Here is a 50,840-nt window from a genome sequence, read left to right on the forward strand (position 1 = left end):
GCTGGACCATCTTCCGTGAACTGGAAACTTTCGTACGCTCCAAGCTGAAAGAGTACCAGTATCAGGAAGTGAAAGGCCCGTTCATGATGGACCGTGTGCTGTGGGAAAAAACCGGCCACTGGGACAACTACAAAGATGCGATGTTCACCACCTCGTCTGAGAACCGTGAATACTGCATCAAGCCAATGAACTGCCCGGGCCACGTTCAGATCTTCAACCAGGGTCTGAAATCCTACCGCGACCTGCCGCTGCGTATGGCGGAGTTCGGTAGCTGCCACCGTAACGAACCATCAGGTGCGCTGCACGGTCTGATGCGTGTTCGTGGCTTTACGCAGGATGATGCGCATATTTTCTGTACTGAAGATCAGGTCCGTGACGAAGTTAACGCCTGTATTCGTATGGTCTACGATATGTACAGCACCTTTGGCTTCGAGAAGATCGTGGTCAAACTCTCAACGCGTCCGGAAAAACGTATCGGTAGCGATGAGACATGGGATCGCGCAGAAGCGGATCTCGCCGTGGCGCTGGAAGAGAACGGCATTCCGTTCGAATACCAGCTGGGCGAGGGCGCATTCTACGGTCCGAAAATTGAATTTACCCTGTATGACTGCCTCGATCGCGCATGGCAGTGCGGTACTGTACAGCTGGACTTCTCCCTGCCGCAGCGTTTAAGCGCCTCTTATGTTGGCGAAGACAACGAGCGTCAGGTACCGGTAATGATTCACCGTGCAATTCTCGGTTCTCTGGAGCGCTTCATCGGCATCCTAACCGAAGAGTTCGCCGGCTTCTTCCCAACCTGGCTTGCGCCAGTGCAGGTCGTGGTGATGAACATTACCGATTCTCAGGCGGATTACGTTAAAGAATTGACGCAGAAACTACAAAATGCGGGCATTCGCGTAAAAGCAGACTTGAGAAATGAGAAGATTGGCTTTAAAATCCGCGAGCACACTTTACGTCGTGTCCCGTATATGTTGGTCTGTGGTGATAAAGAGGTGGAAGCAGGCAAAGTTGCCGTTCGCACCCGCCGTGGTAAAGACCTGGGCAGCCTGGACGTAAGTGAAGTGATTGAGAAGCTGCAACAAGAGATTCGCAGCCGCAGTCTTCAACAACTGGAGGAATAAGGTATTAAAGGCGGAAAACGAGTTCAAACGGCACGTCCGAATCGTATCAATGGCGAGATTCGCGCCCAGGAAGTTCGCTTAACAGATCTTGAAGGTGAACCACTGGGGATTGTGAGTCTGAGAGAAGCGATCGAAAAAGCTGAAGAAGCTGGAGTAGATTTAGTTGAAATCAGCCCTAACGCCGAACCGCCAGTTTGTCGTATCATGGACTACGGCAAGTTCCTTTATGAAAAGAGTAAGTCTTCTAAGGAACAGAAGAAGAAGCAAAAAGTTATCCAGGTTAAGGAAATCAAATTCCGTCCTGGTACCGACGATGGCGATTATCAGGTAAAACTCCGCAGCCTGATTCGCTTTCTGGAAGATGGCGATAAGGCCAAGATCACACTGCGTTTCCGCGGTCGTGAGATGGCCCACCAACAGATTGGTATGGAAGTGCTTAACCGCGTCCGTGACGATCTGAGTGAACTGGCAGTAGTCGAATCCTTCCCTACGAAGATCGAAGGCCGCCAGATGATCATGGTGCTCGCTCCTAAGAAGAAACAGTAAGGCCTTCAAGTAGCAAAATCTGTGGAGCCTTCGGGTTTCATAGGTTTTGTTCGCCTATGTTTCGTTTATTTAACAATGCGAAGTGGAAGTTATTAAGATGCCAAAAATTAAGACCGTACGCGGTGCTGCTAAGCGCTTCAAAAAAACCGGTGGTGGTGGATTTAAGCGTAAGCACGCAAACCTGCGTCATATTCTGACCAAAAAATCTACTAAGCGTAAACGTCACCTGCGTCCAAAAGGCCTCGTTTCTAAAGGCGATCTGGGTCTGGTTATCGCGTGCCTGCCGTACGCATAAGCCGTTAACGTTTAATTTTTTACTAAGAATATAGATACAGGAGAGCACATATGGCTCGCGTAAAACGTGGTGTAATTGCACGTGCACGTCACAAGAAAATTTTGAAACAAGCTAAAGGCTACTACGGTGCGCGTTCACGCGTATACCGCGTTGCTTTCCAGGCTGTTATCAAAGCAGGTCAGTACGCTTACCGTGACCGTCGTCAGCGTAAGCGTCAGTTCCGTCAACTGTGGATTGCGCGTATCAACGCAGCAGCACGTCAGAACGGTATTTCTTACAGCAAATTCATCAACGGCCTGAAAAAAGCCTCTGTTGAAATCGACCGTAAGATCCTGGCTGACATCGCAGTATTCGACAAAGTAGCGTTCACCGCTCTGGTCGAAAAAGCGAAAGCAGCACTGGCATAAGCCAGTTGAGAGAGGGGGCTTTGCTCCCTCTTTTCATTTAACACCATCAGAAGATTGACATTTATCCGTCCAGGCTTTTCAATAAGGTCTTAACGGTTTTTACCAAACAAGGTAACGCAAGCATGAATGCTGCTATTTTCCGCTTCTTCTTTTACTTTAGCACCTGATTTCAGGAGGCTAGCGCGTGAAAGATGAAACGAAAAACAGCGCCAGATAAGCCTCCCAATGGAGGCTTTTTTTGTGCCTGAATTTGAGAGAATAACTCCACCAAATCGGTGTCTGCACCGACATAATGAGGAAAATCATGTCACATCTCGCAGAGCTGGTTGCCAGTGCAACAGCCGCCATTAATCAGGCCTCAGATGTTGCCGCGTTAGACAATGTCCGCGTCGAATATCTTGGGAAGAAAGGGCACCTGACCCTTCAGATGACAACCCTGCGTGAGCTGCCGCCAGAAGAACGCCCGGCAGCGGGTGCGGTGATTAACGAAGCCAAAGAGCAGGTACAGCAGGCGCTGAACGCGCGCAAAGCCGAGCTGGAAAGCGCGGTGCTGAATGCGCGTCTGGCCGCAGAGACGATCGACGTTTCTCTGCCGGGTCGCCGTATCGAAAACGGTGGTCTGCACCCGGTTACCCGCACCATCGATCGCATTGAAAGTTTCTTCGGTGAGCTCGGCTTTACCGTGGCGACTGGCCCGGAAATCGAAGATGATTACCATAACTTCGACGCCCTGAACATTCCTGGCCATCATCCGGCACGCGCTGACCACGACACTTTCTGGTTCGACGCTACGCGTCTGCTGCGTACTCAGACCTCCGGCGTTCAGATCCGTACCATGAAGGAGCAGGAGCCGCCAATCCGTATTATCGCGCCGGGCCGCGTCTATCGTAACGACTACGATCAGACCCACACCCCAATGTTCCACCAGATGGAAGGTCTGATTGTTGATAAAAACATCAGCTTCACCAACCTGAAGGGCACGCTGCACGATTTCCTGAACAACTTCTTTGAGGAAGATCTGCAGGTTCGTTTCCGCCCGTCCTACTTCCCGTTCACCGAACCGTCTGCGGAAGTTGACGTGATGGGTAAAAACGGCAAATGGCTGGAAGTGCTGGGCTGCGGCATGGTGCATCCAAACGTGCTGCGCAACGTGGGTATCGATCCGGAAGTTTACTCCGGCTTTGCCTTCGGCATGGGCATGGAGCGTCTGACTATGCTGCGCTACGGCGTGACCGACTTACGTGCATTCTTCGAAAACGATCTGCGTTTCCTCAAACAGTTTAAATAAGGGCAGGACAGAACAATGAAATTCAGTGAACTGTGGTTACGCGAGTGGGTGAACACCACGCTGGACAGCGACGCGCTTTCTAACCAGATCACCATGGCGGGTCTGGAAGTGGACGGCGTTGAGCCGGTTTCCGGAGCCTTCAACGGCGTGGTCGTCGGTGAAGTGGTCGAGTGCGGCCAGCACCCTAACGCTGACAAACTGCGCGTGACAAAAGTAAACGTGGGCGGTGACCGTCTGCTGGATATCGTCTGCGGTGCGCCAAACTGCCGTCAGGGCCTGAAGGTGGCCGTGGCGACCGTCGGTGCAGTGCTGCCGGGCGATTTCAAAATTAAAGCGGCTAAGCTGCGCGGCGAGCCGTCTGAAGGCATGCTGTGCTCCTTCTCCGAGCTGGGTATTTCCGACGATCACAACGGCATCATTGAGCTGCCGCTGGATGCGCCAGTCGGCACCGATATCCGTGAATACCTGAAGCTTGATGACAACACCATTGAAATCAGCGTCACGCCAAACCGTGCCGACTGCTTAGGGATCATCGGCGTGGCGCGCGACGTTGCCGTGCTGAACCAGACCGAACTGAACGCGCCGGAAATCGCGCCGGTTGAAGCGACCATCGGTGACGTGCTGCCTATTCAGGTTGACGCTGCGGATGCTTGCCCGCGCTACCTCGGTCGCGTGGTGAAAGGCATCAACGTGAAAGCGCCAACCCCGCTGTGGATGAAAGAGAAGCTGCGCCGCTGCGGTATTCGCTCTATCGACGCCGTGGTTGACGTGACCAACTACGTTCTGCTGGAGCTGGGCCAGCCAATGCACGCGTTCGATAAAGACCGTATCGACGGCGGCATCGTTGTGCGCATGGCGAAAGAGGGCGAAACCCTGGTTCTGCTGGACGGCAGCGAAGCGAAACTGAACGCCGACACCCTGGTGATTGCTGACCACAGCAAAGCGCTGGCAATGGGCGGTATCTTCGGTGGCGAGCACTCAGGCGTCAACGACGAGACGCAAAACGTCCTGCTGGAATGCGCGTTCTTCAGCCCGCTCTCCATCACCGGTCGCGCACGCCGTCACGGCCTGCATACCGATGCCTCTCACCGCTACGAGCGCGGCGTTGACCCGGCGCTGCAGTACAAGGCGATGGAACGTGCGACCCGCCTGCTGATCGACATCTGCGGCGGTGAAGCGGGCCCGGTTATCGACGTCACCAACGAAGAAACGCTGCCGAAGCGTGCGACCATCACCCTGCGCCGCAGCAAGCTGGATCGCCTGATTGGTCACCACGTTGCCGATGCGCAGGTGACCGACATCCTGAAACGTCTGGGCTGTGAAGTTACCGAAGGCCAGGACGAGTGGAAAGCCGTTGCGCCATCATGGCGTTTCGACATGGAAATTGAAGAAGATCTGGTGGAAGAAGTGGCCCGCGTTTACGGCTACAACAACATCCCTGACGAGCCTGTCCAGGCAGGTCTGGTGATGGGCGCCCACCGTGAAGCCGACCTGTCCCTGAAGCGTGTGAAAACCATGCTGAACGACAAAGGCTACCAGGAAGTGATCACCTACAGCTTCGTTGATCCAAAGCTGCAGCAACTGATCCACCCGGGCCAGGAGGCGCTGATCCTGCCAAGCCCAATCTCCAGCGAAATGTCCGCGATGCGTCTGTCTCTGTGGACGGGCCTGCTGGGCACTGTCGTTTATAACCAGAATCGCCAGCAAAACCGCGTGCGAATTTTCGAAAGCGGTTTGCGCTTTGTACCGGATAATCAGGCAAATTTAGGCATCCGTCAGGATCTCATGCTGGCTGGCGCCATCAGCGGCAACCGCTATGAAGAGCACTGGGACCTGGCAAAAGGCACGGTTGATTTCTACGATATGAAGGGCGATCTGGAAGCGATTCTGGATCTGACCGGTAAATTATCTGAAATTGAATTCCGCGCAGAAGCTATCCCGGCTCTGCATCCGGGCCAGAGCGCAGCGATCTATTTAGACGGCAAACGCGTTGGTTTTATTGGGGTTGTTCACCCTGAGCTGGAGCGTAAGCTGGACCTGAACGGCCGTACCATCGTGTTCGAGCTGGAATGGAACCCGGTGGCTGACCGCGTTATTCCTCAGGCTCAGGACGTCTCCCGCTTCCCGGCAAACCGCCGTGATATCGCGGTTGTGGTCGCGGAAAATGTGCCTGCAGCAGATATTTTGGCCGAATGTAAGAAAGTTGGCGTAAATCAGGTAGTTGGCGTAAACTTATTTGACGTGTACCGCGGCAAGGGCGTAGCAGAAGGTTTCAAGAGCCTCGCTATTAGCCTTATCCTTCAGGATACCAGCCGTACACTCGAAGAAGAGGAGATTGCCGCTACCGTCGCCAAATGTGTAGAGGCATTAAAAGAGCGATTCCAGGCATCATTGAGGGATTGAACCTATGGCGCTTACAAAAGCTGAAATGTCAGAATATCTGTTTGATAAGCTTGGGCTTAGCAAACGGGATGCCAAAGAGCTGGTAGAGCTGTTTTTCGAAGAGATCCGTCGTGCTCTGGAAAATGGTGAGCAGGTAAAACTCTCCGGTTTTGGCAATTTTGATTTGCGAGACAAAAACCAACGTCCGGGCCGCAACCCGAAGACGGGGGAAGATATTCCCATTACAGCCCGCCGCGTGGTGACCTTCAGACCCGGCCAGAAGTTGAAAAGCCGTGTCGAAAACGCAACGCCCAAAGCAGAGTAATATGAACTAACTAAAAAGGCCGCCCACGCGGCCTTTTTTCTTTGCGCTCTCCGGCAAACCCGCCGTAAAATCAATTACATCTCACGCTACTAAAACCGTACCCATGCTTGATTATGCCCATCGCCAGCACCGTTCCGATAAGCGTCGCCTGTTTTTGCTGGTGCTGTTGCTCATTGTCGCCGCAGGCGTGAGCCTCTGCGCGGGCGACAGATGGATCGGGCCAGAAAGCTGGTGGGGGACTGACGGGCAGCTCTTCGTCTGGCAAATTCGCCTGCCGCGCACCGTCGCGGTGGTTCTGGTCGGCGCCGCGCTGGCGCTGTGCGGTACCATAATGCAGGCGTTGTTTGATAACCCTCTGGCGGAGCCCGGGCTGCTCGGCGTGTCAAACGGCGCAGGCGTAGGCCTGATTGCGGCGGTAATGCTCGGCGGAGGAGAACTCTCCGGATGGAGTATTAGCCTGAGCGCTATCCTCGGCGCGCTGCTGATCACCGCGATCCTTCTTCGATTTGCCAGACGGCACTTATCGACCAGCCGTCTGCTGCTTGCCGGCGTGGCGCTAGGGATCATCTGCAGCGCGCTGATGACCTGGGCGGTCTACTTCTCAACATCCTTTGACCTGCGTCAGCTGATGTACTGGATGATGGGCGGCTTCGGAGGCGTTGACTGGCACCAGGGCTGGCTGATGGCGCTGCTGGTACCGGTCATCGTGTGGGCTGCCCTGCAGGCGCAGCCGCTGAATATGCTCGCGCTGGGGGAAACTTCTGCCCGCCAGCTCGGCATGCCGATTGGGTTTTGGCGTAATGTGCTGGTCATAGCCATTGGCTGGCTGGTCGGCGTCAGCGTGGCTCTGGCGGGCGCGATCGGCTTTATCGGGCTGGTGATTCCGCACATGCTGCGCCTGTGTGGCCTCACGGACCATCGAACCCTGCTTCCGGCCTCGGCGGTTGCCGGGGCCGTCACGCTGCTGGTGGCCGACATCATCGCCCGGCTTGCCCTGACGGCCGCAGAGCTGCCCATCGGCGTGGTGACCGCCACGCTGGGCGCGCCGGTCTTTATCTGGCTACTATTAAAAGCTGGACGTTAAAACAACTAGCCGTAAGACAACCTGAGGGAATGCTATGCAGTCAGATATCCTGAATACTGAAGTGACCACCATTGATGGCGTTAACACCACGCTGGAAGGCTACAAAGGCAACGTGCTGCTTATCGTCAACGTGGCATCCAAGTGTGGCCTGACGCCGCAGTACGAGCAGCTGGAGAACATTCAGAAGGCCTGGGAGAAAGACGGTTTCACCGTGCTGGGCTTCCCGTGCAACCAGTTCCTGGGCCAGGAGCCGGGCAGCGAAGAGGAGATTAAAACCTTCTGCAGCACCACCTATGGCGTGACGTTCCCGATGTTCAGCAAAATCGATGTCAACGGCGAAGGCCGCCATCCGCTGTATGCGAAGCTGATCGCTGCCGCGCCGAAGGCCGTTGCGCCGGAAGGAAGCGGTTTTTATGAACGCATGGCCAGCAAAGGCCGCGCGCCGCTTTACCCGGACGATATCCTGTGGAATTTTGAAAAATTCCTGATTGGCCGCGACGGCCAGGTCGTTCAGCGTTTTTCTCCGGATATGACCCCTGAGGATCCGATCGTCATGGAATCGATCAAGCTGGCGCTGGCGAAATAATGTCGCTGCTGATGCAGCTCACGGACGTTGCCGAGAGGGGACGTCTGGAGCCGATAACCGGATCCATCAATGCGGGAGAAATCCTGCATCTTGTCGGGCCAAACGGTGCAGGGAAGAGCACGCTGTTGGCACGGATGGCAGGCATGACCGACGGAGAAGGGCAGATAACGCTGCTGGAGCATACGCTTGCCGAGTGGTCACCGGTCTCGCTGGCGCATCGGCGCAGTTACCTCGTGCAGCAGCAGGTGCCGCCTTTTGCGATGCCGGTCTGGCACTATCTGATGCTGCATTTGCACGACAAACAACAGACGGCACTGCTGACAGACGTGGCCGTGGCCCTGGGGCTGGAAGATAAACTGTCACGGCATGCCAGCCAGCTTTCCGGCGGAGAGTGGCAGCGGGTGCGCCTGGCGGCCGTCATTCTTCAGATCCACCCGGCAGGTAATCCTCACGGGCGAATGCTGCTTCTCGATGAACCCATGAGCGGTCTGGACGTGGCGCAGCAGGCGGCACTGGATACGCTGTTAAGCGCCCTGAGCCGAAAAGGTATCGCCGTGGTGATGAGCAGTCATGACCTCAACCACACCCTGCGTCATGCCCACCGGGTGTGGCTGCTGTCGCAGGGAAAGATGATCGCCAGCGGTGCCCGGGATCGGGTGCTTACGCCGCCCCATCTTGCCCGCGCGTACAACATGTCGTTCCGCAGGCTGGATATTGAGGGACATAAGATGCTGATTTCTACCGGGCAGACGTAACCGTTCCTTGCCTCTTAGCGCAATTGCACGCTAAATTACGAAAAGAACAAAAAAAGCAGAGGATTCGTCTGAAAATGCGATTCTGGTTTCTCCTGATGGCCGCACTTTTTCTTGCGGGATGCAGTAGCCATCGTGCGCCGCCGCCTAACCCACGGCTTTCAGATTCGATCACCGTCATTGCCAGCCTTAACGATCAGCTGAGCAACTGGCGCGGTACGCCTTATCGCTACGGCGGCATGAGCCGCGGCGGCGTGGATTGCTCCGGCTTCGTGCTGATGACGTTCCGCGACAAGTTTGATTTACAGCTTCCGCGCGAAACGCGCAAACAGGCAGAAATAGGCACTGAAATTGATAAAGACGATCTTCTGCCCGGGGACCTGGTTTTCTTCAAAACCGGCTCGGGTGAAAGCGGTCTTCATGTGGGCATATATGATACAGACAATCAGTTCATTCACGCTTCGACAAGCCGCGGCGTGATGCGCTCTTCTCTTGATAACGTTTACTGGCGTAAAAATTTCTGGCAGGCACGACGTATATAGTCTTTGTCAGACACTTCTCTTATGACGGCATGGTCTCTAATTAATCATGCCGTTTTTTCTCAAATAAGATGCTTAAAGTTAAATTTATCTAAAATTAGCGAATCCTGCATGTGTCTGTTTTATCTAAAACTGGCTATTATTCGGCAACCAGGATAAAATTATTTTAGATTCAGGGATAAATCTGAAAATAAATACGGAACTAATGAAATTAATCTTATTAAAATCAAGACAGTGGAATTGTGTCGGCAATTGCTCCAGGATGTCCTCTCTCATCTTTAATGCGGAGCGAGTGCAATGATTATTACGCTAGATAATGCTTACCAGTCTGAACTGCTGCTTCTGCCCGCCCGTAATAGCGCCGGGGAGCTTAAAGGTTTAGAGGTTCTGGTTAACTTTACTGGCGTCGGTAGCGATGTGCGGATCCCCACTGAGCTCGTTATCCCTCGGCTTTCAGCAGCTGAAGAGTTAGTGCTGTTTAACGAAAAACTGCAATTGCTTGATACCTGTAAACTGTTTTTTATTCAGCATCAGTTAATTGCATGGATCAATATTACACCTGCAATAGTTGAATTTTTATTAAGTGATGGAAACGCTGTTTCAATCCTTGAGCGTTATCCGTTTCTTGAGTTTACTGTTAATGAGAATTATCCAGGTTTAAATAACGGAAAAGACGATCTGCAGCTGGCGAGAATGGCAATCCATTTCCCGTTGGTCCTGGCAAACTTTGGCGCAGGCGCAGCATCGCTCAAAGCGGTCTATGATGGATTATTTAAACGGGTTATTCTGGACAAAGGCTTCATTCAGCAGCGTGCCCCGGAGCTCTCTTTTGAGCCCTTTATGCGCGCCATCCTCTGGCAAATCACACCGCACTGCCAGTCAGTGATCGTCTCAGGCATTGACGACCACGGCCTGTTACAACGCGTGTTGTCCTTCAATTTTGGCGCCATGCAGGGCGCACTCTGGCCAGCCGTCTCTGCGGAGCACGTTACATCGCTGGTTCAGCAGCGATAACCCTTGCTTTCGCCCGTGTTTAAGTCCGGGTAAACCCTCTACACTAAAAGCAGGAGGACTTATGACCCTGTCTTTTACTGCTCACTGGCATGACGAGTTGCCTGGCTTTTACACCGCACTCAAACCAACACCGTTACAAAATTCACGCCTTATCTGGCATAACGATTTGCTGGCAGAAGAGCTGGCCATTCCGCCTGAGCTGTTTCAGCATTCAGAAGGCGCTGGCGTCTGGGGCGGTGAAACGCTTCTCGCCGGGATGCAGCCTCTGGCTCAGGTCTATAGTGGACATCAGTTTGGCGTCTGGGCGGGGCAGCTGGGCGACGGCAGGGGGATCCTGCTCGGCGAACAACAGCTTCCCAACGGGGAGACGGTTGACTGGCACCTGAAAGGCGCGGGCCTTACTCCCTATTCGCGAATGGGCGACGGGCGTGCAGTTCTGCGTTCAACGATTCGCGAATGCCTGGGCTCCGAAGCGATGCATGCCCTGGGGATCCCCACTACCCGAGCGCTGTCGATCGTGACCAGCGATACGCCGGTTGTTCGCGAAACGGTGGAAAGGGGCGCAATGCTGATGCGTATCGCGCAAAGCCATCTGCGCTTCGGCCATTTTGAGCACTTTTACTACCGTCGCGAGCCGGAAAAGGTGCGCCAGCTGGCTGACTTTGCCATTCGTCACCACTGGGCGCATTTGCAGGACGAGGCGGATAAATACGTTATCTGGTTCAGGGATGTGGTTGCCCGAACCGCAGCCCTGATTGCCCGCTGGCAAACGGTGGGCTTTGCCCATGGCGTCATGAATACGGACAACATGTCGATCCTCGGGTTGACCTTTGATTACGGCCCGTTTGGTTTCCTGGACGATTATCAGCCTGGCTATATCTGCAACCACTCCGACTATCAGGGACGTTACAGCTTTGACAATCAGCCAGCGGTTGGCCTGTGGAACCTGCAGCGGCTTGCGCAAACCCTGTCGCCGTTCATCGACGTAGATGCCCTCAATGATGCACTCGACAGCTATCAGGACATATTGCTGCGAGAATACGGCACGCTGATGCGCAACAAGCTGGGACTGATGACGCAGGAGAGGGGCGATAACGACATTCTCAACGGCCTGTTTGCCCTGATGGCGCGCGAGGGCAGCGATTATACCCGTACCTTCCGGATGCTGAGCCAGACGGAGCAGCACAGTGCGGCCTCGCCGCTGCGCGACGAGTTTATTGACAGACAGGCGTTTGACGACTGGTTTGCAACTTACCGCGCGCGTCTGCAGCAGGAGCAGGTGGACGACGCCACTCGCCAGACGCAGATGAACGCGACGAATCCCGCGATGGTGTTGCGCAACTGGCTGGCGCAGCGGGCGATTGAGCAGGCAGAGCAGGGCGAGTACGACGAACTACACCGTCTGCATGTGGCGTTGCGCACGCCGTTTGCCGACCGGGATGATGACTACGTCAGCCGCCCGCCTGACTGGGGCAAGCGGCTTGAGGTCAGCTGCTCAAGCTAGAGATTTTGCCGGGTGGCGGCGTCGCCTTACCCGGCAAAAATTACTGCGCAACCCAGCCGCCATCCATATTCCACGCGGCGCCGCGAACGTTCACGGCGCCCTCGCTGCACAAAAACAGCGCCAGTTCACCCAGCTGCTCAGGTGTGACAAACTCGCCCGAAGGCTGTTTCTCCGCGAGAAGCTGTTCCCGAGCCTGCTCCGGGGGTACGCCGTCAGCGATACGTTTGTCGATTTGCTGCTGCACCAGCGGCGTCAGCACCCAGCCGGGGCAGATGGTATTGGCGGTAATGCCGGAGCGGGCGGTTTCCAGCGCCAGCGATTTCGTAAAGCCCACCACGCCGTGCTTGGCGGCCACGTAGGCTGACTTCTCTTTTGACGCGACCAGCCCGTGAACCGAGGCGATATTGATGATGCGCCCCCAGTTTTTCTCGCGCATGGCGGGCAGCGCCAGCCGGCTGGTGTGAAACACCGAGGAGAGATTAATGGCGATAATGTCGTTCCATTTCTCCACCGGAAACGCGTCAACCGGGGCGACATGCTGTATTCCGGCGTTGTTGACAAGAATGTCCACGCCGCCAAACTGCGATTCGGCGTAGCGCATCAGGGCTTCAATTTGCAGCACGTCACGCAGGTCCGCATCGTGATAGCCCGGCTTTTTGCCCAGTTGCGCAATCTCTTCTCTTGCTGATTCGCTGTCGCCGAAACCGTTGAGGATCAGCTGCGCCCCGGCCTTCGCCAGCACGCGGGCGATCCCAAGTCCAATGCCGCTGGTCGAGCCCGTCACCAGCGCGGTCTTACCGTTCAGATTCATCTTTCTCTCCTTACACAATGCCGGTCAGATAGAACACGGCAATGACAAAAAGCACTGCCAGACTTTTGATGATAGTGATAGCGAAAATGCCGCCGTAGGCCTGGCGATGGCTCAGGCCGGTAATCGCCAGCAGGGTAATCACCGCGCCGTTATGGGGAAGGGTATCCATCCCGCCGCTCGCCATCGACGCCACGCGGTGCAGCACCTCAAGAGGAATATTGGCGGCGTGGGCGGCGGCGACAAACGAGTCGGACATGGCGGCAAGCGCAATACTCATCCCGCCGGACGCCGAGCCGGTGATGCCCGCAAGCACCGTCACGCTGATGGCTTCATTCAGCAGCGGATTCGGGATGGCCGCCAGCGCTTTGGATAACACCAGGAACCCGGGCAGGGCGGCGATCACCGCGCCGAAACCGTATTCCGAGGCGGTATTCATCGCCGCCAGAATGGCACCGCTCACCGCGGTCCGGCTGCCTTCAGCCAGACGCCCCCGTATATTGCGAAAGCCAAAAATCAGCACCAGCACGATACCGGAGATCAGCGCCGCCTCGACGGCCCAGATGGCGGTGATCTTGCCCACCTCGGTCACAATGGGTTTCGCCAGGCCTGGCAGAGTCAGCTCGTGGGTCGTGCCGTACCAGCCGGGGATCCAGCGGGTAAACAGCAGGTTCAGTATGCCCACTACAAGCAGCGGGGAGATAGCAATCAGCGGGTGTGGAAGGTTAATGTTATCCGGCGTTTCGGGTTCATTTTTCAGATCCGTGCCGTAGCCTTCGTTGTTATTGAACGCCTTACGACGCTGGCGCTCCAGCCAGAGCAGGCCAAAGACGATAATAAACAGAGAGCCAATAAGCCCCAGCCACGGCGCGGCCCAGGCGTTCGTGCCAAAGAAGCTGGTGGGGATGATATTCTGGATCTGCGGCGTGCCGGGCAGGGCGTCCATGGTAAACGAAAATGCCCCCAGCGCCACGGTGGCCGGGATCAGCCGCTTAGGGATGCCGCTCTGGCGGAACAGTTCCGCGGCGAAAGGGTAAACCGCAAACGCCACCACGAACAGTGAAACGCCGCCGTAGGTTAGCAGCGCGCACACCAGGACGATCACCGGAATAGCGTGGCGACGGCCGAGGATCTGAATCGCGGCGGCGACGATGGAGCGCGAGAAGCCGGAAAGCTCAATTAGCTTGCCAAACACCGCGCCCAGCAGGAACACCGGGAAGTAGAGCTTGACGAAGCCGACCATCTTTTCCATAAACAGGCCGGTAAACGTCGGGCCGACGGCACCCGGATCGGTCAGCAGCACGGCGCCGAGCGCCGCAATCGGCGCAAATAAAATAACGCTGTATCCGCGATAGGCCGCCAGCATCAGCAGCGCCAGCGCCGCCAGGGCAATTAACACACTCATTACGACTCCTCACTTTAATTATTATTTGGGTACCAACGAGAGGCTTAACGCTCGACGGTCAGAGCAATGCCTTGCCCGCCGCCCACGCACAGGGTGACGAGCCCTTTTTTGACGTCACGGCGCTGCATTTCGTACAGCAGCGTCACGAGGATGCGGCAGCCGGAGGCGCCAATCGGATGACCCAGGGCGATAGCGCCGCCGTTAACATTCACCTTGCGTTCATCCCAGCCGAGCTGCTTGCCCACCGCCAGCACCTGGGCGGCAAAGGCCTCATTGGCTTCAATGAGGTCCACGTCATCCAGCGTCCAGCCCGCCCGCGACAGAGCCGTCCGGCAGGCGCTGACCGGACCGATGCCCATCACCGACGGGTCAACGCCCGTCACGGCGTAGCTCACGATGCGACCGAGAACTGGCAAACCGCTCTCCCGCGCCTTTTCGCCGCTCATCAGCAGCACCGCGGCGGCACCGTCGTTGAGCGTCGACGCATTTCCGGCCGTCACCGTGCCTTCCGCCTGCAAAAAGGCGGGGCGCAGCTGCGCCAGCTGCTCGGCGGTGGTGCCTGGCCGGGGCTGTTCGTCACGGCGGACGATAAGCGGCGGTTTTTTACCCTGTTTTACCGTTACCGGCGCTATCTCGGCGTCAAACCGACCCGCTTCGAGGGCAAAAGCCGCTTTGTGCTGCGACCGGGCGGCAAAGGCGTCCTGCTGCTCGCGGGAAATGGCATTCTCCCGGGCGACGTTTTCGGCGGTGATCCCCATGTGATAATCGTTGAACGCGTCCCACAGGCCGTCGGTAATCATGCTGTCCTGCAGGCCCGTATGGCCAAAACGCAGCCCTGAACGCGCGCCGTCCAGCAGATAGGGGGTGTTGCTCATGCTCTCCTGACCGCCAGCGATAATCGCGTCCGCGTCGCCGCAGCGGATTGCCTGCGCGGCGAGCTGCACCGCTTTTAATCCCGCGCCGCAGACCAGGTTGACCGTTGTCGCCGGCGTGCTGACGGGTAACCCGGCGGTGATGGCCGTCTGACGCGCCGGGTTTTGCCCGCATCCCGCGGTTAGCACCTGTCCGAAAATCAGTTCATCTACCTGTTCTTCGCGAAGATCGCTGTTCTCCAGCAGGTGCCGCACCGTGATGGCCCCCAGCTCAACCGCTGAAAGGGACGATAGCGATCCGCGAAAACTGCCTATGGGGGTTCGCGTTGCCCCGACAATCATGACTTCTTTCATCGTGAGTCCTCAGTTGAAGCGCATCTCGCGAACGTCGTCCGCCACAATCATTTTCCCGGCCGTCTTAGCCGCAATTTCGTCGATGCTGACGCCGGGTGCGTATTCCCGCAGGATGAACGCGCCGTCCTCGATCTCCAGCAATGCGAGATCGGTTAAGACCCGACGGATGCAGCCTGCGCCCGTGAGCGGCAGCGTGCAGCGCGGCAACAGCTTTGATTCACCGTTTTTCGACGCGTGGGTCATCACCACAATGATGTTCTGCGCCCCGGCGACGAGATCCATCGCGCCGCCCATGCCCTTCACCATCTTTCCGGGGATCATCCAAGAGGCGATATTGCCCTCGACGTCCACTTCAAACGCGCCCAGCACGGTCAGGTCGACATGACCGCCGCGGATCATGGCAAACGACTGGGCTGAGTCGAAAATGGCTGCGCCGGTTCGCGCGGTCACGGTCTGTTTACCAGCGTTGATCATGTCGGCGTCAAGGCTCTGCTCGTCAGGAAAAGCCCCCATCCCCAGCAGCCCGTTTTCCGACTGAAGCATCACGTCCATCCCGTCCGGAATGTAGTTCGCCACCAGGGTAGGGATACCGATCCCCAGGTTGACGTAATACCCGTCGCGCAGCTCGCGGGCGACGCGTATGGCCATCTGTTCACGGGTTAACATCGTCAGACTCCTTCCGCGCGCAGGGTGCGCTGTTCAATGCGTTTTTCAAACTGGCCGACAATCAGCCTGTCGACGTAAATGCCCGGGGTATGAATGGCCGACGGGGGCAGCTCACCCGGGGGAACAATCTCTTCCACCTCGACGACCGTTATCCGGCCCGCCGTTGCCATCAGCGGATTAAAATTTTGCGCGGTATGCCGGTAGACAACGTTGCCGTACCAGTCCGCTTTCCAGCCCTTAATCAGCGCGAAATCCCCGGTAATAGCCTCTTCAAGGATGTAGTGCTTCCCCGCAAACTGGCGCACGTCTTTGCCGTCAGCCACGGGCGTGCCGTAGCCGGTGGCCGTGTAAAATGCCGGAATGCCCGCGCCGCCCGCGCGCACCTTTTCCGCCAGCGTGCCCTGAGGCGTGAGTTCAATCTCCAGTTCGCCGCTCAGCACCTGCTGCTCAAACAGGGCGTTCTCGCCGACGTAAGAGGCCACCACTCTGCGAACCTGACGCGTTTCGAGCAGTATCCCGAGACCGAAACCGTCCACGCCGCAGTTGTTTGATACCACCGTCAGATCTTTCACCTGACGGCGTCTGACCTCCGCAATCAGGTTCTCCGGAATACCGCACAGGCCAAAGCCGCCCGCCAGCAAGGTCATCCCGTCCGTCAGCCCATCCAGCGCCTGCGCATAGCTGCCGACGCGCTTATCCAGTCCCGCCATAGTCATCCCTCCCGTTATCCGTGCCGGTATCATTAGGGGCGGCGACTCATTTGTTAATTTTGAATTTGTGACCCACTCATTTGGTTTTTTTATTAATTTCCTGTTAACTAAATTTTTTCAATTAGTTAACAGGATGAGAAATGAGAATGAGTGTCAAACAGTTACGCGCGTTTTTAGCGGTAGCTCACACTCTCAATTTCGCCCACGCCAGCGAACGGCTGAATCTTTCCCAGCCGGCCCTTAGCCTGACGATTAAAGCGCTGGAGGACGCCCTCGGCGGACCGCTGCTGCAGCGGAGCACGCGCAAGGTCGCGCTGACGCAGGAGGGCGAGACGTTTTTGCCGATGGCGCGCCAGCTGCTTGCCGACTGGGATAACGTCGAAGAGGCGATGCACCAGTGCTTTACCCTGCAGCGCGGTAAAATTTCGGTTGCGGCCATGCCGTCGTTTGCCGCGAATGTCCTGCCCGGGGTGCTAAAAGCGTTTCGCGATCGTCATGCCGGGATCAACGTCACCGTGCATGACGTTATCAACGAGCAGGTGATAGAGATGGTGCGGGAGGGGCGAGTCGAGATGGGGATCGCCTTTGAACCGGCACCGACGCACAACCTGCTGTTTACCCCGCTGGGCCTCGATAGGTTTGTTGCCATCGTGCCGAAAAATTCCCCGCTGGCAGGCAAGAAGCGCCTGTCATGGGAAGAGCTGCTGACGCTGGATTTCATCACCCTGCAGCGCCCGTCGGCGGTACGTCTGATGATGGAGGAGGAGCTGGCGCGAAGCGGCAGAAAGCTGGAGGTGGCGCTGGAGAGTCATCAGCTGGTGACGGTCGGGCGAATGGTCGCGAGCGGGCTGGGCGGCAGTGCCGTCCCGGCGCTCTGCGAGGCGCAGATGACGGCGCTGGGCGCGGTCTGTATCCCGCTGGATAACCCGCCGATAGAAAAGTGCATTGGAGCAATCCATCCCGGGCACACGCAGCTCTCTAAAGCGGCGCATGCCCTGCTGGAGACGCTGAAGGATTTTTATCAGCCCGATCAGGGGGCGAGAAACACCTGCGGCGCGGCGTGAGCCGGATGCCTGCCGACGTGGACCTGTGCGCCGTACCAGCGCGCCAGCGTATCGGCCTGCAAAACGGTTTCCGGTGCTCCCTGGGAGACGATTTTACCGCCGTGCAGCAGCAGGATGCGGTCCGCCCACAGCGCCGCCAGATTCAGGTCGTGCAGCACCACGCACACGTGCAGATGTCCCCGGCCGGTCAGGGATTTCAGCAGGCGCAGCAGATGCTGCTGGTGATAGAGATCCAGCGCGGACGTGGGTTCATCAAGAAACAGCCAGCCGCGCGGCGCACCGTCGCACCACAGCTGGGCCAGCGCGCGGGCGAGCTGAATGCGCTGCTGCTCGCCGCCGGATAGGGCGGCAAACCGCCTGCCCGCCAGCGGTAAACAGCCGGTGATAGCCATGACTTCTTCAATCACCGACGTTTCTGGCGCGCGGGTCCAGGGCGCACGCCCCATACCGACGACCGCCTCAACCGGCCAGTCAAATCCGAGCTGCGTGCTCTGGCGCATCACCGCCCGGTAGCGGGAGAGCGTTTCTGGCTGCCAGGCCGCAAGCGGTGTGCCCGCCAGGCTGCACAGTCCGCCCGCAGGTTTAAGATAGCCGGTAAGCAGCCGCAACAGCGTTGATTTCCCTGCGCCGTTGGGGCCAATCAGCGCCACCAGCTCGCCCTGAGATAAGGTCAGCGACACGTCGTTAATCAGCGTGCGTTGTCCGGCGCGAAAAACAAGGTTTTCTGCACAGTAGCGTTCAGCCATGCGCACCTCCGCGACGAAAGATAAGCCACAGAAACCACGGCGCGCCGAGAAGGCTGGTCAGTAAGCCGACCGGCATTTCCGCCGGAGCGACGAGGCTGCGCGCCAGCGTATCGGCCACCAGCAGGAGCATCGCGCCGGCCAGCACCGAGCCGGGGAGCACCGCCCGGTGGTCGGCTCCCAGCCACATGCGCACCAGGTGCGGCACCACCAGGCCGACGAAGCCGATCACGCCGCTGACCGCAACGGCAGCTGCCACCAGCAGGGCACTGCACAGCAGCAGGATCCGCTGCACGGCGGCAACCTCCACGCCGAGGTAGTGCGCCTCTTCGTCCCCCAGTTGGAGAAGGTTGAGGGCGCCTGCCAGACGCCAGATAATCAGCGCGGTGGGCACCATCAGCGACGCAACGGCCAGCAGTGTTGACCACTGCGCCTGGCCGAGGCTGCCCATTCCCCAGAGCGAAAGCTGGCGAAGCTGGGCATCATTGCTGAGCCATGACAGCACCCCGACTGCGGCGCCGCACAGGGCGTTGATGGCAATGCCCACCAGCAGCAGGCGCGACAGGGACGCGTCACGCTGTCGGCTGAGCAGGAAAATCACGAAGGTGGCGGCCAGCGCGCCGAGAAACGCCGCCAGCATCGGGGCATACAGCATCACCAGGGCAGGCAGCGAGAGCGGAATCACCACCCACAGCGCGACGGCGAGCGCCGCGCCGCTGCTGATGCCGAGCAGCCCCGGGTCCGCCAGCGGATTTCGAAACAGCCCCTGCATCACGCAGCCCGCCAGCGCCAGCGAACCGCCGATCGTCAGTGCCAGCAGCACGCGGGGCAGGCGGATCGTCAGCCAGATCTGACGCAGCGCCTCGTCGGTGCCGTTCCACAGCAGGCTGACCGGCAGGCGTAGTGCCCCAACCCCGGTCGCTGCGAGCGTCATGATTGTCAGGATCGCGGCCAGCATCCATAACGATAAGGCTATCCGCCGGGACATCAGGGCAGCTGCTCCGCTTTGGCACGCAGCTGCCGGATGGCTTCCGGCGTTCGCACGCTGAAGCCCAGCAGCGCCATATCATCAATCGCCAGCACCTGCTTATTACGTCCTGCCGGGGTTTGCGCCAGGCCGGGCAGCTTCCACAGATTCGCTTCCCCACCCAGGGCGTTGATCCCGTCCTGCGAAATCACCACCAGATCGGGCCGGCTGGCAATTGTCCCTTCCTGAGACAGCGGCTGATAGCGGGTGAACCCCTGCATCGCGTTCTGCAGCCCCGCTGCACGAATGGCCGCGTCCGCGCCGGTCTGTTGTCCGGCGGCCATGGCGGTCATCCCGCCGTGGTTGAGAATAAACAGCACCCGCTTATCGATCGGTGACGCGGGAAGCGCCGACAGCGCCTGACGCAGCGTGTTGCGCAGGACTTCCCCCTCGGCCTCGCGGTGCGTCGCTTCAGCGACGATCCGCACCTTTTCGTCAATGACGTTCAGGTCGTTACCGGCGGGAACAACGATTACCCTGACGTGGCTTTGCTCAACCTGCTTTAGCGCCAGAGAGGGCTGCGCCTGGGCGCTGGCCAGCACCAGCGTAGGGCGCATGGATAAGATCCCTTCCGCGTTGAGCTGACGCAGATAGCCCACGTCCGGCAGCGCGTTCGCCGCCTGCGGCCACTGGCTGGTGCTGTCGCGGGCCACCAGAGAAGACGACGCGCCGAGGGCGTAGACAATCTCGGTGACGTCACCACCGAGCGTGACGATTTTCTCCTGCGGCGCAGCAAACACCAGCAGGGGCAGGGCGCTGAGGAGGACTAGCCACCGTTTCATGCGGCCAGCCCTTTCGCCGTCAGGGCGTCTATCTGGCTGCGCCACTGGCTTTGCTCCGGCTCGCCTTCGGTGCGCTGGCCGTACAGCTGGGCGATTTGCGTCCCGTCGGCGGCAAACAGCTCCAGACTGGTGACATGCCCATCTGCGGTTGGTTTGCGCGTGACCCACGTCTCCGCAATGGCGTCTTCAAGCAGATGCAGGGTAAAGGTTGGGTTAAAGACGTTCAGCCAGCCTTTCATCGGCGCCAGCTTTTCCACCGCGCCGGTGAAAATCTGCACGCAGCCGCGGTTGCCGACGAAGACCATGATTTCATTGCCGTCCCGACGCGCCGTCTCCAGCAGCTGCGCCAGCGCGCTGTTCTCTACCCGACAGGCCAGATCGTCCCCCACCAGGCGAAACGCCTGTTGGCGGCTAAGATTGTGGCGCTTCAGCAGGCTGAAGAACTGGTGCACGTCGGTCATGGTGCGCCACTCTTTATCCACGAGACCCGCGTTTGCGTTTTCTGCGTGAGCCGGGGCATCGGCAACCTTCAGTTCAAGCGGCGGGTTGTCAGCAAAGATAAAGCGGGTCAGCACGTCACCCCAGGCGGAAACGTCGGTGTTATCCGTGGCGTAGACCTTCAGCAGGGCATCCCCCTGGTGGTCGAAGAACTGAATGCTCTGCCGCTCGCCGCGGGCGGTGGCTTCGCTGATGTGAAACGCGCTTGCCCACTGGTTGAGGAACAGGCGCAGATCCAGCGCGCGCGGGTTCAGCACCAGCCCGGCGTGGCCGTTCAGGTGCTGGTTGGTGAAATTCCCTACCTGTTCGTGAACGGCGTATTCGTTGCGGCAGATACATTTGGTTTCGCCCACCGTCTCCAGCGCGCCCAGGATCTCGCGGATTTCACCGTGCAGTCGCCAGGCATCGTGTCCCACACGGGCAAAGGTGAGCTCTGCTTCGCTGATGTTCATTAACCCTGCGACGTCGCGCGCGTACTTACCCGGATTTTCTTTTTTTAGCTCAAGCCAGCGTGTGTAGTGATTCATTGTCTCTTCCTTTCAAAGCAATGCCCCGGTCAGCCCGGGACGAAGGGATTACCATTGATAACTGACGAAAATCTTCCCGTTACGACCATCCTGAGGAATGCCCTGAGGTGACCAGTATTCTTTGTCAAAGGCGTTGCCGAGTACCAGCGTCGTGGTCACGCCTTTGAGTCGCTCCTGGCCCTTATAGCTGACATAGAAGTCGTTAACCGCATAGCCCGGCTGTTTGCTGTAGCTGCTGCTGATATGCGTTGAGCGATCGACAAAGGTGCCAATCCAGCCGACGGAAAATCCGCTTTGCGCCACCGGAATGTCCAGCTTGCTGGTGACGGTGTCCGGGTTGATGCTGGAGATGTACTCGCCCGTATCGCTGTCTTTCCCGCGCGTGCGGTTATAGGCCAGGTCCAGGTTGAAGAGGTCGGCAGAGTATTTTGCCATCATGTCCCAGCCCCAGATTTTGGCGTTCGGGACGTTATAGGACATGGTGGTTGCCGCCGCAAAATCGACGGTGGTAGAGATATAGTCTTTGGCTTTGGTATCGAAGTAGCTGGCTTTGAACTCCAGCGCATCGTTGGCAAGCATGAGATCGTCAAAGCGCAGGCCAAATCCAAACTCCTGTGTTTCGTTGGTTTCCGGGCGCAGGTTCGGGTTTGGCACCCAGTAGTTGGTATAGAAGCGGCCAATGGAGAAGTGTTTGGCGTCGTTATACATCTCGCCCATAGTCGGCGCGCGGAACGCCTGCGCGTACGAGCCAAACAGCATCAGCCAGTCGGTTGGGCTGACGGTCAATCCGGCGCGGGAGGACCATTTATCGGCATCGACATCGTCGTAGCCATTGCTGCTGCCGCGGTAGTTGTCATAGCGGGTGCCGCCCAGCAGGGTAACAGGTAGATCGCGCAGGGTGATCTCATCCTGCAGCCAGCCGGAGCTGAAATCAATTTTCGCCTCCGGGAACCCGGTGGTGGCCCCGCCCGGATGCTGCTCCTGACGGTAGTATTCTCCGCCGTAGGTCAGAAGGTGTGCTGCAAAGGTGTCGCTGAACAGACGGGTGCGGTTTTCCACCTTGCCGCCTTTGGTGGTTTGCTTGCGAAACTCGCCGCTGCCGTCGATGTTCTGGGCATTGATGCGCGCTTCGGACCAGTAAACCTTCGCATCGGCATTCAGCCAGTCGTTATCTTCCGGGGCGATGCTGTAGCCCAGCTGCGCGTCGCGCTGAATGGTGGAGCGATCGGTCATCGGGTTACTGCTGTCCGCCCCGGTGGTTTGCGGATTTTTTGGCTCCTGGGCATCGTTGTTGTAGTAGCGCAGCGAGCCGCTCAGGGTCTGGGCCGGGTCGATTTTCCAGCTGCCTTTCGCCAGCATGTTATTGATGGACTCGTCATTAGGCGCGCTTGCGCCGTCGCTCTGGCGGATGTCACCGCGATCCCGGCTGGACCATGAGACCAGACCGTCCAGCGTATCGGTGCGGCCATAGGCGCTGGCGCCCATCCCGAGGCTACGATCGCCCGTCGCGCCAGTACCAAACACGCGGTAACCACTGTTTTTACCCGGCTCCAGCAGATCTTTTGCATCAACGGTGTCATACGAAATCACGCCGCCCAGCGCGCCGCTGCCGTACAGCAGGGCCGACGGGCCGCGGACCACTTCGATACGTTTGATGAGCGCGGGATCGAGGAAGGTGCTGTTCAGGTGGCCGGTATCGGTGCCCTGGCGCACGCCGTCAACCAGCACCAGCACGCCGCGACGGTCATATCCGCGCAGGTTCACGTCCTGCCCGTTGGTGCGCCCGGTGCCGTCCAGCGTCAGGCCGGGTACGTTACGCAGCAGGTCGGCAGCAGAGCTGGCGGTTTGTTTCTCCGGCGCGCTGGCGTCAATCACGTTCACCATCATGGGGGCTTCAAAGGCGCTGCGGGCGTTGCCCGTGGCGGTGACGGTAATGTCATCTGTGGCGGCAAACGCGACTCCCGGCAGGGCGCTGACAATCGCCAGCGCCAGAAGTGACGGGCGTAAAGATGCGGAAGGCAGGTGTGGCATAGCAACTCTCCATAAGAAGTGAAAAGCGCTGGCTGCCTGGGTGTCACCTGGGTGGCTGGCGTATTGTTTATGTTGTTTATTTTGTGAGGATCAGTTTTCCGGCATGGGTCTGACGCAGCAGATAGCGCTGGCCGTCATGCTCGATAATGACCCGGCCCTCATCGCCGAGGAGGGTTTTGCTGTCAATCCGACGCTCGGAAAGGGCTGGTGCTGTGTCTGTTTTTGCTGGCGTTGCCGCGCTGTTATCCGTACGTGACATAATGTTTATAAATAACAATCAATGTAACAATGATAATCATTATCAATAAACTGCAAATTGACGGCAAGCGTTTTTATGAAAAAAGGGTGAGGGGATCAAATTTGGGGTGAGGTGCGGTCTGATGCCCTCACCCCGTCCCTCTCCCACAGGGAGAGGGAGAAGGGTGGGATTTCAGAAGCGCGTATCTACCGCCGACGCCAGCTTCTCAAGCAGCAGTTCGCTGTCTTCCCAGCTCAGGCACGGGTCGGTGATCGACTGACCGTAAACCATCTGCTGCCCGGCAACGATTTTCTGCGTGCCTTCTTTGATAAAGCTCTCAGCCATAATCCCTGCAACGGCGGTCGAGCCGCTGCGGATCTGCTGGCATATCTCATCGCAGACGTCCAGCTGGCGACGATGCTGCTTCTGGCAGTTGCCGTGGCTGAAGTCCACCACCAGGTGTTCCGGCAGGTCGAACTCGGCCAGCGTTTCGCAGGCTGCTGCGATATCTTGCGCATGATAGTTCGGTTTTTTGCCGCCACGCATAATGATATGCCCGTACGGGTTACCGCTGGTCTGGTAGATGGTCATGTGACCGCTCTTGTCCGGCGACAGGAACATGTGGCTGGCACGGGCTGCGCGGATGGCATCAACCGCGATACGGGTGTTGCCATCGGTCCCGTTTTTAAAGCCGACCGGGCACGAGAGGGCGGAGGCCATCTCGCGGTGGATCTGGCTTTCGGTGGTGCGCGCGCCAATCGCGCCCCAGCTGATCAGATCGGCGATAAACTGCCCGGTCACCATATCGAGAAACTCGGTCGCCGTCGGCACGCCCAGCTCGTTGACCTGTAAAAGCAGCTTCCGCGCCAGCTCGATACCGTGGTTAACGCGATAGCTGCCGTTGAGGTCAGGATCGGAAATCAGGCCTTTCCAGCCCACCACGGTGCGCGGTTTTTCAAAGTAGGTGCGCATCACGATCTCAAGGCGATGCTGGTACTTATCCCGCAGTCCCTGGAGTCGTTTTGCATAATCTATCGCGGCATCCAGATCGTGGATGGAGCAAGGCCCAATCACCACCAGAAGACGTTTGTCTTCACCATTCAGGATCTTTTCAATGCGGCGGCGGGAGGCCGTCACATGTTCCGCGACGGCGGCGGAAACGGGATGCCGCTGGGCCAGTTCAGCCGGCGTGACCAGGCTGTCAATGCGCGCAGTGCGAAGTTCATCGGTTTTATTCATGGAATGTCTCAGAAAATTTTTGCTTCATCGGCAGACTACCGGGAAGTGATGGGCATCACCTTAAACCAATCCCTGCTGATTTCAAGTTCGGGGCGACACCGCCCCGTGGTTGCAGATGATGATACCTGAATCTGAGCCAATGTACTAGCGCATTAGTACATGCGGCGATTAAGCCCCATGATGTCGAGAATTTTGGTGGCAATTTCTTCCACCGAATAGTTGGTGCTGTTCAGCCACGGGATCTGGTTTTTACGGTACAGGGCTTCCACTTCGGAGACCTCCATCCGGCACTGGCGCATGGAGGCGTAGCGGCTGTTCTCGCGGCGCTCTTCGCGGATGGCGGCAAGGCGTTCCGGATTAATGGTCAGGCCGAACAGCTTGTGCTGCAGCGGCTTAAGGGCGGCGGGCAGCACCAGGTTATCCATGTCATCGGCGATAAACGGGTAGTTTGCGGCGCGAATGCCGAACTGCATCGCCAGATAGAGGCTGGTCGGCGTTTTGCCGCAGCGCGACACGCCGAGCAGGATCACCTGCGCCTGGTCGAGATTTCGCAGCGAGATACCGTCGTCGTGGGCAAGGGTGTAGTCGATAGCGGCGATACGCGCGTCATACTTGGTCAGGTTGCCGGGGTTCAGCCCGTGGGTACGGTGGGCAATGGGGGTCGGGTCGAGCTTCAGCTCACTCTGCAGCGGCGCCACCAGCGCCTGCACGATATCCTGGCAGAAGCCTTCACTTTGCAAAATGATGGAGCGAATCTCCGGGATCACGATGGAGTAGAACACCAGCGGGCGGACGCCGGTCTGCTGGTAGATGGCGTCGATCTGGTCCTTAACCGCTTTGGCGCGGCTCTCGTTTTCGACAAACGGCAGCGTGATGCTGTTAATCGAGACGGGAAACTGCGACATCACCGCGTGGCCCAGCACCTCGGCGGTGATCGCCGTACCATCAGAAATATAAAAAACATGGCGATCGACAGCACTATCCATTTTACTCACCCTGAATATCAGACCTAATTGTCTGAAAGCATAAATTAAAAAAGTAATTTACACAGCAAAGAACTTATCCTAATTATGAATGAAACGCTGTTTTTGATTTTCCTGAAAAGTGGATTTCATTTTTCAAATAGCGACTTTATTTTTGGGGTTTCTGGCTGAATATAGAGGAATCATTGGGTTAATCGTTGATGGGAAAGTATCCGAAAAGTATAAATTTTAAATTGCTTACACGATTCACCGTTTTTTTAGCCGAAATAAATATGCCAGTATAAATACGTAGTCAGGTGTTACTTACTCCGATCAAATATCACAAAAGGATTGTTTCGATGTCCAACAATGGCTCGTCACCGCTGGTGCTTTGGTATAACCAACTCGGCATGAATGATGTAGACAGAGTTGGGGGCAAAAATGCCTCCCTGGGTGAAATGATTACAAATCTGTCGGGTATGGGTGTCTCCGTACCGAACGGGTTTGCCACCACCGCCGATGCCTTTAACCTGTTTTTAGACCAGAGCGGTGTAAACCAGCGCATTTACGACCTGCTGGATAAAACGGATATTGATGACGTCACCGAGCTTGCCAAGGCCGGGGCGCAGATCCGCCAGTGGATCATCGACACACCTTTCCAGCCGGAACTGGAAAAAGCCATTCACGACGCGTACAACCAGCTTTCCGCTGACGACGCGCAGGCCTCCTTTGCCGTACGTTCCTCTGCGACTGCGGAAGATATGCCGGACGCCTCGTTTGCCGGGCAGCAGGAAACCTTCCTGAACGTCCAGGGTTACGATGCGGTGCTGGTGGCGGTGAAGCACGTGTTTGCTTCCCTGTTCAACGACCGTGCGATCTCCTATCGCGTTCACCAGGGCTACGACCATCGCGGCGTGGCGCTCTCCGCTGGCGTGCAGCGCATGGTGCGCTCGGACGTGGGCTCATCCGGCGTGATGTTCTCCATTGATACCGAATCCGGCTTCGACCAGGTGGTGTTTATCACCTCCGCGTGGGGTCTGGGTGAGATGGTTGTGCAGGGCGCGGTTAACCCTGACGAATTCTACGTCCACAAGCCTACGCTGGCCGCTGGCCGTCCGGCGGTGGTGCGCCGCACCATGGGCTCGAAAAAAATCCGCATGATCTATGCCCCGACCCAGGAGCATGGCAAGCAGGTTAAAATTGAAGATGTACCGCAGGAGCAGCGCGACCGCTTCTCCCTGACCGACGCCGAAGTGCAGGAGCTGGCGAAGCAGGCGGTGCAGATTGAAAAACACTACGGCCGTCCGATGGACATCGAATGGGCGAAAGACGGTAACACCGGCAAGCTGTTTATCGTACAGGCGCGTCCGGAAACCGTCCGCTCGCGCGGTCAGGTGATGGAGCGTTATACGCTGCACGCGCAGGGTAAAATCGTGGCGGAAGGCCGCGCCATCGGTCACCGCATCGGTGCCGGTCCGGTTAAAGTGATCCACGACATCAGCGAGATGAACCGTATTGAGCCAGGCGATGTGCTGGTAACCGACATGACCGACCCGGACTGGGAACCGATCATGAAGAAAGCGGCGGCTATCGTCACCAACCGCGGCGGTCGTACCTGCCACGCGGCGATCATCGCCCGCGAGCTGGGCATTCCCGCGGTTGTCGGCTGCGGTGACGCCACCGAGCGCATGAAGGACGGGCAGAACGTGACCGTCTCCTGTGCCGAAGGCGATACCGGCTACGTCTACGCCGATATCCTCGACTTCAGCGTGAAGAGCTCAAGCGTGGATACCATGCCGGACCTGCCGCTGAAGATCATGATGAACGTCGGCAACCCGGACCGCGCGTTTGACTTCGCCTGCCTGCCGAACGAAGGCGTTGGCCTGGCACGTCTGGAATTTATCATCAACCGTATGATTGGCGTTCACCCGCGCGCGCTGCTGGAGTTTGACGACCAGGATCCGAAGCTGCAGAACGAAATCCGCGAGATGATGAAAGGCTACGACTCACCAAGAGAGTTCTACGTCGGCCGTCTGACCGAAGGGATCGCGACGCTGGGCGCTGCCTTCTATCCGAAACGCGTGATCGTGCGTCTGTCTGACTTTAAGTCTAACGAGTACGCCAACCTGGTCGGCGGCGAGCGCTACGAGCCGGAAGAAGAGAACCCGATGCTGGGCTTCCGCGGGGCCGGACGCTACGTGTCCGACAGCTTCCGCGACTGCTTCGCGCTGGAGTGTGAGGCGGTGAAACGCGTGCGCAACGACATGGGGCTGACCAACGTCGAAATCATGATCCCGTTCGTGCGTACCGTGGATCAGGCGAAAGCGGTGGTGGGCGAGCTGGCGCGTCAGGGTCTGAAGCGCGGCGAGAACGGGCTGAAGATCATCATGATGTGCGAAATCCCGTCCAACGCCCTGCTGGCCGAGCAGTTCCTTGAGCACTTCGACGGCTTCTCTATCGGCTCGAACGACATGACGCAGCTGACGCTGGGTCTGGACCGCGACTCCGGCGTGGTCTCCGAACTGTTCGACGAGCGCAACGAGGCGGTGAAAGCGCTGCTCTCTATGTCCATCCGCGCGGCGAAGAAGCAGGGTAAATACGTTGGGATCTGCGGTCAGGGTCCATCCGACCATGAAGACTTTGCCGCATGGCTGATGGAAGAGGGGATCGATAGCCTGTCCCTGAACCCGGACACCGTGGTGCAAACCTGGCTGAGCCTGGCGGAACTGAACAAGTAACGCCACGCTGACCCGAAAAGGCGAGGATATTATTCCTCGCCTTTTTTATTTCATTTCTTATTTGCTCCCCATCACAAATAAAGTAAAAAACCAAATATCATAATTTGTCTGTCAATTTAGACAATTGTTAGCGCGCAAAGCGTTGCTAATACTTGAGCCTTACTGCGCATTTCCCTACCGATGATGCGCAACTGGTTGAAATACGTTTTAACCTGATAAAAAGGCAAATAACAATGACACTCTCCTCTGTATTGCGTACCAAAGATAAAATAGGTTATGGCTTAGGCGATATGGCCAGCGCGCTGGTCTGGCAAACGGCAACGTTATTTCTCGCTTATTTCTATACCGACGTTTTTGGATTGCCCGCCGCGATTATGGGCACCATGTTTTTAGTGGTGCGCGTGGTCGATGCGTTTGTCGATCCGTGCATTGGCGCACTGGTTGACCGCACCCGGACGCGCCACGGTCGTTTCCGTCCCTGGCTGCTGTGGTTTGCCATTCCGTTCGGGGTGAGCTGCCTGATTACCTTCTATGTTCCGGACGTTGGGCCGACGGGAAAAATCGTTTATGCCTGCGTGACCTACGCGATTTTAAGCCTGATTTACTCCGCGATTAACGTGCCTTACTGCGCCATGCCCGGCGCGCTGACGCTGGATCCGCGCGAGCGTCATTCTCTGCAGTCGTGGCGCTTTGGCCTGTCGTTTATCGGCGGGCTGATCGTGACGGTTATTGCCCTGCCGCTGGTCTCACTGTTAGGCCAGGGCAACGTGCAGAAAGGCTATTTCTATGCCATGAGCCTGATGGGGCTGCTGGGCATTGTGCTGTTCTTCTGCTGTTTCCTGATGACCCGCGAGCGTTATTCTCCGCGCAATGATACCTCCGGCTCCATGCTCACCGATTTAAAACTGCTGGCCGGCAACAGCCAGTGGCGTATTGTGTTCCTGTTTAATATTTTGCTGTTAACGGCGGTGGTGACGCGCGGTTCCGCCACCATGTATTACGTGAACTATGTGCTGCTGCGCCCGGATCTGGTTTTTGCCTTTATTGTTTCCGGCATGGTGGCCTCCTTAAGCGGCGCATTATTATCTGAACGGCTGCTGGGGAAATTTGACCGCGTGCGCGCCTACCAGTGGACGATTATCTCCTTCGTTATCTTCGGCGCGCTGATTTTCTTCCTGCCGCCTTCACAGGTGTGGCTAATCTTTGGCCTTAACATCGTCTTTAGCTTTATTCAAAACCTCACCACGCCGCTGCAGTGGACCATGTTCTCGGATGTGGTCGACTACGAAGAGCACCGCAGCGGCCGTCGTCTGGACGGGCTGGTTTTCTCCACCGCGCTGTTTGCCATCAAGTTTGGCCTGGCGCTGGGCGGGGCGGTCGTCGGCTGGGTGCTTGGCATGGTGGATTACGCCCCCGGCCAGGCAACCCAGGCGCCAGGCGTTCTCTCGACCATCAACGCGCTGTTCACCCTTATCCCTTGCGCGCTGTTCCTCTGCATGGTCGCGCTGCTTGCCATCTACAAGCTAAACAGCCGGCTGGTGGATTCTATCGCCCGGGAGTTGGCCAGCAAGCGTGAAGTCAGACCCGAAGCGGGGCAGCTCAGCCCGGCAACCCCTTCCGCACTACAGGAGTAAAACATGACAGCTATCTATAAGGACGCGGGACGTCCCGTGCACGAGCGCGTCGCCGATTTACTGGCGCGTATGACCCCGGAAGAGAAGTTCGCCCAGATGCACGCGTACTGGCTGATCCTCGATGAAAACGGTAACCACCGCGAGCGCAGCGACCTCAGCGACGAATTCGCCGGCGTGAGCGAGCAGGCTGCGCTCAGCGAACGGCTCAAGCTGGGCGTCGGACAGATCACCCGTCCGCTGGGCACCCACATCGTTGATGCGAAAACCGGCGTGCGCGCGGCGAATCGCCTGCAGCGCATGATGATGGAAGAGACGCGTCTTGGCATTCCGGCGCTGTTTCATGAAGAGTGTCTGGTGGGGCTGCTGTGCAAAGACGCCACGCTGTTCCCGTCGTCATTGAACTACGGCTCGACCTGGGATCCGGAGCTGGTGCTGCGGGCGGCAGAGCAGATTGGCAAAGAGGCGCGCTCCGTCGGCTGCCAGCAGGGGCTGGCACCCGTGCTGGACGTGTCCCGCGACGTGCGCTGGGGTCGAACCGAAGAGACCTTCGGGGAAGATCCCTGGCTGGTGGGCGTAATGGCAACCGCCTACGTGAAGGGCTTACAGGGCGAAAAGCGCGACCTGCTGGCAACCCTGAAACATTACGTGGGTCATTCGTTCAGCGAGGGGGCGCGCAACCATGCGCCGGTGCACCTCGGGTTCAGCGAGCTGAACGACACCTTCCTGCTGCCGTTCGAAATGGCGGTCAAGCTGGCAAACGCCGGTTCGGTTATGCCTGCGTACCACGATATTGATAACCAGCCGGGGCACAGCGACAGCTTCCTGCTGACCACCGTCCTGCGCGAGCAGTGGGGGTTCGACGGGATTATTGTCGCGGACTACGGCGGCGTCAGCCTGCTGCACCAGCACCACGGGATTTCCCACGACGCGGCCGAATCTGCCTCGCTGGCGTTCAACGCCGGGCTGGACGTTGAGCTGCCGAAAGACGACTGCGCGCGGCATCTGGCGGAAGCGGTAGAGCGCGGGCTGATCTCTATGGCGAAGGTCGATGAGATCGTGGCGCGTACGCTGACGGAAAAATTCCGCCTTGGCCTGTTTGAAAAGCCGTACGCGGATGAAAACGGTATCGATCTGCAAAATGATATGACCCGCCAGGCCGCGCGGGAGGTGGCGACAAAATCGATCACGCTGCTGGAAAACAACGGGATTTTACCGCTCGGCGGCAAACCCCGGGTGGCGGTAGTGGGGCCGACGGTAGACGATCCGCTGGCGTTACTGAGCGGCTACAGCTTCCCGGTGCATTTGATCATCAGCGATATGGTGGAAGAGACCTCGCAGGTCACGACCCCGCGCGCGGCGCTGGAGCAGTATCTCGGTGCCTCGAACGTGCGCTATGCCAAAGGGTGCCACATCATCGAAAAACGGATGGCGGGCGCGCCGGTCTTCCCGGGCGACAGCGGCGGCAAACCGATGCAGCAGTCGCCCGTATCGCAAAGTACCGCCCCGATCCCCGAGGCCGTGAACGCTGCGCAGGAGAGTGACGTGGTGGTCGCCTGCGTGGGCGATCTCGCCGGGCTGTTCCAGAGCGGTACCGTGGGAGAAGGTTCCGATACCGACTCCCTGAACCTGCCGGGCGTGCAGCAACAGCTGCTGGAAGCGCTGGTCGCCACCGGTAAACCGGTGATTGTCGTGATGACCGGGGGGCGTCCATACAACCTGCAGGGGCTGGAGGATAAGGTCGCGGCGCTGATGATGGCCTGGGCACCGGGGCAGGAAGGGGGCTGGGCGATTGCGGACGTGTTAACCGGGCGGGCGGAGCCGCAGGGCCGTCTGGTGGTGAGCGTGCCGAAAAGCGCCGGTGCGATGCCGTATTACTACAATCACAAGCTCAAAAGCGGCGGTACGCCGTTTGCCTTCCATTTCGGTTCACGTTACCCGTTTGGCTTCGGCCTCGGCTGGACGACGTTTAGCTGGGGTGCTGTCCGCGTCGCCGAAAGCAGCGTGCCGGTCGACGGCGAGGTGGTACTCAGTGTGGATATCACCAATACCGGAGAGCGCAGCGGCAGCGAGGTGGTGCAGGTTTACGTCAGGGATAAGGTCGCCACCCAGGTGCGGCCGCTTCAGGAGCTGAAGGCCTTCCAGCGCGTCACGCTCTCGCCGGGAGAAACCGCCACGCTCACCTTTACGCTGCCGGTTGAGATGTTCAACTTCACCCGTCGCGACGGAAAACGCATCGTTGAGCCGGGCGAATTTGAGCTGCAGGTTGGCGCATCGTCGGCGGATATCCGCGAGGCGGTGACGGTCAATGCGACAGGGGAAACGCGGGTGCTGCCTGCTGAGTGGCGGATGCTCAGTACCTGTGAGGTTCAACGCGCGTAGTCAGGATAAAAAAAAGCCCATCGTGGGAGATGGGCAAAGACTACACACAGCAATTCGTTGTTTCACTCAGGGGATTTCCATGCTTATAAATCAAGGTGTTGATTTATAACCGTGTGCTAATAGTAGGCATGTCCGCTTTTAGCGTCGATCGGATTCGTCTCAATAGTTAAAGAGGCGTAAAGAATTCTTGAGGTTATGAGCAGACTTACTGCTGAAAAGGCGGGTCTGACCAGTGAGCAACGAATAAATACTTTAGCAGCGTTTAAGTATCATGCGGGAGAGTGTAGGCCGGGTGAGCGTTAACGCCACCCGGCAGCAAACCTTAATGCGTGTTCTTCTCTTCCAGCTCTTCCAGTTCGCTCAAAATCACGTCCGGGTCAGTTCCCGGCGGCGGAATTTCATGCACCCAGGCAGAGAACAGACGCCAGGTGACGGCGAGCAGCACCGGGCCAATAAACAGGCCAATCATGCCAAAGGCAATCAATCCGCCAATGACCCCGGAAAGGATCAGGATCAGCGGCAGGTCCGCACCCATGCGGATGAGGATCGGACGAATGACGTTATCCATGGTGCCGACCACGCAGCTCCAGACCAGCAGCACCGTTCCCCACGTGGTATCGCCCGTCCAGTAGAGCCAGATAATGCTGGGAACCAGAACCAGCAGCGGTCCCAGTTGCGCAAGACAGGTCATCAGCATAACAACGGTGAATACGGTGGCATACGGTACGCCGGAAATCGCCAGACCAATCCCCCCGAGCACCGCCTGCACCAGCGCGGTGACCACCACGCCCAGCGCAACCGCGCGCACGGCCTGTGCGGCCAGCAGTACCGCCGCGTCACCGCGTTTGCCCGCCAGGCGGGTGGCAAAGTGACGAACGCCTAACGCGACCTGCTCGCCGCGCCAGTAGAGCAGGGCGCTGAAGAGCAGCATCAGGGTACAGTGCATCATAAAGCGGCCGATATGCGCCGCCTGACCGACAAACCAGGTGGTGGTGGTGCCAATGTACGGGCGGACTTTTGCCATCAGCGCGCTGCCGCCCATCTCCAGCAGGCTATGCCAGCCGCTGTAGAGCTTGGCGCCCACCAGCGGAATGCTGTTCAGCCAGGCGAGATCCGGCAGCGTCAGGTCGCCGCTGCTAATGGCGCGAATAACCGGGCCACTGGAATCCACCAGGCTATTCACCAGCAGGGCAATCGGAATAATAAACAGCAGGAACAGCAGGAGCGTCATGACCAGCACGGCGAGCCCGCGACGGCCGAACAGCAGCTTCTGCAGGCGCAGCAGCAAAGGCCACGTGGCAACGACAACGGTCGCAGCCCACGCAAAGCCGAGAATAAAGGGCTGAACAATCCACAGACACGCAATAATCATGAGGGCCAGGAACAGCACCGACAGCAAAATTTGCGCAACATCCCTGGGCTGGCGAAGATTGACCATAAATGAAACTTTCCTTAAAAGAACGCCAGTACGACTGGCGGGAACGGAAAACCGCGTCTCTTTAATCATTAATGATCTCAGCGGTTTTTAACAGGCGAATTCTGCCTGTAATTCAGCAGAGATTATAAGAAAAAAATGTGATAAAACTTTTAAGATACACGCAAACGATTCCCACAACTCTAATTAGGGTCGACAGTAATGATCCCACAGATTTCTCAGGCACCTGGCGTCGTTCAGCTGGTGCTTAATTTTTTGCAGGCACTGGAGCAACAGGGTTTTACAGGTGATACCGCCACGAATTATGCCGACAGGCTGACGATGGCGACCGATAACAGTATCTACCAGCTTCTTCCCGATGCCGTGGTTTTCCCCCGTTCAACGGCCGACGTCGCGCTTATCGCCCGGCTGACCACGCAGGAGCGGTTTGCCTCGCTGGTCTTTACGCCGCGCGGCGGCGGCACCGGGACCAACGGTCAGGCGCTGAACCAGGGCATCATTGTTGATATGTCGCGCTATATGAACCGCATCATTGAGATCAACCCGGAAGAGGGGTGGGTGCGGGTCGAAGCGGGCGTCATCAAAGATCAGCTTAATCAGTATCTCAAGCCGTACGGCTACTTTTTTGCCCCTGAGCTTTCCACCAGCAACCGCGCGACCCTTGGCGGGATGATTAACACGGATGCCTCCGGCCAGGGTTCGCTGGTCTACGGTAAAACCTCCGATCACGTGCTGGGCGTGCGTGCGGTGCTGCTGGGCGGCGATATCCTCGATACCCAGCCGATGCCGGTTGAACTGGCGGAAACGCTGGGCAAAGACAACACCGCCAGCGGGCGCATCTATCGTACCGTGCTGGAACGCTGCCGCGACAACCGCCAGCTTATTCTCGATAAATTCCCTAAACTGAACCGCTTCCTGACCGGGTACGACCTGCGACACGTCTTCAACGATGACCTGACCCAGTTTGATTTAACCCGCGTGCTCACCGGCTCCGAAGGGACGCTGGCGTTTATTACCGAAGCGCGGCTGGATATCACCCGCTTGCCGAAAGTGCGCCGTCTGGTGAACGTCAAATATGACTCCTTCGACTCCGCGCTGCGCAATGCGCCGTTTATGGTGCAAGCGCAGGCGCTGTCGGTGGAGACCGTCGACTCTAAGGTGCTCAATCTTGCCCGGGAAGATATTGTCTGGCACTCCGTAAGCGACCTCATTACCGACGTGCCGGATAAAGAGATGCTCGGTCTCAATATCGTGGAATTTGCCGGCGACGACGCGGAGCTGATCGAACGGCAGGTCACCACGCTCTGCCAGCGTCTGGATGAGCTGATTGCGCAGGGTGAAGGCGGCGTCATCGGCTGGCAGCTCTGTAACGATCTGGCCGGGATCGAGCGTATCTATGCGATGCGTAAAAAAGCCGTGGGTCTGCTCGGCAATGCGAAAGGGGCGGCGAAGCCCATTCCCTTTGCCGAAGATACCTGCGTGCCGCCCGAGCATCTGGCGGATTATATCGTTGAGTTTCGCGCCCTGCTGGACAGCCACGGCCTGAGCTATGGCATGTTCGGCCACGTCGACGCCGGGGTGCTGCACGTGCGTCCGGCGCTGGACATGTGCGACCCGCAGCAGGAGATCCTGATGAAGCAGATCTCCGACGATGTGGTGGCCTTAACCGCCAAATACGGCGGTCTGCTGTGGGGGGAGCATGGGAAAGGGTTCCGCGCGGAGTACAGCCCGGCATTCTTCGGCGAACAGCTCTACGCGGAGCTGCGCAAGGTGAAGGCGGCGTTTGACCCGCATAACCGCCTCAACCCGGGAAAAATCTGCCCGCCTGAGGGTGTTGATGCCCCGATGCTGCAGGTGGATGCCGTCAAGCGCGGCACGTACGACAGACAGATCCCGATTGCGGTGCGCTCGTCCTGGCGCGGCGCGATGGAGTGTAACGGTAACGGCCTGTGCTTTAACTTTGACGTGAAAAGCCCGATGTGCCCGTCGATGAAAATCACCAGCAACCGCATCCATTCGCCGAAAGGGCGGGCGACGCTGGTGCGCGAGTGGCTGCGCCTGCTGGCCGACCGCGGGGTGGATCCGCTCAAGCTGGAGCAGGAGCTGCCGGAAAAACGGGCCAGCCTGCGCTCGCTGATTGAGCGCACCCGCAACAGCTGGCATGCCAACAAGGGCGAGTATGATTTTTCCCATGAGGTTAAAGAGGCGATGTCCGGCTGCCTGGCCTGTAAAGCCTGCTCCACCCAGTGCCCGATTAAAATCGACGTGCCGGAATTCCGCTCGCGTTTCCTGCAGCTTTACCACACCCGATACCTCCGCCCGGTGCGCGACCATCTGGTCGCGACGGTGGAAAGCTACGCGCCGCTGATGGCGCGGGCGCCAAAGACCTTCAACTTCTTTATCAACCAGCCGCTGGTGCGTAAGCTCTCCGAAAAACACATCGGCATGGTCGATCTCCCGCTGCTGTCGGTCCCGTCTCTGCAGCGCCAGCTCGTCGGCCACCGTTCGGCGAACATGACCCTGGAACAGCTGGAGGCGCTCGCTCCGGAGCAAAAAGCCAGTGTGGTGCTGGTGGTGCAGGATCCGTTCACCAGCTACTACGATGCGCAGGTTGTGGCCGATTTCGTCCGTCTGGCGGAGAAGGTGGGTTACCAGCCGGTGGTTCTGCCGTTCTCTCCCAACGGCAAGGCGCAGCACATTAAAGGTTTCCTGAAGCGATTTGCGAAGACCGCGCAGAAAACGTCTGACTTCTTAAACCGCGTGGCGCAGCTCGGGATACCGATGGTCGGCGTCGATCCGGCGCTGGTGCTTTGCTATCGCGATGAATACAGGCAGACGCTGGGCGATAAGCGCGGCGATTTCAACGTCATGCTGGTGCACGAGTGGCTTCCGTTGGCGCTGGCCGATAAGGCCGTTCAGGATGTCAGCGGTGAACCGTGGTATCTGTTCGGCCACTGCACGGAAGTGACCGCGCTGCCGGGTGCCCCCGCGCAGTGGGCTTCTGTCTTTGCCCGCTTCGGTGCGAAGCTGGAGAGCGTCAACGTAGGCTGCTGCGGGATGGCCGGAACCTACGGACACGAAGTGAAAAACCACGCCAGCTCGCTCGGCATCTATGAGCTGTCCTGGCATCAGGCGATGCAGCGTTTGCCGCGAAACCGCTGTCTGGCGACGGGCTACTCCTGCCGCAGCCAGGTAAAACGGGTAGAAGGTAACGGTGTGCGTCACCCATTGCAGGCTTTACTGGAGATAATTGGATGATCTGGAAACGTGCCGTGACGCTGCAGGCGCTGAACGCCATGGGCGAGGGGAATATGGTGGGGCTGCTGGATATCCAGTTCATCCGCATTGGCGACGATGAAATTGAGGCCACCATGCCCGTCGATAGTCGCACCCACCAGCCGTTTGGCCTGTTGCACGGCGGGGCCTCCGTCGTGCTGGCTGAAACGCTGGGCTCGGTGGCTGGCTATCTCTGCACTGAAGGGGAGCAGAAGGTTGTCGGACTTGAGGTGAATGCTAACCACATTCGCTCGGTGCGCAGCGGGCGCGTGCGCGGCGTTTGCCGCGCGCTGCACGCCGGAAGCCGCCATCAGGTGTGGCAGATAGAGATTCTCGATGAGCAGGATCGCCTGTGCTGCTCGTCGCGGCTGACCACGGCGGTTGTGTAAAGTTTTCAGATGTTTTGCCTTTGGTCAAAAACTAGCCAGTCCGTTGTGATATACTGGTCAGGTTTTGTACATAAGCGAGGACATCATGGATACTGAAATAACCCCAACACAGCTGGCAATTGAATATTTACGTCGCGATAAGAGCAACCTGTCTCCGGCGCAGTACCTGAAAAAGCTGAAACAGCTTGAGCTGGAATTTACAGATTTGCTGGCGCTCTCTTCGAATGAACTGAAAGAAGAGATCTACTTTGCCTGGCGGTTGGGCGTTCACGTCCATTGAGTACATGAGAATAAAAGGGCCGCGAGTGCGGCCTTTTTTGTGTCTGAAATTCAGTATCGGGCGGCGGTGACGCCACCCGATATTTTCCTCAGACATTGACGGCGCTAATCAGCCGCGACTTCATGGACTGATATGCAGACGCCGCAAAATCCTCCGCCCAGCGCTGGTCCTCAATCGCCTCCAGCTGAACCGCGCAGTATTTCGTTTCCGGCGTTTTGGAGATGGGATCGAGATTATCCTGGGTCAGCTCGTTGCAGGCGCCAATCCACCATTGATAGGTCATATAGACTGCCCCGGTGTTGATACGCTCGCTAATGCTGGCACGGGTAATCACTTTGCCGCGACGCGAACGCACCCAGACCAGTTGGCCGTCGGTAATGCCCAGTTTGTCCGCATCGGCAGGGTTCAATTGCACCCGGCCCGGCTCATCGGCCAGGCTTTGCAGCGCGGCGCAGTTCCCGGTCATCGAGCGGCAGGAGTAGTGTCCCACTTCACGCACCGTGCACAGCACCAGCGGGAAATCCGCGTCCGGCGTTTCCGCCGGCGCGCGCCACGGTGCGGCAAAGAGCTGCCCTTTACCGGTTGGGGTGTCGAACTGATTGTCTTTGTACAGGTACGGCGTTCCCGGATGATCCAGCGTCGGACACGGCCACTGCACGTGGCCCATCTCGCCCATTTTTTCATACGTCACGCCGTAGAAGAGAGGGCACAGCTCGCGCATCTCATCCCAGATCTGCTGGTTGGAGTCATAGTGCATCGGGTAGCCCATCTCGGTGGCGAGCAGGCTGATGATCGCCCAGTCGCGCTTCACGTTGCCGCTGGCCTCAATGGCTTTACCAAAACGCTGGAACCCGCGATCGGCACAGGTAAAGACGCCGCCGTGTTCACCCCAGGAGGTGGCCGGGAGAAGTACGTCCGCCACTTCTGCCGTTTTGGTCATAAAGATGTCCTGAACCACCACAAAATCGAGCGCCTCAAAACCGCTGCGAACGAGACCGAGATCGGCTTCGGTCTGAAGCGGATCTTCCCCCATGATGTAGTAGGCCTTGACCTTGCCTTCCAGCGCCAGATGGGGCACCTCGGTAATGCGCGTTCCGACCCGATCGTCCATTTTATTGACGTCAATTCCCCAGGCGTCGGCAAACTTCTGCCTGACCGCCGGATCGGTCACATCCTGATAGCCGGGGAACATATTCGGCAGAACGCCCATATCGCAGGCGCCCTGAACGTTGTTTTGTCCGCGCACCGGCCCGACGCCGACGGCAGGGCGACCGAGGTTGCCGGTCAGCAGCGCCAGGCTGGAAAGCCCTTTGACCACATCCACGGCCTGACCAAACTGGGTTACGCCCATCCCCCACATCACGGTGGCGGAAGGGGCCGCCGCGAAGGTGCGCATCGCCTGGCGAACGTCGCGGGCGGGAATGCCGGTAAGATGCTCAACCTTCTCCGGCGCATAGTCTTTCACCGTCTGGCGATAGGCCTCAAGCCCCTCGGTAAAGCGCGCCACGTAGCTTTTGTCGTAGAGCTCCTCTTCCAGCAGCACGTAGCCAAAGGCGTTTACCAGCGCCATGTTGCTGCCGTTTTTCAGCTGCAGATGCTGGTCGGCGATGCGCGCCGTTTCAATGCGCCGCGGATCGCAGACGATAATTTTTGCGCCGTTTTCCCGCGCTTTCAGCACGCGCCGGGCGACGATAGGGTGGGAGTCCGCGCAGTTATAGCCGAACACCAGCAGGCATTTTGAGTTTTCAATATCGTTGATTGAGTTGCTCATCGCGCCGTTGCCGAGCGTTTCCTGTAAACCAGCCACGGAAGGGCCGTGACAGACTCGCGCGCAGCAGTCAACGTTGTTGGTGTTCAGCACCGCGCGGGCAAATTTTTGCATCACATAGTTTGTTTCATTCCCGGTTCCGCGAGAGGATCCGGTGGTCATGATCGACCGCGGCCCGTGCTGCGCTTTAATGCTGCTGAGCTTATGCGCGGTGTAGCGGATAGCCTCTTCCCAGGTAACGGGAGTGAATGCCTCGCCTTTGTGGTAGCGGATCATCGGCTGGGTCAGGCGCGGGGTGAGCAGACGGGTATCGTTGAGGAAGTCCCAGCCGTAAAAGCCTTTCAGACACAGGGTGCCCTGGTTTGTGACGCCCTCTGCCGCTTCGGCACGGATGATACGGTTATTTTCTACGACAAGGTTTAATTTACAGCCTGCACCGCAGTACGGGCAGACGCTGGCGATCTTTTTCATCAATAACAGACCTGTTAAGAAATGAAGCAAAGTTGACTGGAAAACCCAGTCCCGTAAAGGGAGGTAAGCAGGAACCGTGCCAGATTGGCTTTGCTGGTTTTACAGGGTGTTAAGCGGGGAGGGCGCGTGTCATCGTCAGAACATTCGTCAGTTTTGACGATGACACGAGAGCTGGATGAGGGGCCGTGAAATTACAGGTCGTCCATGGTGTAGCCCACGACAATTTCCAGCGTCTTGCGAATCACGTCCGCCTGGACAACGTCGTTAGTCGCTTCCAGCGTCTGAATGAGCCAGAGGATGATCGCTTTGTTGGACAGATGGCCTTCAGAGGCCAGAACACAGCGTACTGCAGTAGAAAAAACAGCGGACTCTTCAGCAAAACGATCGCCTGCATGACGGAAATATTCCGACAGCGCACTGTCTAAAAAAGCAGAGTGGTACTCGGGTTGAAGCTGAATATTTTGTCTCATTTGTTCTCACCGTAGCTGTTAAATTGCAGTCAATGTATTTTTTTGGGGTCGGACGGTTTTCCACTTCCAAATAACGGCACTACATTGTCTTTCTTATCGTTGAGAGGTCCCTCTCTTTTCGTTCGTCCTTGCGCGGTTCTGCGACGTGTAAAAGCGGTGCTGTTTGAACCGATCTCGGCAATCACCACCGCAAGTGTCTCCCGCCGCCGGGGATCCTTTTCATGTTCTTCCATGACCCGCAGACGCTGCAGCAATCCTTCGGTTGTCACTGGCCCCCGCTCTTTCAAAAGAGAGAGAACGGCTTCACCGATAAGCGTGTCGATCAGTTTGTCTGCGTTACTGCTCTTCATATCCTTACCGTTCGAAGAGCAGACCAAGCAGCTTGTGGTAATGCTCTTCCTCTTCCGGGCCATCGGCCTTTTCGAGGCGGCTGAGCAGTTTGGTACAGAGCGATTTGCGATTCAGATTTCGCCCGTCGCTGAGAATTTCAACAACGACCTGGCCCAGCGTCTCCTGCTGGGTAGGAAGCACGGCTTTTTCGAAGTACTGTGCGATTGCTGCTGCGGAATCTGCGACGTAACCTTTCTGCTGCATGTTTCGCTCCTGTAAAATTTTGTAATCACTAACGTTACAATTAAGGTATACATAATTTCTAAATCTGTACACTCAAAATGTACAGATTTTTAATATTTTTATGATATTTTTTATAAAGTTCTTTATTTTCATTTGGTTGTGGGGTTGTTGTGGACCGGTAATGTTACAGGATATATTGTACAAAAAGCTCGGGCGCTGATAAGTTGTACAGCCTGGAAAAAAGCATCATCAAATGCCGTAAATGGTTGAGATGTAAATTATTTGTCAGGCAATTAATGTGCTATAAATGATCCTTATCCACCTTTTTTGTGGCCAAAACCCTAACCCCCAGGAATAGCATGCTCACAACCATCATTTACCGCAGTCATATCTGCGAGGACGTTCCAGTGAAAGCGCTGGAAGCAATGGTCGCTGCTGCAAATAGTAAAAACCGGCAATCCAATATCACGGGGATCCTGCTGTTTAACGGCACACATTTTTTTCAGCTACTTGAAGGGCCAGTGGAAGATGTTTCTGCCATCTATGAGCAGATCTGCAACGACCCGCGCCACCATAATGTGGTAGAGCTGATGCGCGATCACGGACCTGTCCGGCGTTTTGGCAACGCGGGCATGGAGCTTTTTGATTTGCGCCACTTCGACAGGGACGAAGTGCTGCAGCAGGTGCTCAACAGGGGGACGACACGTTATCAGCTGACGTATAACGATCGCCCGCTGCAGTTCTTCCGCACCTTTGTCGAGGCTACGGAAAAAGCGAACTATTTTGAACTGCCCCCAGCGGATTCCTGGGAATTCGTGCGCGAAGAGACGCGTCTGTCCGCGCAGCCCGAGGTGGTTGCGAAAGGGGCGGATTGCAGCTTCGCGTTCCAGCCGATAGTCGATCCGTTTATGCAGCAGGTCGTCTCCTGGGAGGCGCTTCTCCGCACGCCTGACGGCGGCGCACCGGGAGATTACTTTGCCAATCTGCCGCGTGACGAGGTGTATGCCTCTGATTTACACAGCAAGCAGGTGGCGCTCTCAATGGCCAGCGCGCTGGGGCTACAGGAGCAGACGTTATCCCTTAACCTGCTGCCCATGACGCTGGTTAACATCCCCAACGCCGTGGATTTCCTGCTCACCGCGATTGAAGCCAATGGGTTTGTCCCCGAGCAAATTGTGGTGGAGTTCACCGAAAGCGAAGCCATTTCCCGCTTTGATGACTTTACGGACTCGGTCAGGCAGTTAAAAAGCGCGGGTATCAGCGTGACGATCGATCACTTTGGCGCCGGTTTTGCCGGGCTACAGCTGCTGGCTCAGTTCCAGCCGGACAGAATTAAGATTAATCGCGATCTGGTCGCGAACGTGCACAAAAGTGGCCCCCGACAGGCCATTATTCAGGCAATCATCAAATGCTGTGCCTCGCTTGAGATCCAGTTCTGCGCGGTAGGAGTAGAGAAGGCTGAAGAGTGGATGTGGCTGGAATCCGCCGGGATTTCCCAGTTCCAGGGACATCTTTTTGCCAGCCCGCGACACGGCGGTATTCCCCCGATTGCGTGGCCGGAGAAAAAGTCCGACTTTTGATAAAGCTGTACACAATCCGGCAGAGTTAACTGTACGAACGGCAAATTTTATACAACAATGTATTTACAGGTGGATGGGAAAGAACCCCGTTCACCCGTTCAAAATGCGGTCTTAGTTATACAAATGGTGTGTACAATCTGATAAGGTTGGTGCAGTTAGGTATGGAAGTTCTGAGCGTGAGGGAGTTAATGGCCTATTACAGTATCGGCGAAGTGGCCGAACGATGCGGTATCAACCCCGTTACGCTGCGTGCCTGGCAGCGCCGTTATGGATTGTTGAAGCCGCAGCGCAGCGAAGGGGGTCATCGTCAGTTTGACGATGAAGATATCCTGCGTATCGAAGAGATCAAGCGCCTGATGAAAAGCGGCGTTTCGGTCGGAAAAGTCAAAGCCTTGCTGGAAAACAAAGAAGTATTGACGCAGGGCAACTGGGTTTCGTTCCAGGAAGAGATGATGACCGTTCTGCGTTACGCCAGCCCGGCAAAGCTGCGCGCCAAAATGGGCGAATTCCGCCGCGATCACGCGATAGATGCGCTGATTGACAATATTATTTCTCCCGTCCGTCAGCGCATGAATCAGGATCAAAACACCGTGCGTCACATGGCGAGCCTGTTTGACGGCGTTCTGATTGAATTTGCGATTGCAAGCCTGGCGGAGTCCCGCAAAAAAACCGGTAAAGACGCGCTGCTGATTGGCTGGGAATGCGATGACCGCACCCACCTGTGGCTGGAGGCTGCGCGCCTGGCGCAGAAGGGCTGGCACATTGACGTCCTGGCGGAACCCATCGATTCGCCGCGTCCTGAACTGTTTCCCGGGCAAAAAATCTTCGTCTGGACGGGGAAATCACCAACGCCTCGCCAGCAGGAACAGCTCGACCACTGGCGTGAACAGGGATTTGCTGTCTCATTTCATCACTGATCGTAAGAGGCCTTGAGGGCCTTTTTTGTTTTTGTCATTTTCTGAAGAAAATCTATCTCAAAAATAGGCATTTCCGATGCATATTTTACTTTTCTCCTCTTCGTTATGAATGCCGCCACAAAATGCATTATTAATCAATGCATTGAACAAATACATCCATCCTGACTGCATCCTCTCACAGGGTCTATGCTTAATAAAACCAGGCAAAAAGGGCGCTTTAGCCGAATGCCCCTGCTGACAGAGGGTTGAAGTGATAATCGTTATCACTAACATGGTGTTATGCCCTGATGGCTTATCAGATGAGGTGGACCTATGGAACTGCATTCAGAAACCTTTAATCCTGCCGATTTCGCCTGGCGCGGCTTAACGCTCACGCCAGCGGCGGCGGCACATATTCACGAGCTGGTGGCGAAAAAACCCGAGATCCTCGGCGTGCGCCTGGGTGTCAAACAGACCGGCTGCGCGGGCTTCGGCTACGTGATCGACACCGTCACCGAACCCGAGAAAGATGACCTGGTGTTCGAGACTGACGGCGCGAAGCTGTACGTTGCGCTGCAGGCTATGCCCTTTATCGACGGCACCGAAGTGGACTACGTCCGCGAAGGCTTAAACCAGTTATTCAAATTTCATAACCCGAAAGCCCAGAACGAATGCGGCTGTGGCGAAAGCTTTGGGGTATAGGCGGTGCTATGTCTCGTAATACTGAAGCAACGAGTGAAGTAAATACCTGGGGCGGTGGACACCTCAACTATAAAGAGGGGTTCTTCACCCAGCTGCAGACCGATGAGCTGGCGAAAGGCATTAACGAAGATGTCGTGCGGGCGATCTCGGCCAAACGTAACGAGCCCGAGTGGATGCTGGAGTTTCGCCTGAGCGCCTTCCGCGCCTGGCTGGAGATGGAAGAGCCGCACTGGCTGAAAGCGCATTATGACAAGCTGAACTATCAGGATTACAGCTACTACTCTGCGCCTTCCTGCGGCAGCTGTGACGACACCTGCGCCTCGCAGCCCGGCGCGGTGCAGCAAACTGGCGCTGAAAACAGCTTCCTCAGCAAAGAGGTGGAAGAAGCCTTTAACCAGCTTGGCGTGCCCGTTCGCGAAGGGAAAGAGGTGGCGGTAGACGCCATTTTCGACTCCGTCTCGGTGGCGACCACCTACCGCGAGAAGCTGGCGGAGCAGGGGATCATTTTCTGCTCCTTCGGTGAAGCGATTCACGATCATCCGGAACTGGTCAAAAAGTACATTGGGACCGTGGTGCCCTCTAACGACAACTTCTTTGCGGCGCTCAACGCGGCGGTAGCCTCTGACGGCACCTTTATCTATGTGCCGAAAGGCGTGCGCTGTCCGATGGAGCTGTCGACGTATTTCCGTATCAACGCCGAAAAAACCGGCCAGTTCGAACGCACGATTCTGGTCGCGGATGAAGGCAGCTACGTCAGCTACATCGAAGGGTGCTCCGCCCCTGTTCGCGACAGCTACCAGCTGCACGCGGCGGTGGTGGAGGTCATCATCCATAAAGACGCCGAGGTGAAATACTCCACGGTGCAAAACTGGTTCCCCGGCGACGGCAATACCGGCGGTATCCTGAACTTCGTCACCAAGCGCGCGCTGTGCGAAGGTGAAAACAGCAAGATGTCGTGGACCCAGTCTGAAACCGGCTCTGCCATCACCTGGAAATACCCGAGCTGCATCCTGCGCGGGGATAACTCTATCGGTGAGTTTTACTCCGTGGCGCTGACCAGCGGCCATCAGCAGGCCGATACCGGCACCAAGATGATCCACATTGGTAAAAACACCAGGTCGACCATCATCTCGAAAGGGATCTCCGCCGGGCACAGCCAGAACAGCTATCGCGGGCTGGTGAAAATCATGCCGACGGCCACCAATGCGCGAAACTTTACCCAGTGTGACTCGATGCTGATTGGCGCAGACTGCGGGGCGCATACCTTCCCGTACGTTGAGTGCCGTAATAATACGGCCCAGCTTGAGCACGAGGCGACGACGTCGCGGATTGGGGAAGATCAGCTCTTCTACTGCCTGCAGCGCGGGATCAGTGAAGAAGACGCCATCTCGATGATCGTTAACGGCTTCTGTAAGGACGTGTTCTCTGAACTGCCGCTGGAATTTGCCGTTGAAGCCCAGAAACTCCTCGCCATTAGTCTTGAACACAGCGTCGGTTAAGGAAAGCACATGTTAAGCATTAAAGATTTACAGGTCAGCGTAGAAGACAAAGCCATCCTGCGTGGCCTCAATTTTGACGTCAGGCCGGGCGAAGTTCACGCCATCATGGGGCCGAACGGCTCCGGGAAAAGTACGCTTTCTGCGACGCTGGCGGGGCGCGAAGATTATGAGGTAACCCACGGCTCGGTGGAGTTCAACGGTAAAGATCTGCTGGAGATGTCGCCGGAAGACCGCGCGGGCGAGGGCATCTTCATGGCCTTCCAGTACCCGGTCGAAATTCCTGGCGTCAGCAATCAGTTCTTCCTGCAGACGGCGCTGAATGCGGTGCGCAAGTATCGCGGCCTGGAGGCGCTGGACCGCTTTGACTTCCAGGATTTAATGGAAGAGAAAATCAAGCTGCTGAAAATGCCGGAAGATTTGCTCACCCGCTCGGTGAACGTCGGTTTTTCCGGCGGCGAGAAAAAGCGTAACGACATTCTGCAGATGGCCGTGCTGGAGCCCGAACTGTGCATTCTGGATGAGACCGACTCCGGTCTGGATATCGACGCCCTGAAGATTGTCGCTGACGGGGTGAACTCCCTGCGCGACGGCAAGCGTTCGTTCATTATCGTCACCCACTACCAGCGCATTCTGGACTACATCAAGCCGGATTATGTCCACGTGCTTTACCAGGGGCGTATTGTGAAATCCGGAGATTTCACGCTGGTTAAACAACTGGAGGAGCAGGGCTATGGCTGGCTTACCGAACAGCAGTAATGCGCTCCAGCAGTGGCACCGGCTGTTTGAAGCCCAGGGCGGCACGCGCTCTGAGCAGGCGCAGCAGCATCTGCAGCAGATGCTGCGTCTCGGCCTGCCGACGCGTAAGCATGAGAACTGGAAATACACCCCGCTTGATGGCCTGCTGAACGCCGAGTTTGTGACCCGTCTGGCGGATCTCACCCCGGCGCAGCGTGACGCGCTGGCCGTAAACGTGGATGCCGCGCGCCTGGTGTTTGTCGACGGTGAGTTCCGTCCGGAGCTGAGCGACGCCCTTCAGGGGAGCGGATTTGAGATTGAGATAAACGACGATCGCCAGCCCCTGAGCGCCCCGGTTCAGCCTGAGGTTTTCCTCCACCTGACCGAGAGCCTGGCCCGCAGCGTGACGCACATCCGCGTCAAGCGTAACCAGCGTCCGGCAAAACCGCTGCTGCTGATGCACATCACTCAGGGTCTGGACGGCGACGAAATCAACACCGCGCACTATCGCCACCATCTTGAGCTGGCGGAGGGAGCGGAGGCCACGGTAATCGAACATTACGTCAGCCTCAACGATGTCCGGCACTTTACCGGATCGCGTCTGACGATGAACGTTGCCGCCAATGCTCAGCTTCACCACGTCAAGCTGGCGTTTGAAAATGCGCAGAGCCACCACTTTGCCCATAACGACATTGTGCTGGGTCAGGATGCCGCGGCGTACAGCCACAGCTTCCTGCTCGGCGGGTCGGTATTGCGCCACAATACCAGCACGCAGCTTAACGGTGAAAACACCACGCTGCGCATCAACAGCCTGGCGATGCCGGTTAAATCTGAGGTGTGCGACACGCGCACCTGGCTTGAGCACAACAAAGGCTACTGCAACAGCCGCCAGCTGCACAAAACTATCGTGAGTGATAAAGGGCGCGCGGTATTTAACGGACTGATTAACGTGGCGAAGCACGCCATTAAAACCGACGGGCAGATGACCAACAACAATCTGCTGTTAGGTCGCCTGGCGGAAGTGGACACCAAACCGCAGCTGGAGATCTACGCCGACGACGTGAAGTGCAGCCACGGTGCGACGGTTGGGCGCATCGACGACGAGCAGATGTTCTACCTGCGTTCCCGCGGTATCGACCAGCAGGCGGCGCAGAAAATGATTATCTATGCGTTTGCCGCCGAATTGACGGAAGCGCTGAACGATGGTCAGTTGAAACAGCAGGTGCTGGCGCGTATCGGTCAGCGTCTGCCTGGAGGCGAAGCATGAGTTTTCCCGTCGAGAAAGTACGGGCAGATTTTCCGGTTCTGACCCGTGAAGTGAATGGTCTTCCGCTGGCCTATCTGGACAGCGCGGCGAGCGCGCAGAAGCCGAACCAAGTAGTGGATGCGGAAGCCGAGTTTTATCGCCACGGCTACGCCGCCGTGCATCGCGGTATCCATACCCTGAGCGCCGAGGCGACCCAGCGTATGGAAAACGTGCGCACGCAGATTGCCGCCTTCCTCAATGCGAAATCGCCAGAAGAGCTGGTCTTCGTGCGCGGAACCACCGAAGGGATCAACCTTGTCGCTAACAGCTGGGGCAACGCGCAGGTCCACGCGGGGGATAACATCATCATCACCCAGATGGAGCACCATGCCAATATCGTGCCGTGGCAGATGCTCTGCGAGCGCGTTGGCGCGCAATTGCGGGTCATTCCGCTCAACGTTGACGGGACGCTGCAGCTCGAGCAGCTCGACGCACTGCTGGATGACCGCACGCGGCTGGTGGCGGTCACCCAGGTCTCTAACGTGCTCGGGACTGAAAACCCGGTGGCAGAGATTATCGAAAAAGCCCACCAGGCCGGCGCGAAGGTGCTGATTGACGGTGCCCAGGCGGTGATGCACCACGCGGTTGACGTTCAGGCGCTGGACTGTGATTTCTACGTCTTTTCCGGCCACAAGCTCTACGGGCCGACCGGGATTGGCGTGCTGTACGTGAAAGAAGACATCCTGCAGGCGATGCCGCCGTGGGAAGGGGGCGGGTCGATGATCGCCACCGTCAGCCTGACGAAAGGCACCACCTACGCGCGCGCACCGTGGCGTTTTGAGGCGGGTACGCCCAACACCGGCGGGATTATCGGGCTGGGGGCGGCGGTTTCCTACGTCTCCGCGATCGGCCTTGATAGCATTCAGGAGTACGAACAGCTGCTGATGCACTATGCGCTTGCCGAGCTTGCCAGCGTGCCGGATCTGACCCTTTACGGGCCTGCCGACCGGCAAGGAGTGATCGCGTTTAATCTCGGGAAACATCACGCCTATGACGTGGGCAGTTTCCTCGATAACTACGGCGTGGCGGTGCGTACCGGGCACCACTGCGCCATGCCGCTGATGGCGTTTTACCAGGTGCCGGCAATGTGCCGCGCGTCGCTGGTGATGTACAACACAACGGAAGAAGTCGACAGGCTGGTGGCGGGGCTTAAGCGCATTCACCAGCTGCTGGGCTAACGGAGAGGCAAAAGATGGCAGAGCTGCCGGACAGAGACAAATTGCTGCGCAACTTTGGGCGTTGCGTAAACTGGGAAGAGAAGTACCTTTATATCATCGAGCTGGGGCAGCGTCTGCCGCCGCTCGGTGAAGAGGCGCATAACCCGGAAAACAGTATTCAGGGCTGTCAGAGCCAGGTGTGGATTGTGATGGAACAGTCTGACGACGGCACGATAGCACTGCACGGCGACAGCGATGCGGCCATTGTAAAAGGGCTTATTGCGGTCGTCTTTATTCTTTACCACCGGATGTCGGCGCAGGATATTGTCGCGTTTGACGTCCGCCCGTGGTTTGAAAAAATGGCCCTGACCCAACACCTCACCCCGTCACGCTCCCAGGGACTGGAAGCGATGATTCGCGCGATTCGCGCCAAAGCTGCAATCCTTAGCTAGACTTACTGAACAGCATTCATTCTGTTTCGCGAGGTGGTTCCCGCCTCGCTGGTTTTTCAGCTTTCTGGCGTCCTGCCAGTGAATAAGGAATCTCAGCATGAAGCGCGCGTCTCTCATAACTCTATTACTCCTCAGTTCGCTCGGCGCACTTAATTCGGCCCGCGCGATGGACTATCCGTTGCCGCCCGCAGGCAGTCGCCTGATTGGGCAAAATCAAACCTACACGATACAGGAAGGGGATAATAAGCTGCAGACCATCGCCCGCCGGTTTAATACCGCGGCGCAGGTGATCCTGGAAACGAACAATACCATAGCGCCGGTCAACCCGGCGCCGGGAACCGTCATTACCATCCCGTCGCAGATGCTGCTGCCGGACACGCCGCGCGAGGGGATTGTGGTGAACCTCGCTGAGCTGCGGCTCTACTACTTCCCGCCTGGAGAAAATATCGTTCAGGTCTTCCCGCTCGGCATCGGACAGCTGGGGCTGGAAACACCGGTCACGACCACGCGCGTAAGTCAGAAAATCCCGAATCCCACCTGGACACCCACGCCGGGCATCAGAGCACGCTCTCTGGAACAGGGAATTAAATTACCTCCGGTGGTGCCTGCCGGGCCAAATAACCCGCTGGGACGCTTCGCACTGCGTCTGGGCGTGGGCAATGGGGAATATCTTATCCACGGTACCAGCGCGCCGGACAGCGTTGGCCTGCGGGTCAGCTCCGGCTGTATGCGGATGAACGCCCCGGACATTAAGGCCCTGTTCGAACAGGTGCGGGTTGGCACGCGGGTACAGATTATCAATGAACCCGTGAAGTTCTCCGTGGAGCCGGATGGTAAACGCTATATTGAAGTCCATCGCCCGCTGGCCCAGGTTGAGGGAGAAAATCCGCAGGTCTCGCCTATTTCCCATTCCGCAGACTTTGCGACCTTTGTTTCTCAGGCGGGAAGCGATAAGGCGCTAATTGAGAAAGCCCTGTCACGTCGCGCCGGGATCCCGGTTATCGTGTCGTCAGGTAGCGGCCCGTCGGCCAGCAATAACGTGCTGTCCGTGCAGAACAGTCGGGTGTCCGCTGCGGTAGCGGAAGATGAAGGGGAGAAGGTGACGCAGTAGCCGTTTGACGCAGGCAAAAAAAATGGCGCACAATGTGCGCCATTTTATTAACAGGTACTATTACTTACGGTATTTAGTAGCCTGGTTGTCCAAACGCTGGTTAGCGCGAGCTGCGTCGTCTTTAGCAGCCTGAACGTCGGAACGCATTGCGTTCACGTCGTTGCTCAGCTGGTCAACTTTAGCGTTCAGAGTCTGAACGTCAGAAGACAGCTGATCGATT

The 50,840-nt window shown here is 57.6% G+C and carries 49 protein-coding genes, 1 other RNA gene and 1 other annotated feature (1 of these 51 only partly in view); of the genes, 30 read left to right on the forward strand and 20 right to left on the reverse strand.

The features are described from left to right. The 14 genes from thrS to selO all read left to right on the forward strand — a co-directional run. Nucleotides 1-1,121 carry the 3' portion of a threonine--tRNA ligase gene (gene thrS / locus NUX24_RS03070; RefSeq protein ID WP_008500657.1) on the forward strand. Its footprint begins 808 nt before the window's first position, so only the last 1,121 of its 1,929 coding nucleotides appear in the window; the start codon falls outside the window, past its left edge; its stop codon occupies nt 1,119-1,121. 3 nt (nt 1,122-1,124) lie between these two features. Next, complete coding sequence (gene infC, locus NUX24_RS03075; protein WP_014069901.1) at nt 1,125-1,667, forward strand: translation initiation factor IF-3; 543 nt, start codon at nt 1,125-1,127, stop codon at nt 1,665-1,667. Between the two features lie 97 nt (nt 1,668-1,764). After that, the gene (gene rpmI, locus NUX24_RS03080; protein WP_003030583.1) at nt 1,765-1,962 is read left to right on the forward strand and encodes a 50S ribosomal protein L35; all 198 of its coding nucleotides are present in this window, start codon (nt 1,765-1,767) and stop codon (nt 1,960-1,962) included. A 50-nt stretch (nt 1,963-2,012) separates the two neighbouring features. After that, on the forward strand, nt 2,013-2,369 hold the full coding sequence (gene rplT, locus NUX24_RS03085) for a 50S ribosomal protein L20 (protein WP_000124850.1): 357 nt from the start codon (nt 2,013-2,015) through the stop codon (nt 2,367-2,369). 117 nt (nt 2,370-2,486) lie between these two features. After that, nucleotides 2,487-2,611: a sequence feature (Phe leader region), on the forward strand. Next, entirely contained in the window at nt 2,492-2,536 is a 45-nt protein-coding gene (gene pheM / locus NUX24_RS03090; RefSeq protein ID WP_001386830.1) for a pheST operon leader peptide PheM, read from the forward strand. It overlaps the preceding feature by 45 nt. A 62-nt stretch (nt 2,612-2,673) precedes the next feature. Further along, nucleotides 2,674-3,657 (forward strand): phenylalanine--tRNA ligase subunit alpha, encoded by a 984-nt coding sequence (pheS, locus tag NUX24_RS03095; RefSeq protein ID WP_020884406.1) that lies wholly within the window; start codon nt 2,674-2,676, stop codon nt 3,655-3,657. A 15-nt stretch (nt 3,658-3,672) separates the two neighbouring features. Beyond that, a complete protein-coding gene (gene pheT, locus NUX24_RS03100) occupies nt 3,673-6,060 on the forward strand; it encodes a phenylalanine--tRNA ligase subunit beta (RefSeq protein WP_257829832.1) in 2,388 nt (795 codons plus the stop codon). 4 nt (nt 6,061-6,064) lie between these two features. Then, nucleotides 6,065-6,364, forward strand: coding sequence for an integration host factor subunit alpha (gene ihfA / locus NUX24_RS03105; RefSeq protein ID WP_003857805.1), 300 nt, complete (start codon nt 6,065-6,067; stop codon nt 6,362-6,364). Between the two features lie 103 nt (nt 6,365-6,467). Further along, nucleotides 6,468-7,448, forward strand: a complete 981-nt coding sequence (gene btuC, locus NUX24_RS03110) for a vitamin B12 ABC transporter permease BtuC (RefSeq protein WP_257829834.1) — start codon at nt 6,468-6,470, stop codon at nt 7,446-7,448. 34 nt (nt 7,449-7,482) lie between these two features. Then, nucleotides 7,483-8,034, forward strand: coding sequence for a glutathione peroxidase (locus tag NUX24_RS03115; RefSeq protein WP_214575580.1), 552 nt, complete (start codon nt 7,483-7,485; stop codon nt 8,032-8,034). Next, nucleotides 8,034-8,789 (forward strand): vitamin B12 ABC transporter ATP-binding protein BtuD, encoded by a 756-nt coding sequence (gene btuD, locus NUX24_RS03120; RefSeq protein ID WP_257829837.1) that lies wholly within the window; start codon nt 8,034-8,036, stop codon nt 8,787-8,789. Before NUX24_RS03115 ends, btuD begins: the two co-directional genes overlap by 1 nt. Before the next feature lie 74 nt (nt 8,790-8,863). After that, nucleotides 8,864-9,328 carry an NlpC/P60 family protein gene (locus NUX24_RS03125; RefSeq protein ID WP_008500650.1) on the forward strand — a complete coding sequence of 155 codons (465 nt, stop codon included), beginning with the start codon at nt 8,864-8,866 and terminating at the stop codon, nt 9,326-9,328. Nucleotides 9,329-9,622: 294 nt separating this feature from the next. Next, nucleotides 9,623-10,339, forward strand: a complete 717-nt coding sequence (locus tag NUX24_RS03130) for an EAL domain-containing protein (protein WP_047651963.1) — start codon at nt 9,623-9,625, stop codon at nt 10,337-10,339. A 61-nt stretch (nt 10,340-10,400) separates the two neighbouring features. Next, nucleotides 10,401-11,843 (forward strand): protein adenylyltransferase SelO, encoded by a 1,443-nt coding sequence (gene selO, locus NUX24_RS03135; protein WP_257829841.1) that lies wholly within the window; start codon nt 10,401-10,403, stop codon nt 11,841-11,843. A gap of 40 nt (nt 11,844-11,883) precedes the next feature. On the opposite strand, the gene NUX24_RS03140 is transcribed toward selO, so the two are convergent. The 5 genes from NUX24_RS03140 to NUX24_RS03160 are packed head-to-tail and all read right to left on the reverse strand — an operon-like array spanning nt 11,884 to nt 16,658. Then, nucleotides 11,884-12,654, reverse strand: a complete 771-nt coding sequence (locus tag NUX24_RS03140; RefSeq protein WP_257829843.1) for a 3-hydroxybutyrate dehydrogenase — start codon at nt 12,652-12,654, stop codon at nt 11,884-11,886. 10 nt (nt 12,655-12,664) lie between these two features. Then, nucleotides 12,665-14,056: a GntP family permease gene (locus tag NUX24_RS03145; RefSeq protein ID WP_063142909.1), complete on the reverse strand. Its 1,392-nt coding sequence runs from the start codon at nt 14,054-14,056 to the stop codon at nt 12,665-12,667. A 44-nt stretch (nt 14,057-14,100) separates the two neighbouring features. Further along, a complete protein-coding gene (locus NUX24_RS03150; protein WP_257829846.1) occupies nt 14,101-15,282 on the reverse strand; it encodes an acetyl-CoA C-acetyltransferase in 1,182 nt (393 codons plus the stop codon). Between the two features lie 9 nt (nt 15,283-15,291). Continuing rightward, nucleotides 15,292-15,948 (reverse strand): CoA transferase subunit B, encoded by a 657-nt coding sequence (locus NUX24_RS03155; protein ID WP_257829848.1) that lies wholly within the window; start codon nt 15,946-15,948, stop codon nt 15,292-15,294. A gap of 2 nt (nt 15,949-15,950) precedes the next feature. Further along, entirely contained in the window at nt 15,951-16,658 is a 708-nt protein-coding gene (locus NUX24_RS03160) for a CoA transferase subunit A (protein ID WP_126328320.1), read from the reverse strand. 140 nt (nt 16,659-16,798) lie between these two features. Here NUX24_RS03160 and NUX24_RS03165 point away from each other — a divergent pair, with 140 nt between their 5' ends. After that, a complete protein-coding gene (locus NUX24_RS03165) occupies nt 16,799-17,722 on the forward strand; it encodes a LysR family transcriptional regulator (RefSeq protein ID WP_257829851.1) in 924 nt (307 codons plus the stop codon). Here the strand turns inward: NUX24_RS03165 and NUX24_RS03170 are convergent. From NUX24_RS03170 to NUX24_RS03205, 8 genes are all read right to left on the reverse strand, one after another. Then, the gene (locus NUX24_RS03170) at nt 17,689-18,468 is read right to left on the reverse strand and encodes a heme ABC transporter ATP-binding protein (RefSeq protein ID WP_257829852.1); all 780 of its coding nucleotides are present in this window, start codon (nt 18,466-18,468) and stop codon (nt 17,689-17,691) included. The genes NUX24_RS03165 and NUX24_RS03170 overlap by 34 nt on opposite strands. Continuing rightward, nucleotides 18,461-19,453, reverse strand: coding sequence for an iron ABC transporter permease (locus NUX24_RS03175; protein ID WP_047651976.1), 993 nt, complete (start codon nt 19,451-19,453; stop codon nt 18,461-18,463). The genes NUX24_RS03170 and NUX24_RS03175 overlap by 8 nt, the downstream gene beginning before the upstream one ends. Continuing rightward, nucleotides 19,453-20,274: a hemin ABC transporter substrate-binding protein gene (locus NUX24_RS03180; protein WP_257829854.1), complete on the reverse strand. Its 822-nt coding sequence runs from the start codon at nt 20,272-20,274 to the stop codon at nt 19,453-19,455. The genes NUX24_RS03175 and NUX24_RS03180 overlap by 1 nt, the downstream gene beginning before the upstream one ends. Continuing rightward, nucleotides 20,271-21,299, reverse strand: coding sequence for a hematinate-forming heme oxygenase ChuS (chuS, locus tag NUX24_RS03185; protein WP_257829856.1), 1,029 nt, complete (start codon nt 21,297-21,299; stop codon nt 20,271-20,273). The genes NUX24_RS03180 and chuS overlap by 4 nt, the downstream gene beginning before the upstream one ends. Before the next feature lie 48 nt (nt 21,300-21,347). Then, nucleotides 21,348-23,330: a TonB-dependent hemoglobin/transferrin/lactoferrin family receptor gene (locus NUX24_RS03190; protein ID WP_257829858.1), complete on the reverse strand. Its 1,983-nt coding sequence runs from the start codon at nt 23,328-23,330 to the stop codon at nt 21,348-21,350. A gap of 76 nt (nt 23,331-23,406) precedes the next feature. After that, nucleotides 23,407-23,589 carry a hemin uptake protein HemP gene (gene hemP / locus NUX24_RS03195; RefSeq protein WP_047651981.1) on the reverse strand — a complete coding sequence of 61 codons (183 nt, stop codon included), beginning with the start codon at nt 23,587-23,589 and terminating at the stop codon, nt 23,407-23,409. Nucleotides 23,590-23,760: 171 nt separating this feature from the next. Then, entirely contained in the window at nt 23,761-24,807 is a 1,047-nt protein-coding gene (gene aroH, locus NUX24_RS03200; protein WP_047651982.1) for a 3-deoxy-7-phosphoheptulonate synthase AroH, read from the reverse strand. 152 nt (nt 24,808-24,959) lie between these two features. Then, nucleotides 24,960-25,793: a pyruvate, water dikinase regulatory protein gene (locus NUX24_RS03205; protein ID WP_023311315.1), complete on the reverse strand. Its 834-nt coding sequence runs from the start codon at nt 25,791-25,793 to the stop codon at nt 24,960-24,962. Nucleotides 25,794-26,128: 335 nt separating this feature from the next. Here NUX24_RS03205 and ppsA point away from each other — a divergent pair, with 335 nt between their 5' ends. From ppsA to NUX24_RS03220, 3 genes are all read left to right on the forward strand, one after another. Continuing rightward, nucleotides 26,129-28,507 (forward strand): phosphoenolpyruvate synthase, encoded by a 2,379-nt coding sequence (gene ppsA, locus NUX24_RS03210; protein ID WP_257829862.1) that lies wholly within the window; start codon nt 26,129-26,131, stop codon nt 28,505-28,507. A gap of 233 nt (nt 28,508-28,740) precedes the next feature. After that, nucleotides 28,741-30,141 (forward strand): MFS transporter, encoded by a 1,401-nt coding sequence (locus NUX24_RS03215; protein ID WP_126328327.1) that lies wholly within the window; start codon nt 28,741-28,743, stop codon nt 30,139-30,141. Nucleotides 30,142-30,144: 3 nt separating this feature from the next. Continuing rightward, the gene (locus NUX24_RS03220) at nt 30,145-32,520 is read left to right on the forward strand and encodes a glycoside hydrolase family 3 N-terminal domain-containing protein (RefSeq protein ID WP_257829864.1); all 2,376 of its coding nucleotides are present in this window, start codon (nt 30,145-30,147) and stop codon (nt 32,518-32,520) included. A gap of 5 nt (nt 32,521-32,525) precedes the next feature. Here the strand turns inward: NUX24_RS03220 and rprA are convergent. Beyond that, an RNA gene (gene rprA, locus NUX24_RS03225) (antisense sRNA RprA) lies at nt 32,526-32,633 on the reverse strand. A 209-nt stretch (nt 32,634-32,842) separates the two neighbouring features. Beyond that, complete coding sequence (gene ydiK, locus NUX24_RS03230; protein WP_033145295.1) at nt 32,843-33,958, reverse strand: AI-2E family transporter YdiK; 1,116 nt, start codon at nt 33,956-33,958, stop codon at nt 32,843-32,845. A gap of 198 nt (nt 33,959-34,156) precedes the next feature. On the opposite strand from ydiK, the gene NUX24_RS03235 reads away from it, so the two are divergent. The 3 genes from NUX24_RS03235 to NUX24_RS03245 all read left to right on the forward strand — a co-directional run bounded on the left by NUX24_RS03235 (nt 34,157) and on the right by NUX24_RS03245 (nt 37,900). Continuing rightward, nucleotides 34,157-37,213, forward strand: a complete 3,057-nt coding sequence (locus NUX24_RS03235) for an FAD-binding and (Fe-S)-binding domain-containing protein (protein ID WP_257829869.1) — start codon at nt 34,157-34,159, stop codon at nt 37,211-37,213. Continuing rightward, nucleotides 37,210-37,620: a 1,4-dihydroxy-2-naphthoyl-CoA hydrolase gene (gene menI / locus NUX24_RS03240; protein ID WP_126328330.1), complete on the forward strand. Its 411-nt coding sequence runs from the start codon at nt 37,210-37,212 to the stop codon at nt 37,618-37,620. Before NUX24_RS03235 ends, menI begins: the two co-directional genes overlap by 4 nt. 85 nt (nt 37,621-37,705) lie before the next feature. Next, complete coding sequence (locus tag NUX24_RS03245) at nt 37,706-37,900, forward strand: YdiH family protein (protein WP_003857766.1); 195 nt, start codon at nt 37,706-37,708, stop codon at nt 37,898-37,900. 88 nt (nt 37,901-37,988) lie between these two features. On the opposite strand, the gene fdhF is transcribed toward NUX24_RS03245, so the two are convergent. The 4 genes from fdhF to ycgZ form a co-directional block, all read right to left on the reverse strand. Then, entirely contained in the window at nt 37,989-40,139 is a 2,151-nt protein-coding gene (fdhF, locus tag NUX24_RS03250) for a formate dehydrogenase subunit alpha (RefSeq protein ID WP_047651393.1), read from the reverse strand. A gap of 191 nt (nt 40,140-40,330) precedes the next feature. Next, nucleotides 40,331-40,609 carry a biofilm development regulator YmgB/AriR family protein gene (locus NUX24_RS03255; RefSeq protein WP_023617825.1) on the reverse strand — a complete coding sequence of 93 codons (279 nt, stop codon included), beginning with the start codon at nt 40,607-40,609 and terminating at the stop codon, nt 40,331-40,333. A 29-nt stretch (nt 40,610-40,638) separates the two neighbouring features. Further along, on the reverse strand, nt 40,639-40,959 hold the full coding sequence (locus tag NUX24_RS03260) for a hypothetical protein (protein WP_047651394.1): 321 nt from the start codon (nt 40,957-40,959) through the stop codon (nt 40,639-40,641). A 4-nt stretch (nt 40,960-40,963) separates the two neighbouring features. After that, nucleotides 40,964-41,203: a regulatory protein YcgZ gene (ycgZ, locus tag NUX24_RS03265; RefSeq protein ID WP_023311324.1), complete on the reverse strand. Its 240-nt coding sequence runs from the start codon at nt 41,201-41,203 to the stop codon at nt 40,964-40,966. A 338-nt stretch (nt 41,204-41,541) separates the two neighbouring features. Here ycgZ and NUX24_RS03270 point away from each other — a divergent pair, with 338 nt between their 5' ends. The 9 genes from NUX24_RS03270 to NUX24_RS03310 all read left to right on the forward strand — a co-directional run bounded on the left by NUX24_RS03270 (nt 41,542) and on the right by NUX24_RS03310 (nt 50,620). Next, nucleotides 41,542-42,762, forward strand: a complete 1,221-nt coding sequence (locus NUX24_RS03270) for a diguanylate phosphodiesterase (RefSeq protein ID WP_257829900.1) — start codon at nt 41,542-41,544, stop codon at nt 42,760-42,762. A gap of 188 nt (nt 42,763-42,950) precedes the next feature. After that, on the forward strand, nt 42,951-43,679 hold the full coding sequence (locus tag NUX24_RS03275; RefSeq protein ID WP_047651396.1) for a MerR family transcriptional regulator: 729 nt from the start codon (nt 42,951-42,953) through the stop codon (nt 43,677-43,679). 312 nt (nt 43,680-43,991) lie between these two features. Continuing rightward, entirely contained in the window at nt 43,992-44,360 is a 369-nt protein-coding gene (gene sufA, locus NUX24_RS03280) for a Fe-S cluster assembly scaffold SufA (protein ID WP_257829923.1), read from the forward strand. Nucleotides 44,361-44,368: 8 nt separating this feature from the next. After that, on the forward strand, nt 44,369-45,859 hold the full coding sequence (gene sufB / locus NUX24_RS03285; RefSeq protein WP_047651397.1) for a Fe-S cluster assembly protein SufB: 1,491 nt from the start codon (nt 44,369-44,371) through the stop codon (nt 45,857-45,859). A gap of 9 nt (nt 45,860-45,868) precedes the next feature. Next, complete coding sequence (gene sufC, locus NUX24_RS03290; RefSeq protein ID WP_033145303.1) at nt 45,869-46,615, forward strand: Fe-S cluster assembly ATPase SufC; 747 nt, start codon at nt 45,869-45,871, stop codon at nt 46,613-46,615. Then, nucleotides 46,590-47,861 (forward strand): Fe-S cluster assembly protein SufD, encoded by a 1,272-nt coding sequence (gene sufD, locus NUX24_RS03295; protein ID WP_257829932.1) that lies wholly within the window; start codon nt 46,590-46,592, stop codon nt 47,859-47,861. Before sufC ends, sufD begins: the two co-directional genes overlap by 26 nt. After that, the gene (gene sufS, locus NUX24_RS03300; RefSeq protein ID WP_047651400.1) at nt 47,858-49,078 is read left to right on the forward strand and encodes a cysteine desulfurase SufS; all 1,221 of its coding nucleotides are present in this window, start codon (nt 47,858-47,860) and stop codon (nt 49,076-49,078) included. Before sufD ends, sufS begins: the two co-directional genes overlap by 4 nt. Nucleotides 49,079-49,092: 14 nt before the next feature. After that, on the forward strand, nt 49,093-49,509 hold the full coding sequence (gene sufE, locus NUX24_RS03305) for a cysteine desulfuration protein SufE (RefSeq protein ID WP_257829941.1): 417 nt from the start codon (nt 49,093-49,095) through the stop codon (nt 49,507-49,509). A gap of 97 nt (nt 49,510-49,606) precedes the next feature. After that, nucleotides 49,607-50,620 (forward strand): L,D-transpeptidase family protein, encoded by a 1,014-nt coding sequence (locus tag NUX24_RS03310; RefSeq protein ID WP_047651401.1) that lies wholly within the window; start codon nt 49,607-49,609, stop codon nt 50,618-50,620. A gap of 60 nt (nt 50,621-50,680) precedes the next feature. On the opposite strand, the gene lpp is transcribed toward NUX24_RS03310, so the two are convergent. Beyond that, nucleotides 50,681-50,840, reverse strand: a 160-nt coding sequence (lpp, locus tag NUX24_RS03315; protein WP_128568790.1) for a murein lipoprotein Lpp, incomplete at its 5' end; no start/stop codon positions are given.

Source organism: Enterobacter sp. HG048, from assembly GCF_024702055.1.
In the GTDB taxonomy this organism is placed as follows: Bacteria; Pseudomonadota; Gammaproteobacteria; order Enterobacterales; family Enterobacteriaceae; genus Enterobacter; species Enterobacter dykesii.

Bases quoted from the DNA above. Each gene is read 5' to 3' on its own strand.
- rpmI (WP_003030583.1), top strand. From the start codon at position 1,765: ATGCCAAAAATTAAGACCGTACGCGGTGCTGCTAAGCGCTTCAAAAAA.
- rplT (WP_000124850.1), top strand. From the start codon at position 2,013: ATGGCTCGCGTAAAACGTGGTGTAATTGCACGTGCACGTCACAAGAAA.
- pheS (WP_020884406.1), top strand. From the start codon at position 2,674: ATGTCACATCTCGCAGAGCTGGTTGCCAGTGCAACAGCCGCCATTAAT.
- pheT (WP_257829832.1), top strand. From the start codon at position 3,673: ATGAAATTCAGTGAACTGTGGTTACGCGAGTGGGTGAACACCACGCTG.
- ihfA (WP_003857805.1), top strand. From the start codon at position 6,065: ATGGCGCTTACAAAAGCTGAAATGTCAGAATATCTGTTTGATAAGCTT.
- btuC (WP_257829834.1), top strand. From the start codon at position 6,468: ATGCTTGATTATGCCCATCGCCAGCACCGTTCCGATAAGCGTCGCCTG.
- NUX24_RS03115 (WP_214575580.1), top strand. From the start codon at position 7,483: ATGCAGTCAGATATCCTGAATACTGAAGTGACCACCATTGATGGCGTT.
- btuD (WP_257829837.1), top strand. From the start codon at position 8,034: ATGTCGCTGCTGATGCAGCTCACGGACGTTGCCGAGAGGGGACGTCTG.
- NUX24_RS03125 (WP_008500650.1), top strand. From the start codon at position 8,864: ATGCGATTCTGGTTTCTCCTGATGGCCGCACTTTTTCTTGCGGGATGC.
- NUX24_RS03130 (WP_047651963.1), top strand. From the start codon at position 9,623: ATGATTATTACGCTAGATAATGCTTACCAGTCTGAACTGCTGCTTCTG.
- selO (WP_257829841.1), top strand. From the start codon at position 10,401: ATGACCCTGTCTTTTACTGCTCACTGGCATGACGAGTTGCCTGGCTTT.
- NUX24_RS03140 (WP_257829843.1), bottom strand. From the start codon at position 12,654: ATGAATCTGAACGGTAAGACCGCGCTGGTGACGGGCTCGACCAGCGGC.
- NUX24_RS03145 (WP_063142909.1), bottom strand. From the start codon at position 14,056: ATGAGTGTGTTAATTGCCCTGGCGGCGCTGGCGCTGCTGATGCTGGCG.
- NUX24_RS03150 (WP_257829846.1), bottom strand. From the start codon at position 15,282: ATGAAAGAAGTCATGATTGTCGGGGCAACGCGAACCCCCATAGGCAGT.
- NUX24_RS03155 (WP_257829848.1), bottom strand. From the start codon at position 15,948: ATGTTAACCCGTGAACAGATGGCCATACGCGTCGCCCGCGAGCTGCGC.
- NUX24_RS03160 (WP_126328320.1), bottom strand. From the start codon at position 16,658: ATGGCGGGACTGGATAAGCGCGTCGGCAGCTATGCGCAGGCGCTGGAT.
- NUX24_RS03165 (WP_257829851.1), top strand. From the start codon at position 16,799: ATGAGAATGAGTGTCAAACAGTTACGCGCGTTTTTAGCGGTAGCTCAC.
- NUX24_RS03170 (WP_257829852.1), bottom strand. From the start codon at position 18,468: ATGGCTGAACGCTACTGTGCAGAAAACCTTGTTTTTCGCGCCGGACAA.
- NUX24_RS03175 (WP_047651976.1), bottom strand. From the start codon at position 19,453: ATGTCCCGGCGGATAGCCTTATCGTTATGGATGCTGGCCGCGATCCTG.
- NUX24_RS03180 (WP_257829854.1), bottom strand. From the start codon at position 20,274: ATGAAACGGTGGCTAGTCCTCCTCAGCGCCCTGCCCCTGCTGGTGTTT.
- chuS (WP_257829856.1), bottom strand. From the start codon at position 21,299: ATGAATCACTACACACGCTGGCTTGAGCTAAAAAAAGAAAATCCGGGT.
- NUX24_RS03190 (WP_257829858.1), bottom strand. From the start codon at position 23,330: ATGCCACACCTGCCTTCCGCATCTTTACGCCCGTCACTTCTGGCGCTG.
- hemP (WP_047651981.1), bottom strand. From the start codon at position 23,589: ATGTCACGTACGGATAACAGCGCGGCAACGCCAGCAAAAACAGACACA.
- aroH (WP_047651982.1), bottom strand. From the start codon at position 24,807: ATGAATAAAACCGATGAACTTCGCACTGCGCGCATTGACAGCCTGGTC.
- NUX24_RS03205 (WP_023311315.1), bottom strand. From the start codon at position 25,793: ATGGATAGTGCTGTCGATCGCCATGTTTTTTATATTTCTGATGGTACG.
- ppsA (WP_257829862.1), top strand. From the start codon at position 26,129: ATGTCCAACAATGGCTCGTCACCGCTGGTGCTTTGGTATAACCAACTC.
- NUX24_RS03215 (WP_126328327.1), top strand. From the start codon at position 28,741: ATGACACTCTCCTCTGTATTGCGTACCAAAGATAAAATAGGTTATGGC.
- NUX24_RS03220 (WP_257829864.1), top strand. From the start codon at position 30,145: ATGACAGCTATCTATAAGGACGCGGGACGTCCCGTGCACGAGCGCGTC.
- ydiK (WP_033145295.1), bottom strand. From the start codon at position 33,958: ATGGTCAATCTTCGCCAGCCCAGGGATGTTGCGCAAATTTTGCTGTCG.
- NUX24_RS03235 (WP_257829869.1), top strand. From the start codon at position 34,157: ATGATCCCACAGATTTCTCAGGCACCTGGCGTCGTTCAGCTGGTGCTT.
- menI (WP_126328330.1), top strand. From the start codon at position 37,210: ATGATCTGGAAACGTGCCGTGACGCTGCAGGCGCTGAACGCCATGGGC.
- NUX24_RS03245 (WP_003857766.1), top strand. From the start codon at position 37,706: ATGGATACTGAAATAACCCCAACACAGCTGGCAATTGAATATTTACGT.
- fdhF (WP_047651393.1), bottom strand. From the start codon at position 40,139: ATGAAAAAGATCGCCAGCGTCTGCCCGTACTGCGGTGCAGGCTGTAAA.
- NUX24_RS03255 (WP_023617825.1), bottom strand. From the start codon at position 40,609: ATGAGACAAAATATTCAGCTTCAACCCGAGTACCACTCTGCTTTTTTA.
- NUX24_RS03260 (WP_047651394.1), bottom strand. From the start codon at position 40,959: ATGAAGAGCAGTAACGCAGACAAACTGATCGACACGCTTATCGGTGAA.
- ycgZ (WP_023311324.1), bottom strand. From the start codon at position 41,203: ATGCAGCAGAAAGGTTACGTCGCAGATTCCGCAGCAGCAATCGCACAG.
- NUX24_RS03270 (WP_257829900.1), top strand. From the start codon at position 41,542: ATGCTCACAACCATCATTTACCGCAGTCATATCTGCGAGGACGTTCCA.
- NUX24_RS03275 (WP_047651396.1), top strand. From the start codon at position 42,951: ATGGCCTATTACAGTATCGGCGAAGTGGCCGAACGATGCGGTATCAAC.
- sufA (WP_257829923.1), top strand. From the start codon at position 43,992: ATGGAACTGCATTCAGAAACCTTTAATCCTGCCGATTTCGCCTGGCGC.
- sufB (WP_047651397.1), top strand. From the start codon at position 44,369: ATGTCTCGTAATACTGAAGCAACGAGTGAAGTAAATACCTGGGGCGGT.
- sufC (WP_033145303.1), top strand. From the start codon at position 45,869: ATGTTAAGCATTAAAGATTTACAGGTCAGCGTAGAAGACAAAGCCATC.
- sufD (WP_257829932.1), top strand. From the start codon at position 46,590: ATGGCTGGCTTACCGAACAGCAGTAATGCGCTCCAGCAGTGGCACCGG.
- sufS (WP_047651400.1), top strand. From the start codon at position 47,858: ATGAGTTTTCCCGTCGAGAAAGTACGGGCAGATTTTCCGGTTCTGACC.
- sufE (WP_257829941.1), top strand. From the start codon at position 49,093: ATGGCAGAGCTGCCGGACAGAGACAAATTGCTGCGCAACTTTGGGCGT.
- NUX24_RS03310 (WP_047651401.1), top strand. From the start codon at position 49,607: ATGAAGCGCGCGTCTCTCATAACTCTATTACTCCTCAGTTCGCTCGGC.